A 57,671-nucleotide genomic window follows, 5' to 3' on the forward strand; every position below is an offset into this window, starting at 1 on the left:
GCCTGGAGCGCCCGCTCCGCGCCCCGGCCCGCGCTTGCAGCGGGCGCTCCAGGCCACGCGCGCCAGTGGCGCGCAGGCCGTGCCTTGGCGCCCTGCAGGAGAGGGGTTTGCCAGTGCCGTCGCTGCCGTGGCTGCACATTTCCGCCACCCACTCGACAACCACATCACCCATCGGCCGCAACGAACCCGCCGGTCTGCCGCGCCCACAGGCGTGCGTACAGCCCGCCCTGCGCGATCAGCTGCGCATGCGTACCGGTCTCGACGATGCGTCCGGCGTCCATCACCACCAGCCGGTCCATGCGCGCGATGGTGGACAGGCGGTGCGCGATCGCGATGACGGTCTTGTTGCCCATCAATGCGTCCAGGCTGTCCTGGATCGCCGCTTCCACTTCCGAATCCAGCGCCGAGGTGGCCTCGTCCAGGATCAGGATCGGCGCATCCTTCAGCAGCACCCGCGCGATGGCGATGCGCTGCCGTTGACCGCCCGACAGCTTGACCCCGCGCTCGCCCACGTACGCATCGTATCCGCGCCGGCCTTCGCCATCGACCAGCGTGTCGATGAAGCTTTCCGCGCGCGCCTTGCGCACCGCTTCCAGCATCTGCGCGTCGCTGGCCTGTGGCCGGCCATACAGCAGGTTGTCGCGGATCGAACGGTGCAAGAGCGAGGTGTCCTGGGTCACCAGGCCGATCTGCCCGCGCAGGCTTTCCTGGGTAACCTGGGCGATGTCCTGCCCATCGATGAGGATGCGTCCCTGCTCCAGGTCGTACAGACGCAGCAACACGTTGACCAGGGTCGACTTGCCCGCACCCGATGGGCCGACCAGGCCGATCTTCTCGCCGGCACGCACCTGCAGATCCAGCCCGGCGATCACCCCGCCGCGCTTGCCGTAATGGAAATGGATGTGCTCGAACTGCACCTGGCCCTGGGTCACCTGCAACGGCACTGCGTCGGGCGCGTCCTGCACCAGCACGGGCTGCGAGATGGTCTGCATGCCGTCCTGCACGCTGCCGATGTCTTCGAAGATGCCGTTGACCGTCCACATGATCCAGCCGGACATGTTGTGGATGCGGATCACCAGGCCGGTCGCCAGCGTGATCGCGCCCACGCTGATCTGGCCGCGGCTCCACAGCCACAACGCCAGCCCGCACGTACCGACGATCAGAAAGCCGTTGGCCACCGCAATGGCGGTATCCATGGTGGTGGTCACGCGGGTCTGCCCGCGATGTTTCACCGCCAGCTCGTCGATCGCATCGCGCACATAGGCCTGTTCGCGGCCGGCATGAGCAAACAGCTTCAACGTGGAGATATTGGTGTAGCCGTCGACGATGCGCCCGGTGGCCTTGGAGCGCGCATCCGATGCGATCCACGCGCGCGCCTTCATGCGTGGCACGAAGAACGCCATCAACGCGACGTACACCACCAGCCAGATCAGCAGCGGCAGCATCAGCCACGGGTCGGCCTGCGCAAACAACCACAGCGCGCTGCCGGTGTAGACCACGATGTACCAGAGCGCATCGACCATCTGCACCGCCGATTCGCGCAGCGAGGTCCCGGTCTGCATCACCCGGTTGGCGATCCGGCCGGCGAAATCGTTGTTGAAGAAGCCCAGGCTCTGCCGCACCACGTAGTTGTGCATCAGCCAGCGCGAGCGGTTGCTCAGCCCCGGCACGATCGCCTGGTTGACCAACAGGTTGTGCAGGCCGGTGAACAATGGCCGCGCCACCAGCGTGATCGCCGCCATCCAGGTCAACTCGCCGGCATGCCGGCGGAAGAAGTCCGCTCCCGGTCGCTCGGCCAGCATGTCGACGATGCGCCCGAGGAAGTCGAACATCGCCACCTCCACCAGGGCCAGCAGCAACCCGGCGATCAGCGTGGCCAGCAGGATCGGCCACAACGGCCGCAGGTAATGCAGGTAGAACCGCCACACGCTACGTGGCGGCATGTCCCGCTCGATGGGCGGGAAGACATCGATCAGGGATTCGAACCAGCGGAACATCGCAGACACTTTCGGGAAAAACCGGGGGCTCAGGCTAGCTGATCGCGCGTCAAGCTGCAGTGGCGCCGGTGCCGGCGCCTGCATCCACAGACGCAAGCCAGGCATGGGCTGCACGCGCCGAACAACCGGCTCCCTTGCATCGCTTGCGGCTGCCTGCGCCAGGCATGGCCCGGTGACCATCACAGGTCATGGGATGTCAGCCATTGGCCGCACCGTGCTGACCAGCGCGCGTCGGGATCACGCTGGCCAACGTCCTGCGCAGTGGCGCTCACTCACGAACACGCGCGAGCAGGCGGTTGACCTCGGCCGGATCGAAATGGCCCGGCTCCAGGCGCCCGCCCAAAGTGGCCAGTTCCTGCACATGCTGGGCATGATCCGGGTCGGCGATGATCTGCAGCAATGCCTGGTAGTGGTCGATCCCTTCGCTGTTTTCCGGCGGGCAGGCGTTGGCGCCGTCCACGCAACGGGCCACACGCAAGCCCGCGTCCGGCGGCAGGATCGCCTCGACCTGGACGCGGTGCTGCCAGCCGGCGCGGGCACCATAGAAATAGTCGAAGCGCTCCAGCTCGCCCACCGCGCTTTCGATGGTGACGCGCGCGGCGTGCTTGAGCCGCGAGCGGTCCGGCACGTCCAGCCCGGACTCGCCATAGCGGCCGCCGCCCAGGTCGAATTCGTACGGATGCGCGCCGTGCCAGCCCATCACCGGTTGCAGCACGCGATGCAGCGTGGCCAGGCGCAGCGCCCCCGCCACCAGCACGCGGCGCCAGATCAACGGCGCGCTCTCCACCAGCGAAACATGCAGCTGATACACCGGCGCAGGCGCGGGCACCGCCTGCTGTGCAGCTTTCTTCTTGGCCTTGCTCATCGTGTCTTGGCTACCTGTTTGCGCTGCAAGTATGCAGCGCCGCGCCACTGGCTGCATCGCTGCGCCGCCGGTGCCGCAAGCTGCACCCTGCCGCTATCGTCCTGCAGGCGCGCGCACGCACCTGCAACGGACCGGCCACACACGCCGGGATGATGACTCCGCCGCCGCACGGTGCCGGGATGCTGCACGGATGCCCGCAAGCCGCGCGACGCCAGCGCACACCAGCGCGCGGGGCGCCGTGTATCGCAGCAGGCATCGAGGCGCCTGGATGCGACCACCATCGCGGCGCAGGCGTCAGGCGACAGCAGCGCCTGCCCGCATCGGTGGAATCGATGGCAGCGCCTCAGCGCTGCTGCAGGCTCGGCACCGCATCGGTCACGTTGCGATGGCGTCGCATGATCCAGTTGAACAGCGGCGTGGCCATCAGGGTCGAGAGGATCGCCATCAGCACCAGCACCGAGAACAGGCCTTGTTCGATCACCCCGGCCTGCAGGCCGATGTTGATGATGATCAGCTCCATCAGGCCACGTGCATTCATCAGCGAGCCGATCGCCATCGCATCGCGGTTGTTCTCGCCGGTGGCACGCGCCGCGGCCCAGCAGGCCACGCCCTTGCCGATGAACGATGCGGCCAGGATCGCCACGCCTGCCAGCATGATCTGCGGCTGCAGCAGCACGCTGAGCTGGGTCTTGAGGCCGGAATAGGTGAAGAACAGCGGCAGCAGCAATACCACCACGAACGGCTGCAGCATCTCGCGCAGTTTTTCGGTCAACGCCCCCCTGGGCAGGCAGACGCCCAGCAGGAAGCCGCCAAACACGGCGTGGATGCCGATCGCATCCATTGCCCACGCGCTGAGGCAGAACAGCATCAATACCACCGCGAGCACACCGTTGCCGAGCGGCTGGTTCGGTACCACGTAGGCGTCCAGGCGGCGCAGCAGATGCCGGCCGACAAAGATCATGAACAATGCATAGGCCACCCCGCCGCCGATGGCCAGATAGGCACTGCCCCAACTGCCGCCGAAGCTGGCCAGGACCACGGCAAGAATGCACCACGCCGCCGCATCGTCGAACGCACCTGCAGTCAGTGCCAGCGTGCCCAACGGGCTATTGGTCAGACCGCGCTCGTGGATGATGCGCGCCAGCATCGGGAACGCGGTGATCGCGATGGCCGCCCCCAGAAACAGCGAGGCCTCCATCAACTTGGCCTTTTCCGAAAACAGGCCGCCGACGTTGATCAACCACGGGCACAGGGCAAAGGCCAACGCGAACGGCACCGCGATGCCCGCCATCGACACGCTCATCGCACTGCGATAGCGCGCGCGGAAATGGTCCCCGCGGAAGTCGGTACCGACCAGGAACATGTACAGGCCCACGCCGAACTGCGCGAACACGTACAGCACATCCATGGTCTGCCTGGGAAACAGGGCTGCCTGCGTCGCAGGTGCCAGCACGCCGAACAGCGACGGCCCCAACATCACCCCGGCGATCATCTCGCCCACCACCTGCGGCTGGCCGATCCGCCTGGCCAGCAGCCCCACCAGACGACAGACCAGCAGGATCGCGGCGGCCTGCAGGAAGAAGTACACCGACATCTGCGGAGTGGTCATGCGTTCGGCGACATCCCTGAGAAGTGCGCGGATCATAACGAGCCGTGTCGGTGGGCGATAGCCATCGTGCAGCTGGCGCGCAGGCCTTGGCGGAGCGAGGCTGGAGTCATCGTCACGGTTGGCCCGGACGACACGTGGCCGATGCGCCGAGCCCGGTTGCGCAAGTCCGCACTGATCGGCCCATGCGCGGTGTGCGGCTGCGGCGCCGATGGCGCCCCACCGCCAGGCCATCGGTGCGCACGGCGCCGACGCTGCAGCACAGGCAGCCGGCCACCGCACGCTCGGTGCAGTGGCGGTGGCCGCCGCAAGGATCAGCGAGGCATCACTTCTGCGTCGGCTGCGCTGCCGCCACCGGCGTCAACACCAGATCCTGGAAATCGAAGCTGAAATCGGTCAGCGGCGACACCGCCTCCATCCGCATCTCGCGCACCGCGCCATCCGGGGTCAGCGCGAAATTGACGAAGGCATCGGCATTCAGGGAGCGGTCGTCCCAGCGCACGATGAAGCTGTCGTGCTGCCAATGCTCCAGCGTGCCGATCAATTGCGCGGTCTTGGAAAACTGCAGACGCAGGCGCTTGCCGTCCTGACGGATCACCACATCGCCGTACCACGGGTCGCGATAGGTCGCCGCATAGCTGCGCAACGGCAGCGACGGCGTGGAGCGCGCTGCACGTGCGTCCAGATGCATCTTCCAGCTGGTGTCCGCATCGCCATCGGCCTTGGCCACGGCCTTGGCATAGGCGGCGGTCCAATCGGTGGCCGGCACCTGCAGGAACGCATCCAGCACCTGCAGGGTCACTGCATTGAAGGCCGCGCCGACTTCCTGGTTGGTCAACACCACCACGCCCAGTTGCTGGTCGGGCACCAGCGTCAGCCGCGACACCATGCCCGGCCAGCCGCCGGTATGCCAGACCAGCCGATGGCCGCGGTAATCGCTCAGGCTCCAGCCTTCGCCGTAGCCGGAAAAATTGGGCCGTGCTGCCGCCAGCTCCGGCACGGCCGGTTCGGCAATCGCGATCGGCGTGATCATCGACCACATGTCCTGCTGCCGCCTGGCACTGAACAGCCGGCTGCCATCCGGCAGCACGCCGCCGGCCAGTTGCACCTTCATCCACAGCGCCATGTCGTGCGCGCTGGCATAGATGCCGCCGGCACCGGAATTGTTGGACCAGGTCAGTGGCGCGACGGTGCGCAGCTCGGTGAAGTCGTACTTGGCATGGCCCACCGCCGCATTGTCGCCCGGCTGCAGATGGTCGGCATTGAAGCGCGTGCCGCGCATGCCGACCGGGGCGAAGATGCGTTGCTGCAGGAACGCCGCATAGCTCTGCCCGGAGACCTGCTCGATCACCTTCTGCGCCACCGCGTACAAGATGTTGTCGTAGGCGTAGCGATCGCGGAAACCGCCCTTCAACGGCACCTTGGACAGGCGCTGCACCACATCGTCGGTGCTGTAGCTGGTGGTCGGCCAGAACAGCAGGTCGCCCGCGCCCAGGCTCAAGCCGCTGCGGTGCGCGAGCAGATCGCGCAGGCGCATCTCGCCACTGACGTACGGGTCGGACATGCGGAACCACGGCAGGTGATCGACGACCTTGTCATCGAGCGAGAGCTTGCCCTCGTCGGCCAGGATCGACAGCGACGCGGCAGTGAAGGCCTTGGTGTTGGAAGCGATTGCGAAGAGCGTATCGGCCTGCACCGGCGCAGGCTTGCCGATCTCGCGCACGCCGTAGCCGCGCTCCAGCACCACCTGCCCATTCTTGACGATGGCCACCGCAATGCCGGGCACATCAAACTGCTCGCGCACGCGCTCCATCTGCGCGTCGAACTGCTGCATGCCGGCGGGAAGCTCGGCCGCCTGCGTCGTCGCCACCACGCTTGCCAGCATCAGCACGCCTCCACTCAGCCATCGGTTCACGGTCACTGTCCCAGATCCTCGCATGTCGCTTAAATCGATCCGCCCGCACTGTCCAGCGACAGTGGCAGCGGTGCCACCAACACGCCGTTGCCATCGGCATACAGCCAATGGCCGGGCACGAAGGCCACGCCGGCAAAATTCACCGGCACATCCACATCGCCCAGATCGCGCCGCTCGGTGCGGCGCGGGCAGGCGCCCAGCGCCAGCACGCCCAGCGGCAGCGTGGCCAGGACCTCCACATCGCGCACGCAGCCGTGGATCAACACGCCGGCCCAGCCATTGGCGACCGCCTGTGCGGCGATCTGGTCGCCGAGCAGGGCATGTTTCAACGAGCCCTGCCCGTCCACCACCAGCACCCGTCCGTCGCCGGGCGTGGCGGCCAGTTCGCGCACGCGCGAGTTGTCCTCGAAACAGCGCACGGTGACGATCGGCCCGGAGAATGCCCCACGTGCGCCGTAGGAGCGGAACACCGGTTCGGCGATGCTCACCTCGGGAAAGCGGTCACACAGATCGGGCGTGGTCCAGGTCATCGCTGCGGTCCGGAAGTGGCGAGCTGCGATGGTAGCGGCATGGCCGCGTCCGCGTAAGCCGCCGAGGAGGCCGCCGATCGCCGCGCCGCTTGGCTGGCTGCGCCTGGATCGCTGTCCATCCCTTGCCTGCAGATGGTCCCGGGCAACGGCCGCGCCTGCCTGGGCGTGCGCGCGGACGCTGCGGCAAACGCGGGGCGTCACGGCGAAGCCGGCGGGGCTATCATCGGGGCGGCCTGCCACAGGTGCGTGCACCGGACATGCCAGGCACGCGCTCACGCCAACGTGGAATCCCTCATGACCGATCTGTTCGCCGCCACCCCGCCCGCGCTCGATGGCATCCACGTCGGTATCGGCGGCTGGGTGTATGCGCCGTGGCGAGCGGGGATGTTCTATCCGGAAGGGCTGGTACAACGCCGCGAGCTGGAATACGCAAGCCGCCACCTCACCGCCATCGAGATCAACGGCACCTACTACGGGGCACAGAAACCGGCCACCTACGCGAAGTGGCGCGAGCAGGTGCCGCCCGGGTTCGTGTTCTCGGCCAAGGCACCGCGCCGCATCACCCAGTCGCGCAAACTGGCCGCCACCCAGGCGCAGGTGGACGACTTCATCGGCGGCATTGTCGAGCTCGGCGACACGCTGGGGCCGCTGGTGTGGCAGTTCGAACAGGGGCACCGGCTGCAGGCCGACGACCTGGACGCGTTCCTGTCGTTGCTGCCCAAGCGCGCCGGCAAGCGCGTGCTGCGCCATGTGCTGGAAATCCGCGACCACGACGCGGTGGATGCCTCGCTGCTGGCACTGGTGCGCCGGCATGGGGTGGCCACGGTGTTCACCGACTCGGACGCGCATCCGTCCTTTGCCGATCTGTCCACCGACTTCGTCTATGCGCGCCTGATGCGCAGCCAGGCACGCCTGCATGCCGGTTACCCTGCGCCGGCACTGGCGCGCTGGGCCGAGCGCATCCAGGCCTGGCGGCGCGGCGACGATCCGGAGGACCTGCCGCATGTCGCGGCGGCGACGCAGGTCGCCCCCACACCGCGCGAGGTGTTCGTGTTTTTCATCAGCGCCGCCAAGGAGCGCAATCCGGCGGCGGCAATGGCATTGCTGCAGGCGTTGGGGGCGCACTAGGCAGCGGCGTTGCGGCGCGTCTTGCGCGACAATGGCGCATGGCCATGACCGACCTGCGCAAGGCGCAACTGCAAATCCATTTCTGCGTCCTGCTCTGGGGCATCACCGCGATCCTGGGCAAGCTGATCACGCTGCCGGCGTTGCCGTTGGTGTGGTGGCGCATGTTGATCGTGGTGGTGGCACTGGCGCTGTTGCCGCGGGTATGGCGCGGGCTGCGCGGCCTGTCCGCGCGCGTGGTGCTGGGCTACTGCGGCATCGGCGCGTTGGTGGCCCTGCACTGGCTGACCTTCTACGGCGCGATCAAGCTGGCCAATGCCTCGGTGGCGGCGACCTGCATCGCGCTGGCGCCGGTGTTCACTGCAGTGATCGAGCCATGGGTGACGCAGCGCCCCTTCCGCCCGCGCGAATTGCTGTTCGGCCTGGCGGTACTGCCCGGGGTGGCACTGGTGGTCGGCGGGGTGCCCGATGGCATGCGTGCCGGGGTGGTGGTCGGCGCGATTTCTGCGGTGTTCGTGGGCCTGTTCGGCTCGCTCAACAAGCGCATGGTCGCGCATGCCGACCCGCTCACCGTCACCGCACTGGAACTCGGTGCCGGCACGCTGACCTTGACCGTGCTGGCACCGGCCATGCCGTTGGTGCTGCCGTCGCTGCATGGCGATCTGCTGATCGTTCCCGGCCTGCACGACGGCATCCTGCTGCTGGTGCTGTCGCTGGCCTGCACCCTGCTGCCGTTTGCGCTGGCGCTGGTGGCGCTGCGCCATCTCAGCGCCTACTCGGTGCAGCTGGTGACCAATCTCGAACCGGTCTACGCCATCGTGCTGGCGATCGCCCTGCTCGGCGAGCAACGCGAGTTGACCGTGCAGTTCTATCTCGGCGTGGCGATCATTCTCGGCGCGGTGTTCCTGCATCCGGTGCTGGAACGCCGACGCACGATCGTGCATCCGGAACTGCTCGGCACCGCCGAGGCGAAGAACATCGTCGACTGACGGCACCGCACAAACAACAACCGTCGTCGTAGGAGCGGCCCAGGCCGCGACAGGCCCTATCGATGACGCACTCGCGTGCGGACACCCCTACCCCAACGCCACCACCTGGTCGCGCCCGCCCCGCTTGGCCGCATACAGGGCCTGGTCGGCGCGCTTGATCACCGCGTCCGCGCTTTCCTGCGGATGCAGCGTGGCCACGCCGATACTCACCGTCACCGGCAGCGCGATCGTCATCACTGCCACGCTCTGGCGCAGGTATTCGCACTGCACGCGTGCCTGCAGCAGATCCACATCGGGCAGCAGCAGCACGAATTCCTCGCCGCCGTAACGCGCGATGGTGCCGGCACCGGCCACATGCGCGCGCAGCAACGCCGACAGCTCGCGCAGCACCACATCGCCCTGATCGTGCCCGTGCACGTCGTTGACGGTCTTGAAGTGGTCCACGTCCAGCAACGCCACCGATAACGGCTGGCCCGCCGCACGCGTCTGTTCCATGGCCACGCCCAGGGCCGCCGCAAACGCACGTCGATTGGGCAGGCCGGTCAGCGGATCGGTGCGGGTCTGCTCGACCAGATCGGCGTTCAAGGCATCCATTTGCGCGTAGTAACTTGCCAGCTGCTGTTCGTACCATTGGCGCTCATGCAGTTGCTGGCGCAGGCGCTTGCCGGCCAGGCGCAGTTCCAGCAGATGTGCAGCCTGCCGCGACAATGCCTGCAGCGCCTGCCGCTGCTCTTCGCGCAGATGCGCCGGGGTCTGGTCGAACACGCACAGCGAGCCCAGCGCCATGCCGCCGCTGGTCACCAACGGCGCGCCGGCATAGAAGCGCACCGCAGAGCTGCCGGTCACCATCGGATTGTCGTGGAAGCGCGGGTCGAGCAAGGTGTCATCGACCATCATCACTTCGTCCGGGCGCAGGATCGCATGCGCGCAGAACGAGATATCGCGCGACGCTTCGCTACGCGGCGCGCCATGTGCGGACTTGAACCATTGCCGCTGCTCGTCCACCAGCACCACCGCCGCCATCTGCGTCTGGCACAACGTGGACGCGATCATGGTGAGGTCGTCGAAGGCACGCTCGGGCGGCGAATCCAGCACCTCGTACTGACGCAGCGCGGCCAGTCGTTCGGCTTCGTTGTCCGGCAATGTCGGTTTGATCACGCTGCCTGCTCCCCCAGCTGGCTGTCAGCGGCGCAAGTATGACCGAGCCGGTCATGCGCGGCCATCGGGCTGCACATGCGCAGCCGGCGCACCGTGCCGCTATGTGCGGCCGATCGCGCCGGGCCCCATCACCAATCGGTGCGTTGCGGCAGCAATCCGCGCAATTCCGCATCACTGAGATTGCGCCACTGCCCGGGCTTGAGCGCGGCCAGCTTGATGTTGTCGATGCGCACACGGCGCAGCTGGGTCACGCGGTAGCCGAATTCGGCGGACATCAGGCGGATCTGCCGGTTCAAGCCCTGCTCCAGCACGATGCGGAAGCCGAACTTGGCGATGCGCGCGGTGCGGCACGGCAACGTGGTCTCGTTGTGGATGCGCACGCCGCGCGCCATGCCACGCAGGAATTCGTCGGTGACCGGCTTGTTGACCGCCACCAGATATTCCTTCTGGTGGCGATTTTCCGCGCGCAGGATCTCGTTGACGATGTTGCCGTTGCTGGTCATCAGGATCAGCCCCTCGGACTCCTTGTCGAGCCGGCCGACCGGAAAGATGCGCTGCTCGTGGCCGACGAATTCGACGATGTTGCCCTTGACCGAACTTTCGGTGGTGCAGGTGATGCCCACCGGCTTGTTGAGCGCGATGTAGACATGCTTGCGCCCACCGGGCTTGCTGGCGGCGCGCGTGCGCAGTGGCTGGCCGTCCACCAGCACGGTGTCGTCCTCGCCCACCACCGCACCGGTGCCGGCGGCCACGCCATTGACGGTGACCCGGCGTTCGCCGATCAGGCGATCGGCCTCGCGGCGGGAGCAGAAGCCGGTTTCGGCGATGTATTTGTTGAGTCGGGTCGTCATCGGCCGATTATCGGCGATTTGCAGCGCCACGCGTGCACCCATGTGCGATCAGGACAACGCCAGCAGCGGCTGCCCGGCGTGCAGCAACTCGTCGAGCGGGCATGGACGATGCAGGCTGAAACCCTGCACCTGGCCCACTCCGGCCTCGTGCAGGCCGGGAATGTCCGCCTCCGACTCCACGCCCTCGGCCACCACTTCGATGCCCAGCGCCAGGCCCACCTGCGCGATCGAATGCACCGCCGCACGGTCCACCGCGTCGTGTGCGTAGTTGCGTACGAAGCCGCAATCGATCTTGAGGACATCCACGGTGAACTGCTTGAGATAGCCGAACGAGGCCAGGCCGCTGCCGAAATCGTCCAGCGCCACATGGCAGCCGCGCGCACGCACGCTCTGCACGAAGCGCCGCGCGTGCTCCAGATCGCCAATGACGGCGGTCTCGGTGATCTCCATGCACAGCTTGGGCACCAGGCTCGGATAGCGCTCGAACAGGGCGCACACGAAATCGAGAAAATCCGCTTGCGCGATCGACTGCGCAGACAGGTTGACGTGGCACAGATCCAGATTAGCCAGGTGCAGCGGATTGGCCGCCAGCTGCGCGCACAGCGTTTCCAGCACATGCACATCGACCATGCGCCCCAGGCCGTAGCGTTCCACCGCAGGCAGGAATTCGCCCGGACTCAGCACCCGCCCGTCACCCGCGCGCATGCGCACCAGCACTTCGTACTGCAGGCGTCCCGGATCGCGCAACACCTGGATCTTCTGCGCATACAGCAGCAGGCGGTCCTCGGCGATGGCCTGCTGCACCGCGCTGATCCAGCCGCCGTCGTGGCGGCGCCGCGCCAGCGCCAGATCGTTTTCGCCGAAACAGCGAATCCGGTTGCGCCCCTCTTCCTTGGCTGCGTAACAGGCCAGGTCGGCGGCGGTCATCAAGGCATTGACGTCGCTGGCGCCCTGGCGGATTTCCACCACGCCGAAGCTGCAACCGGGCGTCAGCGGCCGCCCGCCCTGGTGGCTCCATGGCTGACCCAGCACCGCGTGCATGCGCTCGAGCACGGTTTGCGCCTGCGCCAGGTCGGTATTGGCCAGCAGGATCGCGAACTCGTCGCCACCCAGCCGCCCCAGCCAGTCGCCGGGGCGCAGCTGCATGGTGATCACATCGGCGAAGTGGCACAGGAACTTGTCGCCCACCGCATGCCCGAAGGTGTCGTTGACCAGCTTGAAGTGATCCAGGTCGACGAAGCACAGCGCATGGCGGAGCTGCGGCGATTGCAGCGGCTCGATCAGGCGCAGCAGCCGGCGTTCGATCTCGCGGCGGTTGATCAGGCCGGTCAGGGCATCGTGGCGCGCATGGAAGGCGACTTCGTCGGCCAGCTCGTGTGCGTGCGAGACATCCTCGATCACCGCCAGCACCAGGGTCGGCTCTTCCGGGCCGGGTTCCACCAGCGAGGCACTCCAGCGCCCCCACATCACCCCGCCATCGGCGCGCAGGAAGCGTCGCTCGCCGGACTGCAGCAGGGTCGGCCAGTCGACCATGCCGCGGCTGTCCAGCGCGATGTCGTCCGGATGCATCACCTCGGCCAGCGTGCAGGCCTGCAGCTCTTCGGGCCGGTAGCGCAGGATGTTGGCCATCGAGGCATTGGCATCGAGCACGCGGCCGCGCAGGTCGAACTTGACCATGCCCAGCGCCGCCTGTTGGAACGCGGTGCGAAAGCGGCCTTCGTGCGAGAGCAGGTAATCGCCGATGCGGCGCATCGCCAGCACGCAGGTGGTCAGCACCAGCAGCAAGGTCGCCAGGCTGCAGATCACCATCATGTCGTGCAGCAGCCGCGCGCAGCGGACCAGCAGCGCCTGGAACTGCGCCGTATCGCTGCGCATGCGGCCATCGAGCAGATGCAGCTCGTCGCGCAGGGCCTGCAGCGCGCGCGGATCCGGGCGGCTGGCGGCCTGCACCGAGGCGGCCCGGTCGGCCAGCGCGCTCAGCTGCAACAGGTCGGCATCGGTGTGTTTCCACATCGCGACGGCGTCGCCCAGATACGGAAAGACATGGCCGTAGCGATACAGCCGCACCATTTGCGGCATGTCCTCAGGGGCATTGCGGCCGGCCGCCAGCCCGGCATGGACCGCGCTCCAGTCGATCACCGGTTGCTCGACCGCCTCGCGGGCCGCGCGGTCGCCGAGCGGCACTTCCAGCGCGCGGCAGGCGGCCTGCAGGTCGGCCGGATCGCCGCTCCCCAGGTAGCGCTCCAGCCAGTACACCGACTCCTGCTGGGCATTGGACCAGTGGCTCTGGCCGACGATCCAGGCCGTCGCTCCGGACTGGATCTCGATCATCAGCGCAGAGAGCACCGCCATGCTGATGGCCATGCCGATCAACAAGGCCAAGGGAAGCGTCAGCCAGCCGCGCATCAGATGCATGGTCTGCCTACCGCCGGTACCGCCCGCCATCTGCGCCATTGTCACCCTCGAACCCTGCCGCCGCCCCATGCGATTCAGGCGCCCAGTGGGCGCCTGAAGGCAGTAGCGGCCGCAATGGCGCAGTCTGTATGGCAGCGCCTGCTTGACCACGGTCGACGCAGGCACTTCGCCTGGCCGGCAGGACGCTGCCGGCAATCCCCGAGGCGTCAGCGCGTGACGCCTGCAGTCCGATATGCATCAACCAACATAACGACCACGGCGCCCCGCAGCGTCGGCAGGACCGCCGCACGCTGCCGGGTCCTCAGCGGCGCTTACTCGCCGCGGGGCTTGGGCGGACCCTTGCGATGCGGCGCACCGGCACGGTCCATCGGACGGTTCGGACCGTTCGGGCGGCCGGACGGCTTGCCGCCGCGCGGGAAGCGCGGCCTGGACGGCGCTGCAGCCGCCTCGCCGTCTTCCAGCTTGCGCATGTTGAGCTGCTGGCCGGACACCCAGACCTTCTTCAGGTGCGTCAGCAGCTCGCGCGGCATGTCGGCCGGCAGGTCCAGGATCGAATAGTCGTCCTGGATGTCGATACGGCCGATGTAGCGGCTTTCCAGGCCGGCTTCGTTGGCGATCGCGCCGACGATATTGGCCGGCTTCACGCCGTGGGTGTGGCCCACTTCGATGCGGTAGCTCTCCATGCCGAATTCCGGCTCGCCACGCGGCGCAACCGGGTCGCGGCGCGGACGCTCGGCACCGGCGCCATCATCGGCGAAGGCCGGACGTTCCGCACGCGGCGGGCGTGCCGCGCGCTCACCATCGGCACGCGGGCCACGCTCGAACTTCGGCTCGAAGCGCGGACGCTCGCCGCGATCACCGCGATCGTTGCGCTCGCGCGGGGCGAACTCCTCGCGTGCGCCACGCACCGGCGGGGTCAGCAGGAACGGCGCATCGCCCTGCAGCAACTTGGCCATCGCCGCGGCGATATCGATCGCCGGCACGTTGTTCTCGCTCTCGTAGCGCTGCAGCAGATCGCGATACATCTCGATCTGGCCGCCGGCCAGGGTCTCGGTGATGCGGGTCATGAACCGTGCCACGCGGGTGTCGTTGACCGCATCCACGCTCGGCAGCTGCATCTCTTCGATCGGCTGGCGGGTGGCGCGCTCGATCGAACGCAGCATGCCCTTCTCGCGCGGGGTGACGAACAGGATCGCGTCGCCGTTGCGGCCGGCACGGCCGGTACGGCCGATGCGGTGCACGTAGCTTTCGGTGTCGTACGGGATGTCGTAGTTCAGCACATGGCTGACGCGCTCCACGTCCAGGCCGCGCGCGGCCACGTCGGTGGCGACCAGGATGTCGAGCTTGCCGTCCTTGAGCTGGGCGATGGTCTTCTCGCGGGCGGCCTGCTGCATGTCGCCGTTGATGGCCGCCGCGGCCATGCCGCGTGCCTGCAGCTTCTGCGCCAGCTCTTCTGTGGCGGCCTTGGTGCGGGCGAAGATGATCATGCCGTCGAACGGCTCGACCTCCAGGATGCGGGTCAGCGCGTCCAGCTTGTGCAGGCCGCTCACCCACCAGTAGCGCTGGCGGATATTGGCCGAGGTGGTGGTCTTGGCCGCGATGGTGACTTCGGCCGGGTCCTTCAGATAGGTCTGCGCGATGCGGCGGATCGCCGGCGGCATGGTTGCCGAGAACAGCGCCACCTGGCGTTTCTCCGGCAACTTCTTCAGCACCGCTTCGACGTCGTCGATGAAGCCCATGCGCAGCATTTCGTCGGCTTCGTCCAGCACCAGCGTCTTGAGCTGGGACAGGTCCAGCGTGCCGCGATCCAGGTGATCGATCACCCGGCCGGGAGTGCCGACCACCACATGCACGCCGCGCTTGAGCGCGCTCAGCTGCTGCGCATAGGGCTGGCCGCCGTAGACCGGCAGCACGCGGAAGCCGGGAATGGCTTCGGCATATTTCTGGAACGCCTCGGCGACCTGGATGGCCAGCTCGCGGGTCGGGGCCAGCACCAGCGCCTGCGGCTTGAGCTGGTTGAGGTCGGCGTTGGACAGCACCGGCAGCGCGAACGCGGCGGTCTTGCCGGTGCCGGTCTGCGCCTGGCCGAGCACGTCGCGGCCGGCCAGCAGCGCGGGAATGGTGGCGGCCTGGATCGGCGACGGCGACTCGTAGCCGACGGCGGCAACCGCCTTCATCACAGCGTCTGAGAGGCCGAGGTCTGCAAACAGCAGCGGCGCGGGAGATTCTTGGGTCATTGGGTAACTCCGGAGGCGCCGCACGGAGCCGGCAGGCGCAAAGCAGCATAGTGTGCGCCCTCAGGCCCCCCGCTGTCGAAATTTCCGTGACAGTCCGTTCAGCTTGTGAGGATTCGCCCGCTGCGGCGAATCATCTCCTCGACCCTTGTCATCCACCCACCCAGCCGGAGCCATGTCCCTGGAAACAGACCTGCACACTCGCTTCAGCGCCTTGCTGCAGCAGCACCGCGGCATCGTCCTGAAGGTCGCGGCCAGCTATTGCTGGAACCCGGACGACCGCGCCGAGCTGGCGCAAGACATCACCGTGCAGTTATGGCGCGCGTTCCCCGGCTACGATGCCGGCCGGCGCTTTTCCACCTGGATGTACCGCATCGCCTTGAACGTGGCGATCAGCGATCTGCGCGGCCGCAGCCGCGCACCGCAGGACCCGCTCCCGCTGGAGGCGGTGGCCGACAGCATCGCCGGTCCGCTGGCGCGCGACCCGGCACACGCGCAGCAGGTCGCCGCGCTCCACGGCTTCATCGCCCACCTGCCACCGCTGGAACGCGCCTTGATGCTGCTGTACCTGGACGCGCACAGCTACCGCGAGATCGGCGAGGTGCTCGGCATCAGCGAGACCAATGTCGCCACGAAACTCAGCCGCCTCAAGGCGCGCATCCGCGCCGAACTCTGACCACCCACTTCGCCCAAGGAACATTCGATGGAACTCGACGACATGCAACGCGCCTGGCACGCGATGGAACACCGCCTGGACCAGCACGGCACGCAGATCGGCCACATCCTCGGCCAGGTGCGTGGCCATGCGGCGCGCACCAGCCTGCGCCCGCTGTGGCTGAGCCAGTCCGCGCAATTGCTGTGCGCCGTGGCGCTGCACATCGTGATCGCGCGCAGCTGGCTTGCCCATACCGATCAGGTTGCGGCGATCATCGGCGGCGTGCTGCTGCAGCTGTGGAGCATTGCGCTGGCGATCTCCGCACTACGGCAGCTGCAGCTGCTGGCGCAACTGGACTTTGCCGGACCGCTGCTGCCGACGCAGCGCGCGCTCGCGCAGTTGCGGCGCTGGCGCACGCGGGTGGCCCCGTGGCTGGGCGTGGCGTTCTGGGTGCTGTGGGTGGCCGTGGCGGACGCCGGCTGGCGCGGGCTGACCGGCCTGCCCCTGCCGCACGACTGGCTGCTGCTCAATCTGCTGGTGGGCGTGCTCGGCGGCATCGGCACCTGGCTCGGCTATCGACGGCTGCAGCGCAAACGCCATCCGTGGCTGGAGCGCATCGACAACGCGCATGCCGGACCCGGCATCGTGCGCGCCGAAAGCATGCTGGATGAGATTGCACGCTTTCGATGCGAATAAGCTTGCCGACGCCGCACCGCGACGCTGGCACCGTGCACGCCGCTGGCGTGCCTGCGTCGCGCTGCCATCACGACTCCACCTGCCGGCGCTGCATTCGGCACGGTGGTGTTGTCGGCTGCGACAGGCGGATAATCGCCGTCTTCCTGTCACCGAGCGCACCATGCAATTTCTGGAATTCGACCTGGACGGCGAGTACATCGAACTCAACCAGTTGCTCAAGCTGGCGGGTATTGCCGACAGCGGTGGGCAGGGCAAGGCGATCGTCGCCAGTGGCGCGGTCAGCGTCGATGGCGTGCAGGAACTGCGCAAGACCGCCAAGATCCGCCCCGGCCAGTGCGTGCAACTGGACGATGTGGAGATCCGCGTGCTGGCGCTGGACCCCGATGCGGAGCCGGCAGAATGAGCGTGGTGCAGGTCGGCTGGCGCAACAATGCGCCCTCGGCGGACGATCCGGACCACGATGTCTATATTTTCTCGATCGACGTCGATTCACCCACGCCGTTCTGGTTCGAGCAGTCGATCCGTGGCGGTCACGCCGAGCGCGGCGGTTGCAGCATGCTGGCCTTGCACGAGCTGGAAGCCTGGCCCGGCGGCTGGCGCGCAGACGTGACCAAGGCCGGCTGCGCCTGGGTGATTCCACTGCTGGAACAGGCCTTGCGCAGCGGCGATGCGCGCACCGCGATCGATGCGATTCTTGCGCGGGTCGATGCGCTGGCCTGATGGCTGCGTCCTGATGGCCGCGTCCTGACTGCGGCGCGCCTGATGACAGCACTGATGACAGCCGAGCTGACCGAGCCCGCACGATTGCCGCACCAGCACCCGCGAACGGGCCGCTGACCGCATTGCCCGCCCGCGCGTCGAACACCGTTGCAGGCCGCTGCGCATGAGGACCACAGCGCAGCACTGCACGCACTGCGCCTCCCCGCTCCCACGTCGATACCTCAGACGCTGCGCTGGGTCAGATGCGCCGCAATCGCCTGCTTGAACGGCGCCACCGCATGCGCCGCACGCAAGGCACCACGTCGCAGCAGGCGGGCCGGCGCACGGTCGTCGGTGTACAGCGCGGCCAGCGCATTGGTCGCTTCATACAGCGGCCGCGTCGCCAGCCGGTGCGCCCGCTCGTAGCCCTGCAGCAGGGCCGCAACCCCGATGTCGCGCCCGGCTGCAGCAGCGGCACGCACACGCTCGGCCAGGCGCGCCTGGCTCTGCAGTCCGAAATTGAAGCCATGCGCGGTGACCGGGTGCATGCCCACCGCCGCATCGCCGATCAACGCGGCACGCTCGGCGATAAAGCGTTGTGCATAGGCGGCCACCAGCGGATAGGCATGCCGGCTGCCGTCCTGCTGCATCGGCCCGAGCCGATGCTCGAACGCTTCGGTCACCGCCGCACTGAAGTCCGCCGCCTCCATCGCCAGCAAGGCCTCCACCTGTCGCGGCGGCAGGGTCAGCACCGCGCCAGCGCGGTTGCCCTGCAGCGGCAGCAACGCCAGCGTCTTGCCGTAGCCAAACCACTCCCAGGCGGCATGCCGGTGCGGCAGCGCATGGCGCATCCGGCACACCAGCATGGTCTTGCCGAAATCACGCAGCTGCGCGCCGATGCCGAGCAGGCGCCGGGTACTGGAAAATCGGCTGTCGGCCGCCACCAGCAGGCGCGCCGACACCGTTTCCCCATCGGACAACTGCAGCACCACGCGGTCGCGCTCCTGCTGCACGGCCTGCAGCGTGCAGGCGCAGCGCATCTCCAACGCAGCTTGCGCCTGCACCGCCTGCCAGGCCGCGCGACGGATCAGATGATTGGGCACCAGCCAGCCCAGATCGCCGGCACCACGCGCCGAGGCAGCGAAAGTCAGCGCGAAGTGCGAATGCCCGTCCATGACGCGGGCGTCGCGCAGCGGCGAGATCGCATCGGCGGGAAATTGCTGCCAGATGCCCAGTTGCTCCAGCAGTGCACGCGAGGCATGGGTCAGCGCGATCTCGCGTCCGTCGAAGGCCGGCTCGGCCAGCTGGGCGCGTGGCTGCTGGTCGACCAGCATCACCGACAGGCCACTGCCGGCCAGGGAGCGCGCAAAACTCAGGCCAACCGGCCCGGCACCAATGACTGCGATATCCACCGATTGCATGCCGCGCTCCTTTACCACCGAAATCCAGAGAAGCTAACAAGACCTTGCGTGCCGTAGTCAGGTGGATGCGGTCGGTGCAGCGCAATCGGCATGTATGCGTGGCACATGCAGCATCGAGCACGCACGCCTGGCGGTGGGCGCAGCCGTCTTGGTAGCGGCTCTCAGTTTACGGCAGTAGTGCTGGCCGGACTTGATCAGGATCAAGCAGCAACCGAACAGTCGCGGGCGCGCGACTTATTGCTGCGTTTTCTCGGTCACTGTGCCACCGGCTGCGCGCACACCACCTGGCCTGCGTCACCAGCCCAGCAACGCCCGCACCAGTTTGACGATGCCCCAGAACGACACCACCCAGATTGCGCTGCGCAGGTAGGGAATCCCCGCCGCATACGCCGGCACATAGGCCACGCGCGCCCACAGGTATAGCTGCACGCCCAGTGCGGTGTCTGCACTGGTACGGCCGGCAACGCTCACCGCCAGGACGGCGGCCGCGAAGATCGGGAAGGTCTCCAGATAGTTGCGGAATGCACGATCCAGCCGCGCCGCAATGCCGGTCAACGGCTTGGCGTCGCCATCGCGTGCGCTGGCATTCCACTTGGTCCCGCGCTGGGCGGTCATGCTGGCCGAGGCGGCCAGCAGTTGCACCAGGCCTAGCACCATGGCCCAGCCCAGCATCTGTAGTTCGATAGTCAGTTCCACGCGGGTCTCCCGATGCGCTGCAAGATCACTTGATCGACGCGCGCAGGCTGTAACCGGCGAGCCGCCAGGTCTTGTCCTCGTCCAGACGGAACGACACCAGCTCGCGCACCGGCTGCTGGGCCTTGGCAAAGCGGGTCGGGAAGCTGACGTTGACGTACAGGCCTTCGGGCACCTGCGCGCCGGCGGCGTATTTGACCCGCGTCACCGAGCCCTGCCCGCGTCCGACCACCGCCCCCAGGCGCGCACGTTCGGCACCGATCTGGCTCACGAAGGCATCGCGCTTGACCGCGGTCTTGGCGACGCTGGAGGCGCCATCCCACAGCGAGGCCACCTGGTTGGCATCGACCATCTGCGCCACCCGCAATGCCGCCTGGGTCATCTCGGTGTTCTGTTTGACCAGCTGCGCCTGCTGCGCCGGGTTGACCGCGGGCGCCGCCGTCGACGCAGCGGCAGCCGGACGTGCAGCGGTCTGCGGCTGTTGGGCCAGGACCAGCGAGGGAGCCAACAGCAGTGCGGCAAGCAGACGAGGATGGAACATGGGGCAGATTGACCTTGTACGGAGCGAACGAATGGGAGCCAACACGGGTGCGTGGCGGGTGCGGCAGTTTAAGACCTGCGCTGCCTGCCGCGGTGAGTGCGCGACGATCGCAGGAGCCGGGTGCGGGCAATCCGCGCCAGCCCCGGCAACATCAGACTTCGCCGCCGGGCGGAACCGCCGCGACGCCGCGCGGCCGCCATAGCCGCCAGCTGATCCACAGCGCGCGGGCGATGGCCGCGATCAGCGCCACCAGGCTCAGCCACACTGCCAGCGTGGCCGGCCACTGCACCCGGCTGGCCGCAGCAATCACCTGCAGGAGCTCGGCCACGCCGAATCCGGCCAGCACCAGCAACGCCGATGGCAGATACGCCAGCGCAACACCTTTTGTCTTTCCGAGCATGGCGCCCCCGGCTCCGTGATATGCCGCGACCATAGGCAGCCGGCAGTGCGGTACGCGTGAAGCTCAGCCGTCGCCCTGGGCCGGGCCCGGCGCAGGCTCGGCGGCGGCCGCCGCGTCCGGTACCTCGGTTGGCGCGGCGGTCGATGCGGCCGGCGCTGTGTCGGCCGCCGCCGCGGCCTCCGGTGCGGCGGTTGCCGGCAGCGCGGCGGCATCGGTTTCGGCCAGCGGGCTTTCTTCCGGGCAGGCCGCATCGGGAAACCCGAAGCGCTGCTTCAAGGCCAGGCCACAGGCGTTGACCGCCTCCAGATCGGCGCCCTCGCCCTTGCACTTGTGATCGAAGGCAACCAGGAACGCGTCCTTGCGGCGCACGAAGGCGTCACCGCACTTGCGCATCTGGCGGATGCGCTCCAGATCGTCCTGCACCGCGTTGGTGCCATCCAGCCCGTACTCGCGCAGCTCGTCCATCGTCAGCAGGCGCAGGCTGCGATTGGGCACGGTCATCATCAGGTCGGCCACCGCCACCGCCACGCCGTTGCGCTCCAGATAATCCTTGACGTTGCCGTAGACCTCGCGCAATTCGCGGTTGAGTTCCGCGCGCGAGGTGGCCTTGGAACTGATCCGCATCATGCGGTGGATGCCGACCTTGCCGGCCACCAGCCGGTTGTCGCCGGCGGCCAGCACGAACACGCAGGCGCTGTGGCAGATCGAGCCTTCGCGCACCCAGATGGTCCAGTTGGATTCGCCGATCACGTCGCCGGCGCGGATCGCCGCTTCCACCTGCCCGCCGCTGGAATCCAGGTCCAGGATGCGATGCGGCAACTGCAATTGCCCGGCCACCGTGGCCAGCCGCCACACCAACGCTGCGAAGCCGGCGTTGATCTTGCCGGCATAGCGCACCCGCAGCAGGCCGGTGTCGCGACATGGCGCCAGCGCCGCCTCCACGCTGGCGCGGTCCAGCGCCGGCAGCAGCGTGCCGTCGCCGGCGTCGCTGCTGTAATCGGTGGCGCAACTGATCCAGGCCTTGCCCGCGTCCAGCTCCGCCTGCGGCCAGCCGGCCTCGCCCGCCTGCGCGCGTGGCCGCGGCGGCGGCGCTGCCGGCTCGGGCGTGTCCACCGACACCATGTGGTCGCCATCGCCCTGCCCCGCGCCGCCCTGTTGCGTGGCGGCGGCATCGGCCGAGGTACCGGTGCGGTCACAGGCCACCAGCGCCAGCAGGCAGGAAAGGGACAGGCAGAGCAGTTTCAGCATGATGTCAGGCAACAGACCGCGACGGAGATCACCCTCAGTCTATGGCTGAACGGGCCCACCGTTTGACCCTGCCATGAACACACAGGCGCGGTGCAACCCTGTCCGAAAACGGCCAGCCGCGGCTGGAGTGAGCGCATAGACTGGCGCCATGCAGACCGCCACGCCCGACCGACTCCAATGCGACCGCGCCCGCCTGGCGCGCGATGCGCGCTTCGACGGGCTGTTCTTCACCGCGGTGCGCAGCACCGGCATCTACTGCCGCCCGGTGTGCCCGGCACCGCCGCCCAAGCCGGGCAACATCAGCTATTACCCCAGCGCGGCGGCAGCCAGTGCCGCCGGCTACCGGCCGTGCCTGCGCTGCCGCCCCGAGCTGTCGCCGCAGGCGCAGCAGTACCTGGGCGAAGAGAGTGTGCAACGCGCATTGGCGATGATTGCCGACGGCGCCCTGCAGGAGCAGCCGGTGCAGACCCTGGCCGATGCGGTGGGCCTGAGCGCGCGCCAGCTGCAGCGGCAGTTCGTGCAGCAGCTCGGTGCCACCCCGATCCAGGTGCACGGCACGCGCCGGCTGCTGCTGGCCAAGCAGCTGCTGACCGAGACCGCATTGCCGGTGACCGAGGTCGCACTGGCGGCCGGGTTCAACAGCCTGCGTCGCTTCAATGCAGCCTTCCTGGAAGGCTGCGGGATGCCGCCATCGGCGCTGCGCAAGCAGCGTGCCGAGGTGCCGGGTGGCGCGTTGACCCTGCGCCTGGGCTATCGCCCGCCGCTGGATCTGCAGGCGATGCTGGCGTTTCTGCAGCGCCGCGCGATTCCCGGTATCGAGCAGGTCGACGCCAGCGGCTACCGGCGCGTGATCGGCACCCCGGGCAACGCGACGCTGATCGAGGTCAGCGCGGCGCCGCAGCGTGCGGAGTTGCTGCTGCGCATCGGCGCGACCGACCCACGCCAGATCCCGCAGATCGTGCGGCGGGTGCGCCGGCTGTTCGATCTGGATGCAGACCTGCAGGCGGTGCACGCCACGCTGGCGGCCGAGCCGCTGCTGGCCGAGGCGATCGCGCGCCGCCCCGGCCTGCGCGTACCGGGTGGCTGGGACGGCTTCGAAGTGGCCGTGCGCGCCGTGCTGGGCCAGCAGATCAGCGTGGCCGGCGCGGCGACGCTGGCGGCGCGGCTGGTCGATCGGCATGGCGGCCATCACGTGGAGATGCCGCCCGGCCTGGACCGCATCTTTCCGACTCCGGCACAGCTGGCCGAGGCGCCGCTGGAACAGCTCGGCCTGCCGCGTGCTCGCGCCGCCACGTTGCGGGCGCTGGCCTCGGCGTGTGCGCAAGGGCGGCTGCATTTCGGCGCCGGCCAGCGCCTGCCCGAGTTCGTCGCCGCCTGCACGGCCTTGCCCGGCATCGGGCCGTGGACTGCGCACTACATCGCCATGCGTGCGCTCTCGCATCCGGATGCGTTTCCGGCCGGCGACCTGATCCTGCAGCAGGTGCTCGGCACCCCCGAGCGCCTGAGCGAGCGTGCCACCGAAGCGCGCTCGCAGGCCTGGCGACCCTGGCGCGCCTACGCCGTGTTGCACCTTTGGCATCTCGCTGTCGATCGCAAGGACACCTGTTCATGAGCACACTGCAGTACGACACCTTTCCCTCGCCGATCGGCGCACTCAGCGTGGCCGCCGATGCTGCCGGCGTGCACCACATCCTGTTCGCGCAGAACCGCTACGACGCGATCGGCCGCGCGCGCTGGCAGCATGCCCCGGATGCGCCGCTGGTGCGCGAGGCGCGCGAGCAATTGCTCGATTACCTGCATGGCGGGCGGCGCAGCTTCGACCTGCCGTTGGCACCGACCGGCACGCCGTTCCAGCTGCAGGTCTGGCACACGCTGGCGCAGATTCCGTTCGGGCAGACCTGGAGCTATGCGCAACTCGCGCACGCGGTGGGACGCCCGGCCGCCAGCCGCGCGGTCGGTGCCGCCAATGGACGCAATCCACTCCCGATCGTGCTGCCCTGCCATCGCGTGATCGGCGCCAATGGTGCGCTGACCGGCTTCGGCGGCGGCCTGCCGACCAAGCAGGCACTGTTGCAGCTGGAGGGCTGGTCACCGCGCCGGAGCGCGGCGGCCGACGACCTGTTCGCCGCATCCGCCACCGGCACGCGCTGACTTCGCGACGTCATTGCCAGGCCGTAAACTGGGGCGATGATCGATCGACGTCTTGTGTTTGCCGCGCTTGCGCTGCTCGCGGCCTGTACCTCCCCTTCGCGTCACGCGCCAGCGCCCGTCGCCGCGGCGCACGCACCGCGCAACGATGCGCCGCACAGCGTGCTGCTGATCTCCATCGACGGCCTGCGCGCGGACATGCTCGATCGCGGCATCACACCGCATCTGTCGCAGCTGGCGCACGACGGCGTGCGTGCGCGCTGGATGACGCCGTCGTACCCGTCGCTGACCTTTCCCAATCACTACACGCTGGTCACCGGCCTGCGCCCGGACCACCACGGCATCGTGCACAACAGCATGCGCGATGCGACGCTGGGCGGCTTCTGGCTGAGCAAGCAGGACGCGGTCGGCGATGCGCGCTGGTGGGGCGGCGAGCCGCTGTGGGTCGGCGCCGAAACGCACGGCCTGCATGCCGCGACCTGGTCGTGGCCCGGCAGCGAGGCGGCGATCGGCGGTGTGCGCCCCTCGCGGTGGCGCCACTACGAAGAAGGCACCAGCCTGGACGCGCGCGTGGACGAGGTGCTGGGGTGGCTGGCCGCGTCCGGCGCGGACCGCAATCGCCTGGTCACGCTGTATTTCGAACACGTGGACGAAGCCGGCCACGACCACGGCCCGGAATCGCGCCAATACGCCGACAGCGTGCGTGCGGTGGATGGCGCGATCGGCCGGCTGCTGGCCGGCATGCAGCGCGACGGCACGCGCGAGCGCACCAACATCGTCGTGGTGTCCGACCACGGCATGGCCGAGGTGCCGCCCGGGCATGCGATCAGCGTGGAAGACATGGCGCGCCCGGACATCGCCACTGCCGTGACCGACGGGCAGGTGATCGGCTTTGCGCCATTGCCGGGACAGCAGGCCCGCGCCGAAGCCGGCCTGCTCGGTGCGCATGCGCAGTACGACTGCTGGCGCAAGACGGAGCTGCCGGCACGCTGGCACTACGGCACGCATCCGCGCATTCCGCCGATCGTGTGCCAGATGCACGAAGGCTGGGATGCACTGTTCCCGGACAAGCTGGCCAAGCGCCCGCGCGATCAGATGCGCGGCTCGCACGGTTTCGATCCGGCGCTGCCGTCGATGCGCGCGGTGTTCCTGGCGCAGGGCCCGGATCTGGCGCAGGGCAAGAGCTTGCCGGGCTTCGACAACGTCGATGTGTATGCGCTGATGACCCGGCTGCTGGGCATTCCCGCCGCGCCCAATGATGGAAATCCCGGCACGCTGCTGCCGGCCCTGCGCGTGCCGCCGGCCGCCGGCCGCTGAGTGACGCGTCGCGGCCGCGCGGCGCGGATGCGACAATGGCGCCATGTCTGCTCCTGATCCCTCGCCGCGCCGGCTTCGGCTGCGGCCGTTGTTGTCCAGCGAAGGCTGGCGTCGCCGCGCCGCACTGTGGGGTGGCGCCATTGCAGTAGCACTGGTGGCGATCGTGTTCGCCAAGGCCAGCGACGCCGCCTTCCAGGTGTTCCAGCGCATCACCGCGCATTCGATCTGGTGGGCGCTGCTGCTGACGCCGGGCATCTTCGCCCTGCTGGCCTGGCTCACCTCCGGCGCGATGCGGCCCACGCGTGGCAGCGGCATTCCGCAGGTCATCGCGGCGCTGGAACATGACGACGCGGCATTCCGCCAGAGCAATCTGTCGCTGCGGGTGTCGATCGGCAAGCTTGCCCTGACCACCTTGTCGCTGCTCGGTGGCGCCTCGGTCGGACGCGAAGGCCCCACCGTGCATGTCGGCGCCAGCCTGATGCATGTGTTCGGGCGCTGGTTCGGGTTTCGCGATCCGCGCGAGCTCTCGCATTTCCTGCTGGCCGGCGGCGCTGCCGGTATCGCCGCGGCGTTCAACACGCCGCTGGCCGGGGTGGTGTTTGCGATCGAGGAATTGAGCGGGCGCTTCGAACACCGCTTCTCAGGCACCCTGCTGACCGCGGTGATCGTCGGCGGCGTGGTGTCGCTGGGCCTGTTGGGCAACTACACCTACTTCGGCAAGGTGGCGGTGGCCTTGCCGCTGGGCCAGGCCTGGCTGGCGATCGCGCTCTGCGGCTGCGTGGCCGGCCTGCTCGGCGGCATCTTCGCGCGCCTGGTGCTGGCCAGCGTCGGCGGCAAGCCACGCTGGCTGGCAACGCTGCGCCAGCGCCATCCGGTGCTGCTGGCCGCGCTGTGCGGCGTGGCCCTGGTCGGGCTGGCGCTGGTGTTCGGGCAGGGCGCGTTCGGCACCGGCTATGAGCAGGCGCGCAGCCTGGTGCAGGGCCACGCGGTGGTCGGCCACGAATTCGGGCTGATGAAGCTGCTGGCCAACCTGGTCTCGTACCTGGCCGGCATTCCGGGCGGCCTGTTCTCGCCGGCGCTGGCGGTGGGTGCCGGCATCGGCCACAACCTGTCGGTGCTGATGCCGGGCGTGGACCCGCGCACCTTCGTGCTGCTGGGCATGTGCGCGTATCTGACCGGCGTGACCCAGGCGCCGTTGACCTCGGCGGTGATCTCGCTGGAACTGACCGACACCAGCCAGATGCTGCTGCCGATCCTGGCCACCGTGCTGATTGCGCGTGCCATGTCCGCGCTGGTGTGCAGAACGCCGATCTATCGCGGCCTGGCCGAACAGCTGCTGGCACCGACGCCGACACGCCCACCGCAGGCTGCGGCAGCGCCGCACTAAACCAGCGGCGTCGATGCGGGACATAAAAAAACGCGGCGCAAGCGCCGCGTTCTGGTGTCGCGAAGCGGGCTAGGGATCAGCCGGCCTTGGCAACGGTCTTCTTGGCAACAGCCTTCTTGGCCGGAGCCTTGACCACGCCCTTCTTGGCAACCGGGGCAGCTGCACCCACGACGACCTTGCTCACCGCGTGCGAACGCGAATTGCCGTAGCTGGAATTGTAGCGCTTGCCCTTGGCGGTCTTGCGGTCACCCTTACCCATGTTCGTCGACTCCTGAATGTGAATACTGAATACAAATCCCCGCGCTGAACACGGGTCTGGCGAGGTTTACGCCGGCGGCGCCCTCGCGCAAGGCCGGCAAGCCTACCACGTAGGCCCCTGCCCGCGCAGCCCGGGCTAGTGGACGCAGCTGGCGTCGTGGACGTGGGCGTGCCCGTGATTCAGACGCAGATTAACCAGGTGGGCGATGCCGACCAGCGCGCCGCCGAGCGTCATCACCACGGCATGCGGCAGCACCGCGTGATGCAGCGGGTCGTACAGCAGGCCGGCCCACAGCAACAACAGGCCAGGCAGCAGCAGCGCCAGCGCATGCAGCGCCTTGTGCCGGCGATAGCCCAGCACCAGGCTGAACAGGCCCAGCAGCGTCACGAACACCACGATGGCCCGTTCGACCCCGTCGCCCAGCCAGAACGACAGGCCCAGGGACGGGGCCAGGGCCAGCACCAGCGGCAGCACCGCGCAATGCACGGCGCACAGCAGCGAACCGGTCGCACCAAAGCGGTCGAGCACATGGCGAAGAGACGGTAGAGGCATGACTTCCAGCAGGGGCTCGCGGCGATGTGGAATAATATAACATCTTCCTTGTTCCAGGCCCGCACCACTGCATCGCGCAGCTGAGCGGGTCCCCGCCGTCGGCGCAGTGGCCAAGCTGCGCCTTATCGTTGATATAAAGTAACAACCACAGAGTCCGGCCCGCCATGCACCCTCGCCCCGTTTTCTCGCTTCGTCGCTCCACCCTCTCGCTGGCCCTGACCAGCCTGCTGACGCCCGCCCTGGCCATGGCCGCGGACGCACCGGCGGTTGCCGACCCGCAGACCCCGCCCAGCTCGGACACGCGCCACGACGCCACCACTTCCAGTGGCCGCCACATCAAGGACCTGGACAAGGTCGTCGTCACCGCCAGCCCGCTGCGCGATGCGGCCGGCGAGCTGAGCCGCCCGGTCGAAGTGCTGGCCGGCGAACGCCTGGACGAAGTGCGCAGTTCCAGCCTGGGCGAAACCGTGGCCAGCCTGCCCGGCGTGCAGAGTTCCAACTTCGGCCCCGGCGTCGGCCGGCCGATCATCCGTGGCCTGGATGGCCCGCGCGTGGCGGTGCTGCGCGACGGCCTGTCCACCCAGGACGTGTCCACGGTCAGCCAGGATCACTCGCCGGCGATCGAGCCGTTCCTGGCCAACCAGATCGAAGTGCTCAAGGGTCCGTCCACGCTGCTGTACGGCTCCGGCGCGATCGGCGGCGTGGTCAACGTGGTCGACGGACGCATTGCCGAAACCCCGGTGGACGGCTTCAGCGGCCGCGCCGAAGTGCGCTTCGACGGCGGCGACAAGGACGGCAACACCGACATGTTCCGCGTCGATGCCGGCAACGGCAGCGGGCTGTCGATCCATGCCGACGGCGTGTACCGCAACCAGAACGATTACGACACCCCGCAAGGACGCCAGGCCAATTCCTGGATCGACTCCAAGGTCGGATCGGTCGGCGCCTCGCTGTCCGGCGACTGGGGCTTCGTCGGCCTGTCGGCCTCGCGCTTCCGCGACAACTACGGCAACCCCGGCGAGCCGGGCGATCTGTCGATCGGCGAGCGCGGGGTGTCGTTGAAGCTGCAGCAGGACCGCTACGACCTCAAGGGCGGGCTGACCGACCCGTGGGGCGAAGGCAGCGCGCTGCGCTACAGCTTCGGTCATACCGATTACGCGCATACCGAATTCGAAGGCGAAGAAGTCGGCACCGTGTTCACCAAGCGCGCCAACGAAGGCCGCGTGGAGGCCTCCTTCACCTTCGGCGGCGGCTGGCAGACCGCATTCGGCCTGCAGGGCAGCGACACCACCTTCCAGGCAGTGGGCGAAGAATCCTTCGTCCCCAAGACCGACACCCGCTCGCTGGGCGTGTTCGGCGTTGCGCGCAACAGCTGGGACCGCGTCACCGCCGAAATCGGCGCGCGCGTGGACAAGGTCAAGTACACCACCGACATCGGCGTGGACCGCGACTTCACCCCGACCAGCTTCTCGGCCAGCGGCGGTTTCCGCTTCAACGAACAGTGGCGCCTGACCGCCAACCTCGACCATGCCGAGCGCGCGCCGGCCGAGGAGGAGCTGTTCGCCAACGGCCCGCATATCGCCACCCTCGCCTACGAGATCGGCGATGCGGACCTGAAGACCGAGAAGGCCAACCAGGCCGAGCTGGGGCTGAACTTCCAGAACACCTGGGTGGATGCCAAGATCGCTGCGTACTACAACCGCTACAACGACTTCGTCTACATCGTCGATACCGGCGGCCAGTGGTTCAACGAAGAGGACAACGACTTCCTGCCGATCCGCCAGTGGACGCAGAACGATGCGGTTTTTCACGGTTTCGAAGGCGAGGCCACCTTCCATCTGGCCGACAACGACACCGGCGCGTGGGACCTGCGCGTGTTCGGCGACACCGTGCGTGCGCGCCTGAAGGATGGCGGCAACCTGCCGCGCATCGCCCCGGGCCGTGTCGGCGCGCAGATGCGCTGGAATGCCGATGCATGGCGCGCCTCGCTCGGTGCCACCCGCACCATGAAGCAGGACAAGGTGGCAGTGAACGAAACCCCGACCGACGGCTACACGTTCGTCGATGCGCATCTGGCTTACCACGTGGACCGCGGCAGCAATGCGTGGGAAGTGTTCCTGGACGGCAACAACCTGACCAACCAGGACGCACGCGTGCACACCTCCTTCCTCAAGGACGATGTGATGCTTCCCGGCCGCAGCGCCTCGTTCGGCGTGCGCATGTTCTTCTGACGGTACCTCTCTCCCGCCGTCATAAGCGAGGCCGCCTTCGGGCGGCCTCGTCATGTGTCAGCTTGCGCAGCCGGCTGGTGGTCGCACGGCAGAAAACAGCTGCATGTGCAGACGGTACGTGATGCGCTTGGCACCGGTTGCGATCGGGCAGGACGCCTTCGTTCCTGGTCCGTGCACCGCTGCGGAGGGCCGGCACCTGCGTTGCCTGGCTGCCGACCAGCCCGCCATCGCGGTCTGCCGCTGATGCGGCGCACAACAGCTTTTGCCACGGCTTCCATTAGAACGGCAACACGCACTGCATGCGCGCGTTGCCGTTCCGGCGCGCTCCTGTGCGGCACATCACCTTTCCGGCGCCCGCCCGTGTTTTGCGGGGCTTGCGTCGATCGCTGCGATTGAAGGAGAGCACGCATGACCTCGTCCCTGTCCCGCCACGCCCTGTCATTGACCATCATCGCCCTGCTCAGCCCTGTCGCCTACGCGCAAACCGCCCCTGCGGCACCGCCACAACAGGACGCCACCACGCTGGATTCGGTGATCGTCAGCGGCACCGCGCGCTTCAAGGGCCTGGCCAAGCGCGATGCCAGCTTTTCGATCACCACCGCCAGCCCGGAGCAGATCCAGCAGGCCGTCCCGCAGAGCACCGCGGACCTGTTGAAGATCGTGCCGGGCGTATGGGCCGAGCCCAGCGGTGGCGGCACCGGTGCCAACATCTTCGTGCGCGGCATGCCGTCCGAAGGCGATGCGCCATTCGTGACCATGCAACTGGATGGCTCGCCGCTGTTTCCGCCGCCAAGCCTGTCGTTTCTGGAAAATTCCACGCTGTTCCGAGTCGACGACACGGTCGAGCGCATGGAGGTTTTGCGTGGCGGTTCCAGCCCGATCTTCTCCAACGGGCAGCCGGGGCTGACGGTCAATTTCATCCAGAAAAAGGGCCAGGACGAACCGGAAGGCAGCGTGCGCCTGACCGGCGGCAACAACGCCCTGCGCCGCATCGATGTGTTCAACAGCGGGCCGATGGGCAATGGCTGGTACTACAGCGTGGGAGGGTTCTTCCGCGAAACCGATGGCGTGCGCGACCCGCGGTTCGCCGCCGACAAGGGCGCCCAGTTCAGCGCCACGCTGAGCAAGCGCTGGGACAGCGGCGAGGTGTCGTTCTACGCGCGGCATACCGACGACAACAACGCCTTCTACACTGCCATTCCGCTGCTGTCGCGCAACAACGGCAACGACCTGTCCAGTTTCCCCGGCTTGAATGCGCAGACCGGCACCCTGCTCGGCCGCGATTTCCGCAATGTCGATCTGCTGGTCGGGCCGAACGGGCAGACCATCCAGCGCGATCTGGCCGATGGGCGCGGCGTCAACATCGATGTGTTCGGCGGCGAATTGAACTGGGAGCGCGGCGACTGGACCATCGCCGACCGCTTCAACGTGATGAGCGGCAGCGCGCCGACCTATGCCCTGTTCACCGGGGATGCGCCGCAGCGGCTGGGCGACTTCATCGCCGGCTATGGCAGCGCTGGCAGCGGCCGCTTCACCAACGGCGGCGACGCGGTGGATCCGAACCAGCAGGTGCTCGAAGCCGGCTGGTGGTCGGTGGACAAGCGCCTGAACTCGGTCACCAACGACCTGCGCCTGAGCCGCGAACTGTTTGCCGGCAATACGCTCACCGTAGGCACGTACTACGCCAGGTATTCCTCTGCGGATACCTGGTACCTGGGCAACACCATGCTGCTCACCGCGCAGAACAACGCGCGCCGCATCGACGTGGATCTGGCTGACGGGCGCCAGGCCACGCGGCAGGGCTTCACCAGCACCGCGTTCTTCAACCTGCGCGCGAACTACGACGGCGAGAACATCGCCGCCTTCGTCGCCGACGAATGGGAAATCAACGACCAGCTGCGTCTGGACCTGGGCGCACGCTACGAGCGCCAGAGCGTCACCGGTGACGTGCACGACACCACCACGGTGGACCTGGACGGCAACCCGGCCACGCTGTACGACAACGCCACCTCGCTGGCGCTGGCCAGCACGCGCCGCATCGACCAGGACGACGAGGCGTTCTCGTGGACGGCGGGCCTGAACTTCAAGCTCAACGACAGCAACAGCCTGTTCGCCCGCGTCAACTCGGGGGTGAAGTTCCCCGGCTTCGACAATCTGCGCGATGGCCAGAATCGCGTGCAGGACGTGGATCAGTACGAACTCGGGCTCAAGTCCGGCGCCAGCAGCTACGACCTGTATCTCACTGCGTTCTACAACACCTTCAAGAACTCGCCATTCCAGGCGTTTCTGGCCAATGGCGAGAACTTCACCACCGTTGGGGATTCGCGCGCGCGCGGTCTGGAGGTGGAAGGCGCCATCCGCCCGTTCGGCGGCTTCGAGCTGGCCGGCACCGGGGTGTGGCTGGATGCGAAATACCGCAACTACCGCGAGTTCACCGGCAACCAGGTGATGCGCCAGCCCAAGCGGCAGTTCCGCGTGACGCCCAGCTACTACTGGATGCTGCCGTTCGGCGACCTCAAGCTGTTCGCCACCTATTCCTACATCGGCGATCGCTTCGCCGACCTGGCCAACAGCCAGCGCCTGCCGTCCTACGACATGGTGGATATCGGCGCCAACCTGCATGTGGGCGAGCATTGGGAAGTGACCGCCAGCGGCAGCAACGTCACCGATACGCTGGGGCTGACCGAAGGCAATGTGCGCGTGCCCGGTGCGGCCACCGGCGGCGTGTTCATGGGCCGGCCGATTGCCGGGCGGCAGTACCAGATGTCGGTGGCGTATCGCTGGTGATCCGCGCAGAAGGCGTGCACCTGTCGCTGCCCACGCCGCAGCGTGTGCCCACCAGCCCGCGCGTGGTGCTGGCGTTTGCCGGTGGCACGCGGGCGGCCACCATGTCTACACCGGCAGCGGGCTGCGCTCTGCAAAATGCCCGCGCCAGTACGGGTAGTACGGATACGGCGGCTCCACCGCGCTAACCGCCTCCAGGCGCGTGCGCTGCTCGGCCGTCAGCGACCAGCCCACCGCACCCAGGTTCTGGCGCAGCTGGGTTTCGTCGCGCGCGCCGATCAGCACCGTGCTGACGGTGGGCCGCTGCAGCAGCCAGTTGATGGCGATCTGCGGCACGCTGCGCCCGGTCTCCTCGGCAATGGCGTCCAGCACATCGACAATGTCGAACAGGCGCTCATCGCTGATCGCCGGGCCCGCGGCGGCCGTCGCGTGCAGGCGGCTGGTGTCCGGCAGCGGTTGGCCGCGGCGCAGCTTGCCGGTCAGGCGGCCCCACCCCAGCGGACTCCACACCACTGCGCCCACGCCCTGGTCGATGCCCAGCGGCATCAGCTCCCATTCGTAGTCGCGCCCGGCCAGCGAGTAGTAGGTCTGGTTGGCCACGAAGCGGCTCCAGCCATGCGCGTCCGCCACAGATAACGACTTCATCAACTGCCAGCCGGCGTAGTTCGACGCGCCCAGATAACGCACCTTTCCTGCACGCACCAGCTCATCCAGCGTGGACAGGGTTTCCTCCATCGGGGTCATCGCATCGAAGGCATGCAGCTGCAGCAGATCGATATGGTCGGTGCGCAGGCGCCGCAACGAGGCATCCACCGCACGCAACAGGCGGAAGCGCGAGGCACCAGCATCGTTGGGCCCATCGCCCAGGCGCAGGCCGGTCTTGGTCGACAGGATCACCTGATCGCGGCGCCCCTGCAGCGCCTGGCCGAGAATCTCTTCGGAGGCACCGTCCGAATACACATCGGCGGTGTCGAACAGGTTCAGGCCCGCCTCCAGGCACAGATCGATCATGCGCTGCGCCTGCGCCACATCGGTCGCGCCCCAGGCAGAAAACAGCGGCCCCTTGCCGCCGAAGGTGCCGGCACCCAGACCGAGCACCGGCACCTTGAAACCGGACCGGCCGAGAAAACGTGTGTCCATCGCACTACTCCCTGAAATCGAAAGAAAATCCACGCGCAGTGCCGGAAGATCGGCCACTGCGCGACGCCAGCCGCGACGATCCGCTCGCCGGCGACCTGCGCCGATGGCGCCGATCGCGCAGGTCTGCCGGTTGCGCAAGTACTGCGCGCTGCGCCCGCAGGACCGAATCAACCCGCCTGCACGCAGACGCCCGGCGCAGCGGCACGCCGGCGTTGCAGCTGCACGCTCCACAACGCGATCCCCAGGCCCATCGCGCTCAACAACGCGGCAACCCACGGCGTGGCAACCAGGCCGGCATGGGTGGCGATCACCACACCGCCCAGCCAGGCGCCCACGGCATTGCCCAGATTGAACGCGGCGATATTGAGACTGGAGGCCAGGTTCTGGCCGGCACCACGCGCATGCTCGAGCACGCGCAGTTGCAGCGGCGCCACGGTGGCGAAGGCGGCCACGCCCAGCAGCCCGACGAACACCACCATCGCGGTCTTGTTGTGCAGGACCAGGCCCATCGCAGCGAGCACCACCACCAATGCCGCCAGGCTGCCCAGCAAGGCGGCGGTGGGACGCCGGTCGGCCAGACGCCCGCCGAGCAGATTGCCCACGATCATGCCGACGCCGAAGACCAGCAACACCGGCGACACCGCGGTCTGCGCAAAACCGGTCACCTCCACCAGCAACGGCTGGATATAGGTGAACACCGCGAACACGCCGGCATAGCCCACCACCGTCATCGCCAGCGCCAGCACCACCTGCCCGCGCCCCAGCACTGCCACTTCCTGCCGCCATGACACCGCTGCGGCCGCGCCTGCGTTCGCCGGTACCCACAGCGCCACCGCGGCCGTGGCCAGCACGCCGACGATCGCAACCGCCCAGAACGTCGCCCGCCAGCCCAGCTGCAGGCCCAGCCAGGCGCCGGCCGGCACCCCCAGCAGGGTGGCCACGGTCAGCCCGGCAAACATCAGCGAGATTGCCGAAGCGCGGCGCTCGGCCGGGACCAGCGAGGTCGCCACCACCGCGCCCACGCCGAAGAAGGTGCCGTGCGCCAGCGAGGTCAGCACGCGCGCAACCATCAGGCTGGCGTAGTCCGGCGCCAGCGCGCAGGCCACGTTGCCGAAAGTGAAGATCGCCATCAACCCGACCAGCACCGCCTTGCGCGGCAAGCGCGCACTGGCCAGCGTCAGCACCGGCGCCCCGACGAACACGCCCAGCGCATAGCCGCTGATCAGCAGGCCGGCGGCGCTGAGCGACACGCCCAGGTCGGTGGCCACCTGCTGCAGCAGGCCCATGATCACGAACTCGGTGGTGCCGATGCCGAAGGCACCGATGGTCAGCGCCAGCAGCGCTGGCGGAAAGCGGGAAGAACGCACGGAAGCGGACATGGGCAGGGACCAGGGAAGACGACCCACAGCCTGCGCTCCGGCGTCCTAAGCAAAAACCCCTGCTATCCTGATTCACTATCAACCAATCATTGAGAATCGCATGGACCGCCTCGGCGACATCGCGCTGTTCCTGCGCGTGCTCGATTCCGGCTCGATCACCGCCGGTGCGCGCAGCCTGGACCTGTCGCTGGCGGTCGCCAGCCAGCGCCTGAAGCGGCTGGAACGCGAGCTGGGCGTGCGCCTGCTGCACCGGACCACGCGCCGGCTGCACCCCACACCCGAGGGCCAGCGTCTGGCCGAGCGCGGCCGCGTGCTGGTGCAGGATCTGGACGCGCTGGCCGACGACCTGCGCGAGAGCGCACACGCGGTCGGCGGCATCCTGCGCATGACCCTGTCGGCCTCGTTCGGGCGGCAATACGTGTCGCCGCTGCTGCCGGAATTCCAGGCCCGGCATCCGCGCGTGCACATCAGCGCGCATCTGAGCGACGACCTGGTGGACCTGGTCAAGCAAGGCTTCGATCTGGCGATCCGCATCGGCCCGCTGAACGACTCCGGGCTGGTGGCGCGGCGCATCGCCGACAACCGCCGCACCCTCGCCGCCTCGCCCGAGTATCTGCGGCGCCACGGCACCCCGCGCACGCCGGACGACCTGGCCGGGCATGCCGGCGTGCTGCTGATGGGCCGCGACGGCCGTCAGGACGTGTGGCGGTTGCAAACGCCGGAGGGCGGCCTGGTACGCGTGCGCATGCAAAGCCGCTTCGAAAGCAATTTCGGTGAGTTGATCCGCGACGCGGCCGTCGCCGGCCAAGGCATCGCGTTGCATTCGTACTGGCACATTGCCGAGGAACTGCGCGACGGCCGGTTGGTCGAGGTCCTCCCCGACTACCCGCCACCGACCACGCAGATCAACGCGGTGATGCCGGCCCGCCAGCTGCAGCCACCGCGCGTGCGCGCATTCGTGGAGTTTCTGCTGGAACGCCTGGGCGAGGTGCCGCCGTGGGAGCGTGTCGGTTGAACGCAAGTTTGGTGCTTGCGTCGGCCAGTGCTGGCTGGACGCGGAGCGATGCGTGGCTGCGACGTGACGTCTTGGAGAGGAGCCAATCTACGGCTTTGCGGATGGATCAGCTGTAGAGCGGGTGATCTGTGGCTTTACTGCATGCCCCTCGCCCACCCACCATCGCAGGACACGCCGCAAGTACGCCCGTGTAGGTTCTGGCGCGGCATCCATGCCGCTCACGGTCCCGCGACGGTGGCGGGCAAGGACCTGTCGGGATGGTCGGTGTGCAGGTGCAAGCAGTGCACGACGCGCGTTGTTCGAAAATCAGGTTGTCCGATACTGATGCGCCGGCTCAACGTCGCAACATTTGATGCACATCCGACGACAAGCGGCCTTTGATGCGATAACCGACCAACTTTCTAGTGCGGTGCCTCGCCGCTTGCGGGACCCTGGGCGGCATGGATGCCGCCCAGGAGCCTCCAGGGACGGATTCACGGCGTGTCCCGCAAGTGGCGAGGGCACCGCGCACTCGACTCACCGATCAACAAGGCACGCGTGACCAACACGTTGCCGCTGCCGATATAGAGTTTTGTCGCCGCTCTTAGCCCCCTGCACGCACCAAGCGCTTGTGCAAGCCGCGCCGCTGCGCCTCGCTGAGCAGATGCCCATGCGTGTTCAACAATCCCAGGATCTGCTGATGCGCTTGCGCTGTGCGACGCGCAAGTTCGGCCGTGGCGGCGGCCTCGAGCGCCTTCCAGTCGGCGGGGCGCGTCGGCGTGGGGATGGTCGAACGTTTTGCGGGCATGGGCGAGGCGATCACGGAAACAGACGCCCATGATACGGCGCGCGCGTGAGCGCCCTATCAGATCATGGCAGGCCTGTCGTGTTGAGGCGCTGGGCGTGCAAGCGCCTGAACGCGCGTGTCGGCGCCAACCGGCGCTGCCGTGGCCTGCCGCTGCTGCGGACCTGCCGGCTCTATGACATCCGGTCTTGTACGATCGACGGCATCGCGGCCAGGCCGCCTGGTGCCACTGCCGAGTCCTGCATGTCCGCCTTGACCGAGATGACCGAGATCCTGCTGCGCCACGCCCCTGGCGATGGCATGCACGCCACCCGGATTGCCGGGCTGCAGATCATGCGCAGCGCCTCGCCGACGGTGTCGGTGCCCACGGTCTATACGCCGATGCTGTGCCTGGTGGCGCAAGGCCGCAAGCAGGCGATGCTGGGCGCGGCGGCGTATCTCTATCACCCGCAGATGTATCTGGTGGCCTCGGTGGATCTGCCGATCGTCGGTTCGGTGATCGAGGCCAGCGCCGCGCAGCCGTATCTGTGTTTCTGCCTGGATCTGGACACCGCCGTGCTGAGCGACCTGGCCGTCAGTCACCCGGAGCTGGTCGAGCCGCAACGCGATGCGGCGCAGGCCGGGTTGTTGCTCAACCACAGCACGCCGCCATTGCAGGACGCTGCAGTGCGGCTGGCGCGTCTGCTCGATCAACCCCAGGAGATTGCCGCGCTGGCACCGCTGGTGCTGCGCGAAGTGCTCTATCGCCTGATGGCCGATCCGGCCAATGCGGTGGTGCGCCAGATGGCCATTGCCGACAGCCGACTCAACCAGATTTCCAAAGCCATTGTCTGGCTGCGCGAGCATTACGCACAGCGCTTCCGTATCGAGCAGATTGCCGATCTGTCGGCAATGAGCCGCTCCACCTTTCATGCGCATTTCAAGGCGGTCACCTCGATGACGCCGCTGGAATATCGCTCGCATCTGCGCGTGCACGAAGCGCGCCGGCTGATGCTGGCCGAAGCGCTGAATGCCGCTGATGCCGGCTTCCGCGTCGGCTACGAGAGCGCCTCGCAATTCAGTCGCGACTACGCGCGCATTCTCGGCGCGCCGCCCGCACGTGACGCACAACGGTTGCGTGCCGGGGCACAGGCTGCGACACAAGCGGCGTAAGCCTGTCCGCGCGCAGTGGAGCGCAGTCACGCGCCCGCACCAAGCGACATGTATCACCGACGATGACGCGGCAGACCGCACCAGGTCATCGTTGAGCACCGTTCACTCGTCCGCGTACTGCGCCTCGCTGACCTGCTCCAGCCAGGTCACCGGCGAGCCATCCTGCGCTTCGGCGATGGCGATGTGCGACATCGCCACGGTCGCGTTGGCGCCGTGCCAGTGCTTGACGCCCGGCGGAATCCACACGATGTCGCCCGGGCGGATCTGCTGCGCCGGCTTGCCCCATTCCTGCACACGCCCGGCGCCGGCGGTGACGATCAGCGTCTGCCCCAACGGATGGGTGTGCCAGGCGGTGCGCGCGCCCGGCTCGAAGGTGACGGTGGCACCGCCCACCCGCGCCGGCGCATCGGCCTGGAAAGGCGCGTCGATGCGCACGGTGCCGGTGAAATAGTCGGCCGGGCCGGCTGCAGATGCGGCGCCGCCGGCCTTGCTCACCCTGATCGCGTGTCGCTCTTCACCTGCGGGCGTGACGGCAGCCATCATCGACAGCGACATCGCAGTTGCAAACAGATTCATGGCCGTGCTCCTCGATTCAAGTGACTGCACTGTAGCGTGCAGGCGCATCGGCATTACCCAGGCAGCAGCGCATGCACCTAGAAACACAGCGCATCAATGCGGCCACGACCCGCCGGGTGTGGAGCCATCACGCACCATCGCGCATGATGCAGCCGCATGAATGGCATGCGGTGGAGTCGGCATTCGCAACCAATGGCGCGGGAAAACCTCAACGATCTGCAGGCCTTCGTCGCCGTGGCGCGCGAAGGCAGCTTCACCCGCGCCGCCGCGCAGCTTGGCGTCTCGCAATCGGCGCTGAGCCATACCGTGCGCGCACTGGAAGCACGTCTGGGCATCCGCCTGTTGACCCGCACCACGCGCAGCGTGTCGATGACCGAAGCCGGCGCACGCCTGTTCGACACCGTGGCTCCGCGGCTGCAGGAGATCGACCACGAACTGTCCGCGCTCACCGAATTCCGCGACACGCCGGCCGGCACCATCCGTATCACCACTACCGGCCACGCCGCCGACGCCTACATCTGGCCAGCGTTGTCGCAGGTGCTGCCCGACTATCCTGACCTCAGGATCGAGATCACCGTCGATTACGGGCTGGCCGATATCGTTGCCCAGCGCTACGACATCGGCATCCGGCTGGGCGATCAGGTCGCCAAGGACATGGTCGCGGTGCCGATCAGCCCGATGCAGCGCATGGCGGTGGTGGCGGTGCCGGGCTACTTCGTGCACCACACCATCCCTGCTGCCCCGGCCGACCTGGCCAGGCACAACTGCATCGGCCTGCGCCTGCCCACCCACGGCGGCTTGCTGGTCTGGGACTTCGAAAAGGACGGGCACGAGGTCAAGGTCCGCGTGGACGGGCAATGGACCTTCAACGGCAGCAGCGCGGTGCTGCGTGCCGCACTGGCCGGCGGCGGACTCGCGTTCTTGCCGGAAACCATGGTGCTGGAGCACCTCGCCGCCGGCCGGCTACGCCGCGTGCTGGAGGACTGGTGCGCCCCATTCGACGGCTATTACGCCTATTACCCCAGCCGCCGCCAAACCTCGAGCGCACTCAAGGTCGTGATCGACGCATTGCGGCACGATCCGGCGCGCTGACGCGTCCGTGTAGGAGCGTGCCTGCGCGCGACAGGGCTTTATCGGTAAGGCACCGTCGCGCGCGGGCACGCTCCTACAACCGCGTCGGTTGGCGGCAGGTTTGAGGCTGGTGACCGACGTACTGCGGCAAGCTCTGGTGCGCTGACATGCGTGTGTAGGAGCGTGCCTGCGCGCGACGGGGCTTTCTCGGTAAAGCTCCATCGCGCGCGGGCACGCTCCTACAACAGCGTCGGTTGGCGGCAGGTTTGAGGCTGGTGACCGACGTACTGCGGCACGCTCTGGTGCGTTGGAATGCTCGTGTAGGAGCGTGCCTGCGCGCGACGGGGCCTTATCGGTAAAGCCCCATCGCGCGCGGGCACGCTCCTACAACAGCGTCGGTTGGCGGCAGGTTTGAGGCTGGTGACCGACGCGTTGCGGCACGCTCTGGTGCGTTGGAATGCTCGTGTAGGAGCGTGCCTGCGCGCGACGGGGCTTTATCGGTAAAGCTCCATCGCGCGCGGGCACGCTCCTACAACTACGTCGGTTGGCGGTCAGGATCGCCGGGGTTATTTACCGACCAGCTTCTGCCGCTCCGGGCGGTAACGCTCGCCGACAATCGCCACCGCATCTAGTGCCTGCTGGATCCGCGCAAGATCCTCGCTGTTCAAGGTCAATGCGGCGCCGCCCAGATTTTCTTCCAGGCGATGCCGCTTGGTGGTGCCGGGAAAGTGCAGAGCGAACACCTTGCGCGCGGTCGCCGGCCCTAACCATAGCTCAGGCCCATGCAGCCCAGGCCCAGCGCGGACACCACCGCCCTCCCATCCATCACGCTGCCTGCCGCCGCTAGAACCCGCTCGGCACCCCGCGCTTGCCTGCCGTGGTCACCGCTGGCGATTGCGGCCGATACGCGCGCAGGAACAGCGCCACCGCACTGGCGACATACGCGTGCGGCGTGGCGGCCGGTGCCTGCAATGGGTCGCCACGCAGCGCCGCATTGGCCGGCATCCCGGTCATCAATCCGAAGAAATGCACCGAGGCATCCGGCAGATTGTCGATGACCAGGCTGCCCTGCTCCACTTCGCGCGCCAGCACCGCACGCATCGTGGTGTCGTAGCGTTCGAAGCCCAGCGTCCACATCTCCTCGCGCATCTGGCCGGGCAGTGCCGGCGGCCGCACCAGTCCATATGCGGCATCGCCCAGTGCATTGCTGGCCGCCATGCGCACGACCGCATCGGCGATGGCGAGCAGACGCACGGGCAACGGCCCGCGCATGTTCAACAGCGCCTCCCAGGGATTGGGCGATTGGTGCGCCAGCGCCTCCAGGGTGGTGCGGAACAGCACCTCTTTGGAGGCGAAATGCGCATACACCGTGGCCTTGGACACCATCGCGCGCTCGGCGATGCTGTCCATGCTGGTCCTGTCGAAGCCCTGGCGTGGAAACAGCTCGCCTGCCGCGCGCAGAATCGCACCACGTTTGTCGTGCGGTGCATGCCTGGGTGCTGGCGGTTCGGCAGCGGCGTCATCCACGTGGCTGCCCCGTCGCAGTCGTTGCCACCGCCGGCTCGGCCGATTGCAGCCAACCACCACCCATCGCCTTGTAGAACGTCGCCAGATTGGTGAAGCGCGACAGCTGCGTGGTGATCAAGCTCTGCTGCGCGCTGTACAGCGAGCGCTGCGCATCCAGCGCCTGCAGGTAGCTGTCCACGCCGCGTTCGAAGCGCGCCTGCGACAGCCGGTAGCTGTCGGCGGTGGCATCGACCAGGGCCTGTTGCGCCTGCAATTGCCGGCCCAGGGTCTCGCGTTGCGCGAGCGCATCGGAAACCTCGCGGAACGCGCTCTGAATCGCCTTTTCGTATTGCGCCACCTCGATATCGCGGTTGGCCTTGGCCATGGCAAGGTTGGCCCGGTTACGCCCGGCGTTGAAGATCGGCAGCGTCAGCGTGGGCACGAAGCTCCAGGCGCGGGTGCCGGAATCGAACAGGTTGGACAGGCTACTGCTGGACGAGCCGGTCGATGCGGTCAGGCTGATACTGGGGAAGAACGCCGCGCGCGCCGCACCGATGTTGGCATTGGCCGCACGCAGGTTGCGCTCGGCCTCGAGGATATCCGGGCGACGCTGCAGCAACTGCGACGGCAAGCCGGCCGGCACGCTGGCCAGCACGTTGCCGTCCACGCTGGCGCCATCGGGCAAGGCCCGCGGCAACAGCTCCGCCGGCAGCTGCGTGCCGACCAGCAGCACCAGGGCGTTGCGGTCCTGCGCCACCTGCGCGGTGTAGCGCTCCACGTCCACGCGTGCGGTTTCCACCGTGGTCTGCGCCTGGCGCAAGGTGAGCTGCGAAGCCACACCCAGCTCGAAACTGCGTTGCTGCAGGCGATAACTGTCGCCCTGGCTGCTCAAGGTGGACTGCGCCAGCTGCAGCAACTGCTGATCGGCCGCCAGCGTCAGATAGGCGGTGGCCACTTCGGCCACCAGGCTGATATGGGCGCTGCGGCGTGCCTCGGCGGTGGACAGGAACTGTTGCAGCGCCTGTTCCTTGAGGCTGCGCACGCGCCCGAACAGATCCAGCTCGTACGCACTGACGCCGATGTTGGCGCTGTAGGTCCGGAACACCTGCGGCTGGCCTGGAATGGCCAGCTCCGACGGCGTGCGCGCGTTATTGGCGGTGCCGGTGCCCTGCACGGCGGGCAGCAGCGCAGCGCGCTCCACCCGGTACTGCGCACGTGCCACCTCGATGTTGAGCGCGGCCACGCGCAGGTCGCGATTGTTCTCCAATGCCAGCGCGATCACCTGCTGTAGCGCCGGGTCGGTGAACACCTGCCGCCAGCCGATGCTGGCGATATCGACCGCCGGCTCGGGGCTGGCGGTAGCGGTGGTATTGGATGCCGTCGAGAGCTCGGTGCCGGCAAAACGCTCGGGCACCGGTGCGTCGGGCCGTGCATAGCGCGGCATCAGCGTGCATCCGGACAGCACGCCGGCCACCGCCATCGCGGTCAATGTCATGCGGATCGGTGTCATCTCAGTGTCCTGCCGGTTGCGGTGCGGGCGAAGTGGGCTGTGCGCGGCGCTTGAACAAGCCGCTGATCAGCACGAAGAACAGCGGCACGAAGAAGATCGCCAGGATCGTGCCGGACAACATGCCGCCGATCACCGCGGTGCCCAAGGCATGCTGTGCACCGGCACCGGCACCACTGCCGAGCACCAGCGGCACCACGCCCAGGATGAAGGCCAGCGATGTCATCAGGATCGGCCGCAGGCGCATGCGCGCCGCTTCCAGTGCCGCTGCGACCAGGCTCTTGCCGCTTTCGTGCAGTTCCTTGGCAAATTCCACGATCAGGATCGCGTTTTTCGATGCCAGGCCAATCGTGGTGAGCAGGCCTACCTGGAAGTACACATCGTTCATTTTCCAGGTCAGCATTGCGCCCAGCAGCGTGCCGAATACGCCCAGCGGCACCACCAGGATCACCGAGAACGGAATCGCCCAGCTTTCGTACAACGCGGCCAGACACAGGAACACGATCAGGATCGACAGCCCGTACAACAGCCCGGTCTGGCCGGTCGAGGATTTTTCCTGCCGCGACAACCCGGTCCACTCGTAGCCGATGCCCGGCGGCAACTTGGCCGCCGCCGCTTCCACGATCTGCATCGCCTCGCCGCTGGAGGCCGCACCGGGCATCGCCATGCCCAGGATCTCCACCGACGGCACGCTGTTGTAACGCTCCAACCGCGGCGAGCCCGATTGCCAGCTGGCAGTGGCGAAGGCGTTGAACGGCACCATCGTGCCGGCGCTGTTGCGCACGAACCAGCGGTCGATGTCCTGCGGATTCATGCGGTACACCGCATCGGCCTGCAGCATCACCTTCTTGACGCGGCCCTTGTCGATGAAGTCGTTGACGTAGGTGCTGCCCCAGGCGCTGGAGAAGGTGTTGTTGATATCGGCGATCGACACGCCCATGGCCTGCGCCTTGTGCGAATCGATCTCCAGCTTGAACTCGGGCGTGTCTTCCTGCCCATTCGGGCGCACCGCCACCAGCCGCTTGTCCTGCGACAGCTCGGCCAGCAGTTGATCGCGTGCCTGCATCAGGGCCGCGTGGCCAAGGTTGGCGCGGTCCTGCAGCATCAGGTCGAAGCCGGTCGCATTGCCCAGCTCGGACACCGCCGGCGGTGCGAACGCAAACACCTTGGCATCGCGAATGGTGCTGAAGAACGCACCTGCCTTGCCCGCCACGTCGGTGACGCTCTGGCCCTTGCCGGTGCGCTCGTCCCACGGCCGCAACTTGACGAAGGCAAAGCCCACGTTCTGGCCGGTACCGGCAAAGCTGAAACCGGAGACCGCAAAGATGCCGGCGACCGAGTCCTTCTGATCGACCAGGAAGTGATGCTCCACCTGCTTGAGCACCTCGCCGGTGCGCGCATCGGTGGCACCGGGCGGCAACTGCACCAGCACGAACAGCGTGCCCTGGTCCTCGTCCGGCAGGAAGCCCACCGGCAGCTTCATGAAGCCGAACACCACCAGCGCCAGCAACACCGCATAGGCCAGCATGTAGCGCCAGCCCTTGCCCAGCATGTGCCGCACCACGCCCTGGTAGCCGGTGTTGCCGCGATCGAACAGGCGGTTGAACCAGCCGAAGAAGCCGGTGGTCGCCAGACCATGGCCCTTCTCCACCGGCTTGAGCAAGGTGGCGCACAAGGCCGGGGTCAGGATCATCGCCACCAGTACCGACAAGGTCATGGCAGAAACAATCGTGATCGAGAACTGCCGGTAGATCACACCGGTGGAACCGCCGAAGAACGCCATCGGCACGAACACCGCGGCCAGTACCAGGGCCACGCCGACCAGCGCGCCGGAGATCTGGTCCATCGACTTGCGCGTGGCGTCCCTGGGCGACAACTGCTCCTCGCCCATCACGCGTTCGACGTTTTCCACCACTACGATGGCATCGTCCACCAGCAGGCCGATCGCCAGCACCATCGCGAACATGGTCAGCGTGTTGATGGTGAAACCGAACGCCGCCAGCACGCCGAAGGTGCCGAGCAACACCACCGGCACCGCGATGGTCGGTATCAGGGTCGCGCGAAAATTCTGCAGGAACAGGTACATCACCAGAAACACCAGCACCACCGCTTCGATCAGCGTATGCACCACCTGCTCGATGGAGATGCGCACGAACGGCGTGGTGTCGTACGGCTTTTGCACCTTCATGCCGGGCGGGAAGAATTTCTCCTGCTCCTCCAGGCTCTTGTCGATCGCGCGCACCGTATCCAGCGCATTGGCGCCGGTGGCCAGCTTGATCGCCAGACCGGCGGCCGGCTTGCCGTTGTAGCGGCCCACCGTGTTGTAGCTCTCGCTGCCCAGCTCGATGCGCGCCACATCGCGCAGGCGCACCTGCGAGCCATCGGACTGCGTGCGCAGCAGGATGTTCTCGAACTCCTCGGCGGTCTTCAGCCGGGTCTGCGCGGTGATGGTGGCATTGAGCTGCTGGTTGGGCACCGCCGGCAACGCGCCCAGCTGGCCGGCCGACACCTGCGCGTTCTGCGCCTGGATCGCGGTGCGCACATCCACCGGGGTCAAGCTGAAGTTGTTCAACTTGTTCGGGTCCATCCATACCCGCATCGCGTACTGCGAGCCGAACAAGGTGGTGTCGCCCACGCCTTCGACGCGGCTGATGGTTTCCTGCACGTTGGCAGCCACGTAATCGGACAGGTCCGAATCGCTCATGCTGCCGTCTTCGGAAGTGAAGGCCAGCACGTTGAGGAAGTTGGTGGCCGACTTGGTCACCGTCACGCCCTGCTGCTGCACTTCCTGCGGCAACAACGGCGTGGCCAGCGACAACTTGTTCTGCACCTGCACCTGCGCGGTGTCCGGGTCGGTGCCGTTGTCGAAGGTCAGCGTGATGGTCACCGCACCGCTGGATTCGCTGGTGGATGCCATGTAGCTGAGGTGATCCAGCCCCTTCATCTTCTGCTCGATGACCTGGGTGACGGTGTCTTCCAGGGTCTGCGCCGAGGCGCCCGGATAGTTGGCGGTGATGGCGACGGCGGGCGGCGCGATGCTGGGGTATTGCGCAATCGGCAAGGTGGCGATGGACAGGATGCCGGCCAGCATCACGATGATGGCCAGCACCCAGGCGAAGATCGGACGATCGATGAAGAAGCGTGCCATGACGTGTGATCCCGCCTCAGTTGGCCGCACGCGGTGCGGTCGGGGCGGAAGGCGTGCCGGCAGCATTGCCAGCACCGGCGGCGGGCTTGCCCTTGGGCTGCCACGGCACGGTCTTGACCTCGATGCCGTCGCGGGCGCGCGAGACGCCCTCGACCACCAGTTGCTCGCCGGCCTTCAGGCCGCTGCGCACCAGCCACTGGTCGCCGACTTCGCGGTCGGTTTCCAGTACGCGCAGTTGCAGCTTGTGATCGGCACCGACCACGAACGCGGTCGGCTTGCCGGCGCCATTGCGCGAGACCGCCTGCTGCGGCACCAGCACGCCCTGCTCCTTGATGCCCTCCTGCAGCACCGCGCGCACATACATGCCCGGCAACAACTCCGCCTTCGGGTTCGGGAACACCGCGCGCAGGGTGATCGAGCCGGTGTTCTGGTCGACGGTGACATCGGAAAACGCCAGGTGGCCCTGCAGCGGATAGGTGCTGCCGTCTTCCAGCAGCAGCGACACCTTGGCCGCATCGTCGCCGGCCTTCTCCAACTCGCCGCGCGCCATCGCCTGCTTCAGGCGTAGCAAGGCCGCGCTGGGCTGGGTGACGTCGATGTAGATCGGGTCCAGTTGCTGGATGGTGGTCAACGCGGTGGCCTGGTTGGCGGTCACCAAGGCACCCGGGGTGACGCTGGAGCGGCCGATGCGGCCGGAGATCGGCGCGTCCAGGCGCGCGAAGGCCAGGTTGATGCGCGCGGTTTCCACGCTGGCCTTGCCGGCCGCCACGTCGGCCTCGGCCTGGCCCAGCGCGGCGGCGGTGTCGTCGCCGTCCTGCTGGCTGATCGCCTTGATCTGCACCAGTTCGGTGTAGCGCTCGGCCTTGAGCCTGGCGGTGCGCAGGTTGGCCTGCGCCTTGGCCAGGGTGGCCTGGGCGCTGGCATAGCTGGCGCGGTAGGTCGCCGGATCGATCTGGTACAGCGTCTGCCCGGCCTTGACGTCGCCGCCCTCGGTGAACTGGCGCGACTGCACGATGCCGCCCACCTGTGGGCGAACTTCGGCGATCAGGTAGGGAACCGTGCGCCCGGGGAGCTCGGTGGTCAGGGTCACCGGCTGCGGCCTGACGGTCAGCACGCCCATTTCGGGCATGCCCTCCTCCGGCGGCGGTCCACCCGGAGGGCTGCCGCAGGCACTGAGCAGGAGGGTGGCTGCAACGGCAGCAGCAAGCAGGGGCAGGCGAAACGAAGCATGAGGACGCACGGGAGGTCTCCGACGGAACGCAGGATGGTTAAATCTAAACGGTACGGTTCGGTATCCTAATGAGCGCATCCGTAGACGTCAAGCATTCCTGCCCAGTCGGTATACTTAACTGCCCAAGGGAGTCAGTTGATGCGGGTCAGAACCGAAGGAAAACGCGACGCCATCGTGCAGGCGGCCAGCGAGGTGTTCCTCGAACTGGGCTTCGAAGGCGCCTCGATGTCGCAGATCGCCGCCCGCGTCGGTGGCTCCAAGCGCACGCTCTACGGCTATTTCCCGTCCAAGGATGAGCTGTTTGTGGCGTTTGCCAAGGACATGTCCGACCGCTACATCGACCCGCTGCTGGACGCGCTTTCGCAGAGCAACGGCCCGGTCGCCGAGACCCTGCAGCGCTTCGGCGAGGACATCCTCAGCTTCCTGTGCGCGCCCAGCTCGATCACCATCTGGCAGACCATCATCGGCGTGTCGGGGCGGTCGGACGTGGGCGCGTTGTTCTTCAATTCCGGCCCGGAAGAAGGTGTGCAGCGCATGGCCGACTATCTGCAGACGCAGATGGATCGCGGCGTGATCCGCTGCGCCGACGTCCTGATCGCGGCCAGGCAGTTCGGTGGGCTACTGGAGGCGGAAACCCTGATGCCCTGCCTGTTCGGCGCACTCAAGAACCCCTCGCCCGCGTATCTGCGCGGGGCGACGCAGCGCGCGGTCGCCCTGTTTCTGGCGGGCTATGGCAGCAAGACCGACGCCGCGGCGTGATGCGCGGTGGTGTCTGATACCTGAGTTAAGCGATGCGTCGCTAGCGACCTCACTGATACGCGTGCATGGCACTCGCACGTCGGGTTTTGTCCGCCGCCCTAAGTGAACCGCCCTGCGTTTTGGCTGGCGATCCTTACTCGGCCACCGCGCACTTGGCGCACAGGCCGTGCACTTCCAGGGTCTGCGCCTGCGGCTGGAAGCCCAGCGCCTTGGCGCGCGCTTCCAGTTGCGCCACCACTTCGCGGTCTTCCAGCTCCACCGCGCTGTGGCAGCGGTCGCAGATCAGGAACGGCACCGAGTGCTGGGCGCTGTTGGGGTGGTGGCAGGCGACGAAGGCATTGACCGATTCGAGCTTGTGCACGAAGCCGTTGGCCATCAGGAAATCCAGCGCGCGGTACACCGTGGGCGGGGCGTCGGCACCGACGCCCTTGCCTTCGCGCACCCAGTCCAGCAACTCGTAGGCCTTGACCGGCTTGCCGGCGTCGGCAATCAGCCGCAGCACATTGGCGCGGATCGGCGTCAGCCGCAGGCCGCGCTCGCTGCAGGCACGCTCCACCGCGCGCACGAAGCCATTAGCATCGTCGACATGGTGATGCGGGGCTGTGCAGGCATGTTCCTGATCGTGCGTCTGGGTGTGCGTATGCTTGGTCATACAGGCTCCGGCGGTCAGCCCGCCCCTATCTTGATGAGTGCGGCATCGATGCGTTTCAAGGCGCCCTCGCGTCCGGCCAGGTACACGGTCTGCGAAATGTCCGGGCTGACCTGGGTGCCGGTGATGGCCACGCGCAGCGGCTGGGCCACCTTGCCCATGCCCAGCTCCAGCGCGGCGGCCGCGTCGTGCAGCGCGGCCGAGACGGTCTCCACGCTCCATTCGCTCTGTGCCGCCAGCAGTTCGCGCGCCTTGCCCAGCGGCACTTCCGCGCCCAGCTTGAGGTGCTTCATCACCGCCGCCTCGTCGTAGGTTTCCAGCGGCTGGTACCAGACCACGGCTTTTTCGGCCATGTCCTTCAAGGTCTGCACGCGCTCGCGCAGTGCCACCACCACGTCGGCGGCGGCCGGGCCGGCGGCCACATCGATGCCGAGCCGGGCGAGCTGGTATTCCAGCTGCGGGGCGATGCTGGCCGGGTCGTCGGTCTTGAGGTAATGCTGGTTGACCCAGCCCAGCTTGGCCATGTCCAGGCGCGCGGCCTTGGAATTGACGTCCTTGACGTCGAACAGGTCGAGCAATTCCTGCCGGCTGAACAACTCCTGGTCGCCGTGCGACCAACCCAGACGTGCCAGGTAGTTGATCAGCGCATGCGGCAGGTAGCCGGCGTCCTTGTACTGCATCACGTCGGCCGCGCCGGTGCGCTTGGACAGCTTGGCGCCCTGCTCGTCCAGGATCATCGGCATGTGCGCGAACTTCGGCACCGGTGCACCCAGCGCCTCATAGATGTTGATCTGGCGCGGGGTATTGTTGATGTGGTCATCGCCGCGGATCACCTCGGTGATGCCCATGTCCCAATCGTCCACCACCACCGCGAAGTTGTAGGTGGGGAAGCCGTCCGGGCGGAAGATCACCATGTCGTCGAGCTCGCTGTTGGCAATCTCGATGACGCCCTTGATCAGGTCGTCGAACACCACCGTGCCGCCGACCGGGTTCTTGAAGCGGATGACCCGGTTGGGGTCGTCGCGGTACGGCAGGTTCTGCTCGCGGGCGGCGCCGTTGTAGCGCGGCTTTTCCTGCCGGGCCATGGCGGCCTCGCGCATGGCGTCGAGTTCTTCGCGGGTTTCGTAGGCGTAATAGGCCTTGCCCTGCGCCAGCAGTTGCTCGGCCACCTCCTGGTAGCGGGCCACGCGCTGGGTCTGGTAGATCGGGCCTTCGTCATAGTCCAGGCCCAGCCAGTCCATCGCCTCCAGGATGGCGTCGATCGCGGCCTGGGTGCTGCGCTCACGGTCGGTGTCTTCGATGCGCAGCACGAACTGCCCGCCGCGACGGCGCGCCTCCAGCCAGCAATACAGCGCGGTGCGGGCGCCGCCGATGTGCAGGTAACCGGTGGGGCTGGGGGCAAAGCGGGTGCGGCAGGTCATGGAGCGCTCGGCGAAACGGGGATCGGCCGATTTTACCTTGACCAGCACGGACCTGCCCGCGCGCGGCTCAGCGGTTGCGCAACAGGTCGCCGTAGACCACGTCATCGCCGCCGCTGCGCGCCGGGCCGGGCGCGTCGTACAGCACCAGCCAGCTGGGGGTGTCGCCGGCCAGGTGCCCGGGAAGATTGCAGATCGCCTCGGCGCGGTCGCTGTCGGTGCCGTGCGGCAACACCGCCGATTCCAGCAACTCGTGCTGAAAGCGCACCGGTGCCTGGTTGGCGGCCAGCACGGTACGTGCGTCCGGCCATTTGAACAGGCGGATTTCGCCATTCAACACCATGGTCGGGCCGGCCAGCAGGTACAGGTCGTCGCCGGAATAGTGCAGGTCGCGGATGCCCAGCCCGCCCAATTGCAGGAAGTGCTTGCGCAGCAGTGTGCCGTCCTCGTCCAGCGGCGCCAGCCGCAGGTGGTCGCCATGCGCCTGCACCCGGATCTCCAGCAGCGCCGACCAGCCGCGCAGCACCGGCCCGCGCAGGCCCAGCAGCAGGCGCTCGCCGTCCACCACGATGCCTTCGATGTCGAAGCCGTTGTCCTTGCCGGGAATCTTCATGAACGGGCCAAAATGCGGGTCGTCGGCCAGCAGCTCGGTGAGCTGGTTGTGCCTGGCATCGCCCTTGAGCCGCAGCGCGCGACGGCCATCGGCGGCTTGGCGCACCAGGCGCGGGGTGCCGTCGGCATCGCGCTCGATCGGCAGGCAGGCCAGCAGGCGGCGGTTGGCGTCGAGCTTGAGCTTGGTCAGGCGTTTGGCGTTGTCGGCATCGTCGCGACTGCGCTTGGCGTTGTTGCGCTTGAGCCCATGCGAGCCGACCACCCACAGGTAGCCGTCCGACAGCGCCATGCCTTCCAGGTCCGCCTCCTCGGCCGCCTCGCCCGGCAGGTCCAGCAGCTCGGCCAGCGCAAAACTCTGCCCCTGGCCGAAGCGCAGCGTCTCGCGCTGCACCGGCTCGAGCCTGCGCAGGCGATCCACCGCGCAGGCTTCGTCGCCGGCCACCCACAGCCAGTCGTCGGTAAACGCCGCGCCGGACAGATTGCTGTGCACCAGCGCGCCGGGCGCGAACTCGAGACGGACGCTGTGTGGAATCAGGGTTTTCTTGGCCATGGGAACCTGGTGGGCGGTGCGGGTGACGAATCAGGGAACAGCAGAACGCTCGAAGCGTACGCGAGCCGGTCACGGGCAACGGCGGCGCTCGCGCGGCGATGCACGCCGCAGTGGCTGGATGGCCGCGCGTGTCAGTCGAAGGAGGCCAGCGTGGCACGCGCGAGGTGAGCGCCCGATTGACCGACCCAATCGCGGTCGTTGGCGACCTGGGCCTGCGCGCGGCTGGCCTCGAAGGCGGCGAAATCCAGCTCCGCATACGCCCACACGGTACTGCCCTGGGTCTGCGCCAGCACGCCATCGGCCGGGAAGCCGACATCCATCGGGGCGAACACCGCCGCTTCGCCGGTATTGACGTCCAGCGCCGGGCTCCACGGCGCTTGCCCGGCCGTGACCGATTGCGCGACGAATACGCGGTTTTCCAGCGCGCGCGCCAGGCAGCCGACGCGCACCCGCATCGCGCCGGCGGCGGTGTCGGTGCAGCTGGGCACGATCAGCAGCCGCGCGCCGGCTTCATACTGCGCGCGTACCGGCAGCGGGAACTCGCTGTCGTAGCAGATCGCGATCGCTGCACGCACGCCATCCAGCTCGAACACCTTCACCGCTTCGCCCGGCTCGATCAGCCCGGTGGCCTTTTCGAAGCCGGTCAGCTGCAGCTTGTCCTGCCAGCCGTGCCGGCCGTCGGGCGTGAACCAGTCGCTGCGATTGCGGTAACGGCCCTGCCCCAGATCCAGCAGGAAGCTGCCGGCGACCAGATGCAGCTGATGCCGGCGCGCCAGGCCGGCAAACAGCTCCAGCCACGGCGCACGCAGCGCCTGGATCGCCGCCAGCGACTCGGGCAAGCCGGCAGAAATCTGCGTACCGAAGGTCGCGCCCAGCTCCAGCGACAGGTATTCCGGCAGCACCAGCAGGCGCGCGCCGGCGGCGGCCGCCTCGCCCACCAGCGCGGACTGGCGTGCGGCAAAGGCGGCGAAGTCGGCGGGTTTGCCGATCGGGTATTTGGCGACGGCAATTTTCATCTGGCGGCCTGGTTGCGATGGATCGATGACGTAGGAAGCGAATCGGTCACGGCGGCAATGCCCGCGTCCACACCCGCAGACTGTGGTCGATCTCGCCGTGTTGCAACTCCGCCCACGCCAGCTGCACGCGCATGTCCGCTTGCGGTGCATAGCCGCGCTTGCGCCAGAACCCATCGTTGGGTCGGTAGTCGGCAGGTTTGCGCGGATCGTCTTGCGCACGTTCCACCGAGCAGAACGCAGTGAGCGCGAAGCGCCCCAGTGCACGCGCATGCGCCTCGCGCCGGTCGAAGAAGGCGTGGCCGATCCCCTGGCCGCGATACGCCGGCAGCAGCACCGATTCGCCGAAATAGAACACGCTGGCCGGATCGATGCCGGCCGCGCGGAACGGCGCATGGAAGGCGTCGCTGTCGTCGAGCAGCGGCAGCCCGGTGGAGGCGCCGATCACCGCATCGCCATCGCGTGCCAGCACGAACACGCTGTCCGGCGAGGCCGCATACGCGGCCAGGTAGCCGCGCTCGTAATCGGCATCGCCGTCATACAGGTACGGCCAGGCGCGGAACACCGCGATGCGCAGTTGCGCCACCGCAGCCAAATGCGGCAGCACCTGCGTGCCGCGCACCGTTTCGACGATCAGGGAGGAGCCGCTCATGCCGGCCATGGTAAGCCAGCCTGGCGCCGCGGCGCTGCCGTGGGTCAGCGCAGCCAGCGGCCGTTGACCGCGGCCGGAGCCACCGACTGCTGCCACAACAACCACACCGCCGCCTCCTCGCTGGCCAGCAGCACGCCGCGCAGTGCATCGGTGCTGCGCGCCCAGTAGCTGCCGTTGTTCAACCGCTGCCATGGCCCGTAGCAACGCTGAAGCGCGCTGTCTGCCGGCACGTCCTGCCGCTGTGCCGCCTGCAGGAATCGGCTGCCATCCAGGCGCAGTGCCTGCGCGGTGCCTGGATGCAGGCGCAGGCCGATCACCCCGCGACGTCCGTCGCGGTGCAAGGGCAAGGCCGACAACGGCGAAGCTTCCCAGGCCTGCGGCAGCGCTGCGGGAAGCAGCGCCACCGTGTCGATCCCGGCGGGCAGCAAGCGCTGCGCCCGCCGGTGCAGCCGTGCATGAGCGAACATGCCGGCCTCAGCGCAGGCTGTTGCCAAGCTCGTACCAATCGAGCTTGCGCGTCACCCACATGATGCTGGCCAGGATGCCGAACAGCAGCAGCGATCCCATCAGCAGCGCGTTGTCTTCGGAGATCAACAGGCTGTAGAGCACCCCGTACAACGCAGTGAGCATCACCGAGAACCCGGCTGCGCGCGCCCAGCTGCGCAACACCCCGGACAGGTAGAAGAACTGCAGGCCGATACATGCCGCGGCCGACACCAGGTACGCCTGCCAGAACGCGATGTGCTCGGAAAGGCTCAGCAGCAGCAGGAAGAAGATCGCCAGCGCCAGCCCCACCAGCAGATACTGCAGGGGATGGATCGGCAGACGCTTGATCAGCTCGAACAGCACGAACGCCACGAAGGTCAGCACCACGAACAGGATGCCGTACTTGCTGGCCCGGTCGGCCTGGGTGTACACGTCCACCGGGTCGACCAGCTGCACTTGCAGCGTATCCAGCGACGACTGGCTGGACTGCAGCTGGGTCTGCGCACCGGTGGCCAGCGAGGACAACGACCAGCTCGCATCGAAACCACGCGCGCCGATGGTCGGCGCATTGGGCAGGAAGCGCCCGCCGAACAGCGGATGCGGCCAGGCCGAGCGCAGCGCGATGTCGTTGTTGTCGGCAATCGGCGCGATCGCCAGGCTGCGGGTGCCGTCCAGCACGAAGGACATCTCCACCAGATTGCCCTCGCCCAGTGTGCCGGCCAGCGCATCGCCCAGCGGCTGCAGATCGGCGTGGATACCGGCCGAGCGCGCCGCCAGGCCGCCTGCCCCGCTCTCCAGCGGCAGTGTGCGCCCGTCCACGCGCAGGCTCGGCGTGCCGACCAGGCCACGCACATCGGAAATACCCACCGCCAGATGCGGCTGGCCATAGCGACGGCCGTCCACGGCCGGATAGGCGAACGGGTCAAACTCGGCCTTGAGCCTGGCCTTCCACGCATACACCTGCACGCGGAACAGGCCGATCTTGCGCTCGGACGGGGTCAACTCGCCGCTCAGGCTGAGCGTGCGCGGGGTCTGCAGCAACTGGCCGTCGCGCTTGCGCCAGACCTTGCGCGGATTGCCCTGCTCGTCGGGCTCGGTGACCTGCACATCCTCGGTAAACGGCAGCACCCGCACCGGCGCGATGAACTGCTGCTCGCCGGCCTTGCTCTGCGCCACCCGCTCCACCGCCTCGTCGCGGTAACGCGCACGGTCCTGCACGGTGCCGCGGATCAACAGCAACGGAATCAGCAGCAACAGGATCAATCCGCCAATGGTGGCGAAGCGCAACAACAGTTTCAGGGATTTCATCGACCATCCTCATTCGGGGAGGTGGCCAGGGTGCGATGCGCCGGTGTCGGGGGTTTGAGGCGAATTTGAAGCGAATGTGAAGTGGGCGATCGGCAGGATCGGCGACGGGCACTGTGACCCAGTTAGGAAATGCAGTGTTCGCCCTGCAAAACTGCAACCAAGGCCCAGGACGTGCTTCCGTTGCATCGCCAAGGTTTCGCATCACCGGCGCGCGCCTGGCCGCCAGGCGCAACGATGCGCGTGCAGTTGCGCATCACGGGGCCATCGCTTTTTTTCGAGTCTGTATTGATCACGGCGTTCCAGTGCCGTCGTTTCGCCGCGTCCTCCTTCAACTTGCGCGCCGCATCGGCGGTGTCGCACGCGTATGCCCGCCGGCCGGCCGTGGTTGCAGAAGTGCGCACCACTGCATTCCTCTTTCGCCTGGAGTTTGCCTTCCATGAACAAGCAACGTTCACTCAGCCTCTGCCTGCTCGCTGCCCTGAGCCTGTCCTCCGCCGCCGCACAGGCGGCAATGCACGGGATGGGTCTGAAACCCTCGTCATTGATGCAGCCGGTCACGCCCTTGTTCGGCATTGCCAGCGCCGCCAGGCCCCTGCCCGCCACGGTGGACCTGACTGCCTGGGCCATCGCGCCAGGCGACCAGGGCCAGGTGGGATCATGTGCGTCATGGGCAACCGCCCACACCCTGACCGGTTGGTACGCCAACGCCAGCAAGCAGGCGCAAACCCGCTTCGCCCCGATGTATCTCTACAGCCAGGTCAACAACGGCGTCGATGAGGGTTCCACGCTGGAAGCGCCGCTGGACGTCGCGCTGGCCCAGGGCATCGATACCGAGCAGCATTACTCGTGGGGCAACTACAACTGGAAGAATCCGCCCACCGCAGCCGACCGCGCCAACGCTGCCAAGAACCCCACGCCGTACCGCAAGTACACCGTGCTGTACTCGGGCGACGGCAATGGCGGGCGGGCCCTGATCGAACAGATCAAACTCGCGCTGGCCTCGTCCACGCCGGTGGTCATCGGCTTCTATGTCCGCCAGGGGTTTGAAGACCTCACGCCGAAGAACCAGGTCGACTACGACATCAAGACGCCGATCCTGGGCGGGCACGCGGTGGTCGCGCTGGGGTACGACAGCGACGGGCTGATCGTCGAAAACAGCTGGGGCACCGAATGGGGCAACAAGGGCTTTGGCAAGCTGTCCTGGTCGGTGGTCGCCAAGGACGTCATGGTGGCCGACGTGGTGCACTAGCACACAGCGGCTGCGCACCGTGATGCGCGGCCGACACGGAGGCGGCATGTGCCCTGGCGCATGCCGCTTCAGTGCACCGCGATGCGGGCGCCCTTGGCTCCGGCCTGTGCACATCTGGCATGCAATGCGGTCCAGAGCTGCCTACTGCGTAGCCGCCAGGCGGGCGCGGACGGCGCGCGGAATCTTCGCGTACCACTGGTCCACTCCGGTTGCTCCGCGCCGTCCGCACCCACCTGACGACTGCTCGCTACGGATTGTCAGCCGCGCCTAGCCGATGGGCAGGCGCAGCGTCGCGATCGCACCGCCACCGTCCCGATTGTCCAGTGTCGCCTCGCCGCCGTGCAGGCGCGCGACTTCGCGTACGAACGGCAGGCCGAGGCCGGAACTGCGTTGTCCGGTCTGCGGGCGGGCCAGCGAATAGAACCGCTCGAACACCCGTTCCAGTGCGTAGTCCGGCACGCCGCTGCCGCGGTCCTGCACCACCAGCTGCACCTGCCCCTTCAGCACCTGCGCACGCAACTGGATGGTGCTGCCCTGCGGTGAAAACGCGATGGCGTTTTCCAGCAGGTTGATCAGCGCCTGGCGCAGCAGGAACCCATCACCGAGCACATACTGCCCGCGCGCCGTGTCGGAGCCGGCATCGCTGTCCAGCCGCACGCCGGCCGCTGCCGCGCGCGGCAACACGGCGTCCATTGCCGCCTGCAGCAGGCCAGCCACCGCGACGCGCTCGCGCGTCTGCAACCAGCCGTGCTGCTCCACCTCGGCCAGCGCCAGCAGCTTGTCGATGGTTTCGGTCAGGCGCAGCTCCTGGGCGCGGATGCTGGCGACGAAGTGCTGGCGATCGGCTTCCGGCAGTGGCTCGCTCAACAGTTCGGACGCACCGCGGATCGCCGCCAGCGGGCTCTTCATCTCGTGTGTCAGCGACTGCACGTACTGCTCCACGTAGGCCTTGCCTTCGAGCTTGCGCCGCATGCGTTCCAGCGCCTGGCCCAGGTCGCCGATTTCATCGCCGCGCGGTTTTGGCGGCGGCACCGGAAGGCCCGCGCTCACCGCCTGTGCGTAGCGATTGAGCCGGCCGATCCCGCGCATCAGCCACCAGGTCATCCCGATGCCGATCAGCGCGGAAATGCCGATCAGCCAGGCCCCGCGCTGCAGGATGTTGCGCTGGCTGGCCTCGATGAAGGGGTCGATGCTGCGATTGGGCTGCGCCAGCGTCAGCACGCCGATCAACTTGGCCGGGTCATCTGGCGCATAGATCGGTGCGGCCACATGCATCACCGTGGCGGTCGGGTCGCCATCGACCTCGGGGCTGGAACGCGCGCCGTACTCGCCGCGCAAGGTGCGATAGACATCGTTCCAGCGCGAATTGTCGCGGCCCACGTCACGGCCCAGCGAGTCGAATACCACCACCCCGCGCGCGTCGGTCACGGTGACGCGGTAGGCCACATCGTTCTTGCGGAACCGCCACACCCAGGCCTTCGGGTCGCGCCGCTGCGCCTGCGCCACGTTGCGCGCAAAGCTGCCGCTGGCGATGCTGCCGGCAGCCAGCTCGCCGCTGGCCATTTCCGCCAGTACGTTGGCCGCGTCCACCAGCGTGGATTCCATCGCCTGGCGCACGCCCGGCTTGACCTCGTTGACGAACACCCGCATCACGAAGAACGCGGCCAGCCCGACGATCAGAAAGAAGCCCAGGAACAGCTTGAGACCCAGCCGCATCTCAGGCCCCGGCCTGCATAACAGCACGCCTGCA

Annotated in this window: 49 protein-coding genes, 2 other RNA genes and 2 pseudogenes; 18 read left to right on the plus strand and 35 right to left on the minus strand. The window is 67.7% G+C overall.

Translation table 11 applies throughout. From position 1 onward, the window contains the following. Positions 1-164: 164 nt before the first annotated feature. The 5 genes from EO139_RS04285 to rraA form a co-directional block, all read right to left on the minus strand. Complete coding sequence (locus tag EO139_RS04285; protein ID WP_104648064.1) at positions 165-1,997, minus strand: ABC transporter ATP-binding protein; 1,833 nt, start codon at positions 1,995-1,997, stop codon at positions 165-167. Between the two features lie 268 nt (positions 1,998-2,265). Further along, a complete protein-coding gene (locus tag EO139_RS04290; protein WP_126969456.1) occupies positions 2,266-2,862 on the minus strand; it encodes a plasmid pRiA4b ORF-3 family protein in 597 nt (198 codons plus the stop codon). Between the two features lie 343 nt (positions 2,863-3,205). Continuing rightward, positions 3,206-4,471 carry a cation:proton antiporter gene (locus EO139_RS04295; protein ID WP_104582201.1) on the minus strand — a complete coding sequence of 422 codons (1,266 nt, stop codon included), beginning with the start codon at positions 4,469-4,471 and terminating at the stop codon, positions 3,206-3,208. 322 nt (positions 4,472-4,793) lie between these two features. Then, complete coding sequence (locus tag EO139_RS04300) at positions 4,794-6,389, minus strand: serine hydrolase (protein WP_126969458.1); 1,596 nt, start codon at positions 6,387-6,389, stop codon at positions 4,794-4,796. Between the two features lie 23 nt (positions 6,390-6,412). After that, positions 6,413-6,913 carry a ribonuclease E activity regulator RraA gene (gene rraA / locus EO139_RS04305; protein ID WP_126969461.1) on the minus strand — a complete coding sequence of 167 codons (501 nt, stop codon included), beginning with the start codon at positions 6,911-6,913 and terminating at the stop codon, positions 6,413-6,415. A 294-nt stretch (positions 6,914-7,207) separates the two neighbouring features. Between rraA and EO139_RS04310 the strand changes: the two genes are divergently transcribed. Then, entirely contained in the window at positions 7,208-8,041 is an 834-nt protein-coding gene (locus EO139_RS04310; RefSeq protein WP_126969463.1) for a DUF72 domain-containing protein, read from the plus strand. A gap of 38 nt (positions 8,042-8,079) precedes the next feature. Then, entirely contained in the window at positions 8,080-9,027 is a 948-nt protein-coding gene (locus EO139_RS04315; RefSeq protein WP_104581890.1) for a DMT family transporter, read from the plus strand. 87 nt (positions 9,028-9,114) lie between these two features. Here the strand turns inward: EO139_RS04315 and EO139_RS04320 are convergent, their stop codons facing one another. The 4 genes from EO139_RS04320 to EO139_RS04335 all read right to left on the minus strand — a co-directional run bounded on the left by EO139_RS04320 (position 9,115) and on the right by EO139_RS04335 (position 15,688). Continuing rightward, entirely contained in the window at positions 9,115-10,185 is a 1,071-nt protein-coding gene (locus tag EO139_RS04320; RefSeq protein ID WP_115677589.1) for a sensor domain-containing diguanylate cyclase, read from the minus strand. 128 nt (positions 10,186-10,313) lie between these two features. Then, a complete protein-coding gene (locus EO139_RS04325; RefSeq protein WP_016903964.1) occupies positions 10,314-11,036 on the minus strand; it encodes a pseudouridine synthase in 723 nt (240 codons plus the stop codon). 48 nt (positions 11,037-11,084) lie between these two features. Further along, positions 11,085-13,490 carry an EAL domain-containing protein gene (locus tag EO139_RS04330; protein WP_164739724.1) on the minus strand — a complete coding sequence of 802 codons (2,406 nt, stop codon included), beginning with the start codon at positions 13,488-13,490 and terminating at the stop codon, positions 11,085-11,087. A gap of 272 nt (positions 13,491-13,762) precedes the next feature. Continuing rightward, positions 13,763-15,688 (minus strand): DEAD/DEAH box helicase, encoded by a 1,926-nt coding sequence (locus EO139_RS04335; RefSeq protein ID WP_115677590.1) that lies wholly within the window; start codon positions 15,686-15,688, stop codon positions 13,763-13,765. A gap of 172 nt (positions 15,689-15,860) precedes the next feature. On the opposite strand from EO139_RS04335, the gene EO139_RS04340 reads away from it, so the two are divergent. The 4 genes from EO139_RS04340 to EO139_RS04355 all read left to right on the plus strand — a co-directional run bounded on the left by EO139_RS04340 (position 15,861) and on the right by EO139_RS04355 (position 17,756). Further along, positions 15,861-16,361 carry an RNA polymerase sigma factor gene (locus tag EO139_RS04340; protein ID WP_126969465.1) on the plus strand — a complete coding sequence of 167 codons (501 nt, stop codon included), beginning with the start codon at positions 15,861-15,863 and terminating at the stop codon, positions 16,359-16,361. A 27-nt stretch (positions 16,362-16,388) separates the two neighbouring features. Beyond that, positions 16,389-17,036 (plus strand): hypothetical protein, encoded by a 648-nt coding sequence (locus tag EO139_RS04345; protein WP_126969467.1) that lies wholly within the window; start codon positions 16,389-16,391, stop codon positions 17,034-17,036. Between the two features lie 160 nt (positions 17,037-17,196). After that, entirely contained in the window at positions 17,197-17,439 is a 243-nt protein-coding gene (locus EO139_RS04350; protein ID WP_024939760.1) for an RNA-binding S4 domain-containing protein, read from the plus strand. Continuing rightward, a complete protein-coding gene (locus EO139_RS04355; RefSeq protein WP_164739725.1) occupies positions 17,436-17,756 on the plus strand; it encodes a hypothetical protein in 321 nt (106 codons plus the stop codon). Before EO139_RS04350 ends, EO139_RS04355 begins: the two co-directional genes overlap by 4 nt. A gap of 221 nt (positions 17,757-17,977) precedes the next feature. Here the strand turns inward: EO139_RS04355 and ubiM are convergent, their stop codons facing one another. The 6 genes from ubiM to EO139_RS04385 form a co-directional block, all read right to left on the minus strand. Beyond that, positions 17,978-19,156 carry a 5-demethoxyubiquinol-8 5-hydroxylase UbiM gene (ubiM, locus tag EO139_RS04360; RefSeq protein ID WP_126969469.1) on the minus strand — a complete coding sequence of 393 codons (1,179 nt, stop codon included), beginning with the start codon at positions 19,154-19,156 and terminating at the stop codon, positions 17,978-17,980. Between the two features lie 31 nt (positions 19,157-19,187). Continuing rightward, positions 19,188-19,263, minus strand: a non-coding RNA gene (locus EO139_RS04365) — sX9 sRNA. Between the two features lie 187 nt (positions 19,264-19,450). After that, complete coding sequence (locus EO139_RS04370; RefSeq protein ID WP_104581882.1) at positions 19,451-19,852, minus strand: MAPEG family protein; 402 nt, start codon at positions 19,850-19,852, stop codon at positions 19,451-19,453. Between the two features lie 25 nt (positions 19,853-19,877). Then, positions 19,878-20,390 carry a DUF4019 domain-containing protein gene (locus EO139_RS04375; protein WP_104581881.1) on the minus strand — a complete coding sequence of 171 codons (513 nt, stop codon included), beginning with the start codon at positions 20,388-20,390 and terminating at the stop codon, positions 19,878-19,880. 151 nt (positions 20,391-20,541) lie between these two features. Continuing rightward, positions 20,542-20,790, minus strand: coding sequence for a hypothetical protein (locus EO139_RS04380; protein ID WP_104581880.1), 249 nt, complete (start codon positions 20,788-20,790; stop codon positions 20,542-20,544). Between the two features lie 63 nt (positions 20,791-20,853). Further along, positions 20,854-22,038: a hypothetical protein gene (locus tag EO139_RS04385; RefSeq protein ID WP_126969471.1), complete on the minus strand. Its 1,185-nt coding sequence runs from the start codon at positions 22,036-22,038 to the stop codon at positions 20,854-20,856. 148 nt (positions 22,039-22,186) lie between these two features. On the opposite strand from EO139_RS04385, the gene EO139_RS04390 reads away from it, so the two are divergent. The 4 genes and pseudogenes from EO139_RS04390 to EO139_RS04405 all read left to right on the plus strand — a co-directional run. After that, positions 22,187-23,650: an AlkA N-terminal domain-containing protein gene (locus EO139_RS04390; RefSeq protein ID WP_126969473.1), complete on the plus strand. Its 1,464-nt coding sequence runs from the start codon at positions 22,187-22,189 to the stop codon at positions 23,648-23,650. After that, entirely contained in the window at positions 23,647-24,189 is a 543-nt protein-coding gene (locus EO139_RS04395) for a methylated-DNA--[protein]-cysteine S-methyltransferase (protein WP_126943585.1), read from the plus strand. The genes EO139_RS04390 and EO139_RS04395 overlap by 4 nt, the downstream gene beginning before the upstream one ends. 36 nt (positions 24,190-24,225) lie before the next feature. Continuing rightward, a complete protein-coding gene (locus tag EO139_RS04400) occupies positions 24,226-25,503 on the plus strand; it encodes an ectonucleotide pyrophosphatase/phosphodiesterase (protein WP_126969475.1) in 1,278 nt (425 codons plus the stop codon). Positions 25,504-25,546: 43 nt separating this feature from the next. Then, positions 25,547-26,842, plus strand: a pseudogene (locus EO139_RS04405) (chloride channel protein); the annotation flags it as partial. A 124-nt stretch (positions 26,843-26,966) separates the two neighbouring features. Here EO139_RS04405 and EO139_RS04410 read toward each other — a convergent pair. Both EO139_RS04410 and EO139_RS04415 read right to left on the minus strand, forming a co-directional pair. After that, the gene (locus EO139_RS04410) at positions 26,967-27,149 is read right to left on the minus strand and encodes a 30S ribosomal protein THX (RefSeq protein WP_016904806.1); all 183 of its coding nucleotides are present in this window, start codon (positions 27,147-27,149) and stop codon (positions 26,967-26,969) included. Between the two features lie 135 nt (positions 27,150-27,284). Next, positions 27,285-27,701: a MerC domain-containing protein gene (locus EO139_RS04415; protein WP_104581874.1), complete on the minus strand. Its 417-nt coding sequence runs from the start codon at positions 27,699-27,701 to the stop codon at positions 27,285-27,287. A gap of 164 nt (positions 27,702-27,865) precedes the next feature. Here EO139_RS04415 and EO139_RS04420 point away from each other — a divergent pair, with 164 nt between their 5' ends. Further along, positions 27,866-29,932, plus strand: coding sequence for a TonB-dependent receptor (locus EO139_RS04420; protein WP_126969479.1), 2,067 nt, complete (start codon positions 27,866-27,868; stop codon positions 29,930-29,932). 408 nt (positions 29,933-30,340) lie between these two features. After that, positions 30,341-32,719, plus strand: a complete 2,379-nt coding sequence (locus EO139_RS04425) for a TonB-dependent receptor (RefSeq protein WP_126969481.1) — start codon at positions 30,341-30,343, stop codon at positions 32,717-32,719. A gap of 105 nt (positions 32,720-32,824) precedes the next feature. Here EO139_RS04425 and EO139_RS04430 read toward each other — a convergent pair whose 3' ends face one another. Both EO139_RS04430 and EO139_RS04435 read right to left on the minus strand, forming a co-directional pair. Further along, the gene (locus EO139_RS04430; protein WP_126969483.1) at positions 32,825-33,856 is read right to left on the minus strand and encodes an aldo/keto reductase; all 1,032 of its coding nucleotides are present in this window, start codon (positions 33,854-33,856) and stop codon (positions 32,825-32,827) included. Positions 33,857-34,023: 167 nt separating this feature from the next. Beyond that, positions 34,024-35,235: an MFS transporter gene (locus tag EO139_RS04435; protein WP_126969485.1), complete on the minus strand. Its 1,212-nt coding sequence runs from the start codon at positions 35,233-35,235 to the stop codon at positions 34,024-34,026. Positions 35,236-35,335: 100 nt separating this feature from the next. On the opposite strand from EO139_RS04435, the gene EO139_RS04440 reads away from it, so the two are divergent. Continuing rightward, positions 35,336-36,250: a LysR family transcriptional regulator gene (locus tag EO139_RS04440; RefSeq protein ID WP_126969487.1), complete on the plus strand. Its 915-nt coding sequence runs from the start codon at positions 35,336-35,338 to the stop codon at positions 36,248-36,250. Between the two features lie 583 nt (positions 36,251-36,833). Here the strand turns inward: EO139_RS04440 and EO139_RS04450 are convergent. After that, the gene (locus EO139_RS04450) at positions 36,834-37,037 is read right to left on the minus strand and encodes a hypothetical protein (protein WP_104581868.1); all 204 of its coding nucleotides are present in this window, start codon (positions 37,035-37,037) and stop codon (positions 36,834-36,836) included. 240 nt (positions 37,038-37,277) lie between these two features. On the opposite strand from EO139_RS04450, the gene EO139_RS04455 reads away from it, so the two are divergent. Further along, positions 37,278-38,186, plus strand: coding sequence for an AraC family transcriptional regulator (locus tag EO139_RS04455; protein ID WP_016902327.1), 909 nt, complete (start codon positions 37,278-37,280; stop codon positions 38,184-38,186). A 102-nt stretch (positions 38,187-38,288) separates the two neighbouring features. Here EO139_RS04455 and EO139_RS04460 read toward each other — a convergent pair whose 3' ends face one another. Next, positions 38,289-38,762 carry a cupin domain-containing protein gene (locus tag EO139_RS04460; RefSeq protein ID WP_164739726.1) on the minus strand — a complete coding sequence of 158 codons (474 nt, stop codon included), beginning with the start codon at positions 38,760-38,762 and terminating at the stop codon, positions 38,289-38,291. Between the two features lie 192 nt (positions 38,763-38,954). On the opposite strand from EO139_RS04460, the gene EO139_RS04465 reads away from it, so the two are divergent. Continuing rightward, complete coding sequence (locus EO139_RS04465) at positions 38,955-39,854, plus strand: LysR family transcriptional regulator (RefSeq protein WP_126969489.1); 900 nt, start codon at positions 38,955-38,957, stop codon at positions 39,852-39,854. 545 nt (positions 39,855-40,399) lie between these two features. On the opposite strand, the pseudogene EO139_RS04470 reads toward EO139_RS04465, so the two are convergent. The 5 genes and pseudogenes from EO139_RS04470 to EO139_RS04490 all read right to left on the minus strand — a co-directional run. Next, positions 40,400-40,558, minus strand: a pseudogene (locus EO139_RS04470) (aldo/keto reductase); the annotation flags it as partial. Positions 40,559-40,676: 118 nt separating this feature from the next. After that, a complete protein-coding gene (locus EO139_RS04475; RefSeq protein WP_126969491.1) occupies positions 40,677-41,360 on the minus strand; it encodes a TetR/AcrR family transcriptional regulator in 684 nt (227 codons plus the stop codon). Further along, positions 41,353-42,849, minus strand: a complete 1,497-nt coding sequence (locus EO139_RS04480; RefSeq protein WP_126969493.1) for an efflux transporter outer membrane subunit — start codon at positions 42,847-42,849, stop codon at positions 41,353-41,355. The genes EO139_RS04475 and EO139_RS04480 overlap by 8 nt, the downstream gene beginning before the upstream one ends. A 1-nt stretch (position 42,850) precedes the next feature. After that, entirely contained in the window at positions 42,851-45,994 is a 3,144-nt protein-coding gene (locus EO139_RS04485) for an efflux RND transporter permease subunit (RefSeq protein WP_126969495.1), read from the minus strand. 16 nt (positions 45,995-46,010) lie between these two features. Further along, entirely contained in the window at positions 46,011-47,234 is a 1,224-nt protein-coding gene (locus tag EO139_RS04490) for an efflux RND transporter periplasmic adaptor subunit (RefSeq protein ID WP_126969497.1), read from the minus strand. 129 nt (positions 47,235-47,363) lie between these two features. On the opposite strand from EO139_RS04490, the gene EO139_RS04495 reads away from it, so the two are divergent. Next, positions 47,364-47,984, plus strand: coding sequence for a TetR/AcrR family transcriptional regulator (locus EO139_RS04495; RefSeq protein ID WP_126969500.1), 621 nt, complete (start codon positions 47,364-47,366; stop codon positions 47,982-47,984). Positions 47,985-48,117: 133 nt separating this feature from the next. On the opposite strand, the gene EO139_RS04500 is transcribed toward EO139_RS04495, so the two are convergent. From EO139_RS04500 to EO139_RS04535, 8 genes are all read right to left on the minus strand, one after another. Continuing rightward, positions 48,118-48,636, minus strand: a complete 519-nt coding sequence (locus tag EO139_RS04500; RefSeq protein WP_016902320.1) for a transcriptional repressor — start codon at positions 48,634-48,636, stop codon at positions 48,118-48,120. Between the two features lie 14 nt (positions 48,637-48,650). Continuing rightward, complete coding sequence (gltX, locus tag EO139_RS04505) at positions 48,651-50,054, minus strand: glutamate--tRNA ligase (protein ID WP_026064278.1); 1,404 nt, start codon at positions 50,052-50,054, stop codon at positions 48,651-48,653. Between the two features lie 67 nt (positions 50,055-50,121). After that, positions 50,122-51,213, minus strand: a complete 1,092-nt coding sequence (locus EO139_RS04510) for a DUF3616 domain-containing protein (RefSeq protein ID WP_126969502.1) — start codon at positions 51,211-51,213, stop codon at positions 50,122-50,124. Between the two features lie 131 nt (positions 51,214-51,344). Further along, positions 51,345-52,229, minus strand: a complete 885-nt coding sequence (locus EO139_RS04515) for a carbon-nitrogen hydrolase family protein (RefSeq protein ID WP_104648090.1) — start codon at positions 52,227-52,229, stop codon at positions 51,345-51,347. Positions 52,230-52,275: 46 nt separating this feature from the next. Then, complete coding sequence (locus EO139_RS04520; RefSeq protein ID WP_206515123.1) at positions 52,276-52,926, minus strand: GNAT family N-acetyltransferase; 651 nt, start codon at positions 52,924-52,926, stop codon at positions 52,276-52,278. Then, positions 52,923-53,345, minus strand: coding sequence for a hypothetical protein (locus tag EO139_RS04525; RefSeq protein ID WP_126969506.1), 423 nt, complete (start codon positions 53,343-53,345; stop codon positions 52,923-52,925). Before EO139_RS04525 ends, EO139_RS04520 begins: the two co-directional genes overlap by 4 nt. A 7-nt stretch (positions 53,346-53,352) precedes the next feature. After that, positions 53,353-54,672, minus strand: coding sequence for a cell envelope integrity protein CreD (gene creD / locus EO139_RS04530; RefSeq protein ID WP_126969508.1), 1,320 nt, complete (start codon positions 54,670-54,672; stop codon positions 53,353-53,355). A 122-nt stretch (positions 54,673-54,794) separates the two neighbouring features. Continuing rightward, entirely contained in the window at positions 54,795-55,073 is a 279-nt protein-coding gene (locus EO139_RS04535) for a hypothetical protein (protein WP_126969510.1), read from the minus strand. 35 nt (positions 55,074-55,108) lie between these two features. Between EO139_RS04535 and EO139_RS04540 the strand changes: the two genes are divergently transcribed. Beyond that, complete coding sequence (locus tag EO139_RS04540) at positions 55,109-55,921, plus strand: C1 family peptidase (RefSeq protein WP_104648092.1); 813 nt, start codon at positions 55,109-55,111, stop codon at positions 55,919-55,921. Positions 55,922-56,108: 187 nt separating this feature from the next. Next, positions 56,109-56,184, plus strand: a non-coding RNA gene (locus EO139_RS04545) — sX9 sRNA. Between the two features lie 4 nt (positions 56,185-56,188). Here the strand turns inward: EO139_RS04545 and creC are convergent. Next, positions 56,189-57,637 (minus strand): two-component system sensor histidine kinase CreC, encoded by a 1,449-nt coding sequence (gene creC / locus EO139_RS04550; RefSeq protein ID WP_126969512.1) that lies wholly within the window; start codon positions 57,635-57,637, stop codon positions 56,189-56,191. Between the last annotated feature and the right edge of the window lie 34 nt (positions 57,638-57,671).

This window comes from Xanthomonas sp. BRIP62411, from assembly GCF_003993525.1.
Classification (GTDB): domain Bacteria; phylum Pseudomonadota; class Gammaproteobacteria; order Xanthomonadales; family Xanthomonadaceae; genus Xanthomonas; species Xanthomonas euroxanthea.

Excerpts from the sequence above, each read along its gene's own strand:
- EO139_RS04455 (WP_016902327.1), top strand. The coding sequence starts at position 37,278 with ATGTCCGCCTTGACCGAGATGACCGAGATCCTGCTGCGCCACGCCCCT.
- EO139_RS04385 (WP_126969471.1), bottom strand. The coding sequence starts at position 22,038 with ATGCTGAAACTGCTCTGCCTGTCCCTTTCCTGCCTGCTGGCGCTGGTG.
- EO139_RS04500 (WP_016902320.1), bottom strand. The coding sequence starts at position 48,636 with ATGACCAAGCATACGCACACCCAGACGCACGATCAGGAACATGCCTGC.
- EO139_RS04450 (WP_104581868.1), bottom strand. The coding sequence starts at position 37,037 with ATGCCCGCAAAACGTTCGACCATCCCCACGCCGACGCGCCCCGCCGAC.
- EO139_RS04335 (WP_115677590.1), bottom strand. The coding sequence starts at position 15,688 with ATGACCCAAGAATCTCCCGCGCCGCTGCTGTTTGCAGACCTCGGCCTC.
- EO139_RS04350 (WP_024939760.1), top strand. The coding sequence starts at position 17,197 with ATGCAATTTCTGGAATTCGACCTGGACGGCGAGTACATCGAACTCAAC.
- EO139_RS04390 (WP_126969473.1), top strand. The coding sequence starts at position 22,187 with ATGCAGACCGCCACGCCCGACCGACTCCAATGCGACCGCGCCCGCCTG.
- EO139_RS04345 (WP_126969467.1), top strand. The coding sequence starts at position 16,389 with ATGGAACTCGACGACATGCAACGCGCCTGGCACGCGATGGAACACCGC.
- EO139_RS04285 (WP_104648064.1), bottom strand. The coding sequence starts at position 1,997 with ATGTTCCGCTGGTTCGAATCCCTGATCGATGTCTTCCCGCCCATCGAG.
- EO139_RS04415 (WP_104581874.1), bottom strand. The coding sequence starts at position 27,701 with ATGCCTCTACCGTCTCTTCGCCATGTGCTCGACCGCTTTGGTGCGACC.
- EO139_RS04440 (WP_126969487.1), top strand. The coding sequence starts at position 35,336 with ATGGACCGCCTCGGCGACATCGCGCTGTTCCTGCGCGTGCTCGATTCC.
- EO139_RS04395 (WP_126943585.1), top strand. The coding sequence starts at position 23,647 with ATGAGCACACTGCAGTACGACACCTTTCCCTCGCCGATCGGCGCACTC.
- creD (WP_126969508.1), bottom strand. The coding sequence starts at position 54,672 with ATGAAATCCCTGAAACTGTTGTTGCGCTTCGCCACCATTGGCGGATTG.
- EO139_RS04380 (WP_104581880.1), bottom strand. The coding sequence starts at position 20,790 with ATGCTCGGAAAGACAAAAGGTGTTGCGCTGGCGTATCTGCCATCGGCG.
- gltX (WP_026064278.1), bottom strand. The coding sequence starts at position 50,054 with ATGACCTGCCGCACCCGCTTTGCCCCCAGCCCCACCGGTTACCTGCAC.
- EO139_RS04510 (WP_126969502.1), bottom strand. The coding sequence starts at position 51,213 with ATGGCCAAGAAAACCCTGATTCCACACAGCGTCCGTCTCGAGTTCGCG.
- EO139_RS04375 (WP_104581881.1), bottom strand. The coding sequence starts at position 20,390 with ATGTTCCATCCTCGTCTGCTTGCCGCACTGCTGTTGGCTCCCTCGCTG.
- rraA (WP_126969461.1), bottom strand. The coding sequence starts at position 6,913 with ATGACCTGGACCACGCCCGATCTGTGTGACCGCTTTCCCGAGGTGAGC.
- EO139_RS04410 (WP_016904806.1), bottom strand. The coding sequence starts at position 27,149 with ATGGGTAAGGGTGACCGCAAGACCGCCAAGGGCAAGCGCTACAATTCC.
- EO139_RS04330 (WP_164739724.1), bottom strand. The coding sequence starts at position 13,490 with ATGGCGCAGATGGCGGGCGGTACCGGCGGTAGGCAGACCATGCATCTG.
- EO139_RS04355 (WP_164739725.1), top strand. The coding sequence starts at position 17,436 with ATGAGCGTGGTGCAGGTCGGCTGGCGCAACAATGCGCCCTCGGCGGAC.
- EO139_RS04525 (WP_126969506.1), bottom strand. The coding sequence starts at position 53,345 with ATGTTCGCTCATGCACGGCTGCACCGGCGGGCGCAGCGCTTGCTGCCC.
- EO139_RS04340 (WP_126969465.1), top strand. The coding sequence starts at position 15,861 with ATGTCCCTGGAAACAGACCTGCACACTCGCTTCAGCGCCTTGCTGCAG.
- EO139_RS04400 (WP_126969475.1), top strand. The coding sequence starts at position 24,226 with ATGATCGATCGACGTCTTGTGTTTGCCGCGCTTGCGCTGCTCGCGGCC.
- EO139_RS04465 (WP_126969489.1), top strand. The coding sequence starts at position 38,955 with ATGGCGCGGGAAAACCTCAACGATCTGCAGGCCTTCGTCGCCGTGGCG.
- EO139_RS04310 (WP_126969463.1), top strand. The coding sequence starts at position 7,208 with ATGACCGATCTGTTCGCCGCCACCCCGCCCGCGCTCGATGGCATCCAC.
- EO139_RS04460 (WP_164739726.1), bottom strand. The coding sequence starts at position 38,762 with ATGAATCTGTTTGCAACTGCGATGTCGCTGTCGATGATGGCTGCCGTC.
- EO139_RS04325 (WP_016903964.1), bottom strand. The coding sequence starts at position 11,036 with ATGACGACCCGACTCAACAAATACATCGCCGAAACCGGCTTCTGCTCC.
- ubiM (WP_126969469.1), bottom strand. The coding sequence starts at position 19,156 with ATGCAATCGGTGGATATCGCAGTCATTGGTGCCGGGCCGGTTGGCCTG.
- EO139_RS04290 (WP_126969456.1), bottom strand. The coding sequence starts at position 2,862 with ATGAGCAAGGCCAAGAAGAAAGCTGCACAGCAGGCGGTGCCCGCGCCT.
- EO139_RS04425 (WP_126969481.1), top strand. The coding sequence starts at position 30,341 with ATGACCTCGTCCCTGTCCCGCCACGCCCTGTCATTGACCATCATCGCC.
- EO139_RS04420 (WP_126969479.1), top strand. The coding sequence starts at position 27,866 with ATGCACCCTCGCCCCGTTTTCTCGCTTCGTCGCTCCACCCTCTCGCTG.
- EO139_RS04480 (WP_126969493.1), bottom strand. The coding sequence starts at position 42,849 with ATGACACCGATCCGCATGACATTGACCGCGATGGCGGTGGCCGGCGTG.
- EO139_RS04295 (WP_104582201.1), bottom strand. The coding sequence starts at position 4,471 with ATGACCACTCCGCAGATGTCGGTGTACTTCTTCCTGCAGGCCGCCGCG.
- EO139_RS04435 (WP_126969485.1), bottom strand. The coding sequence starts at position 35,235 with ATGTCCGCTTCCGTGCGTTCTTCCCGCTTTCCGCCAGCGCTGCTGGCG.
- EO139_RS04495 (WP_126969500.1), top strand. The coding sequence starts at position 47,364 with ATGCGGGTCAGAACCGAAGGAAAACGCGACGCCATCGTGCAGGCGGCC.
- EO139_RS04485 (WP_126969495.1), bottom strand. The coding sequence starts at position 45,994 with ATGGCACGCTTCTTCATCGATCGTCCGATCTTCGCCTGGGTGCTGGCC.
- EO139_RS04315 (WP_104581890.1), top strand. The coding sequence starts at position 8,080 with ATGGCCATGACCGACCTGCGCAAGGCGCAACTGCAAATCCATTTCTGC.
- EO139_RS04515 (WP_104648090.1), bottom strand. The coding sequence starts at position 52,229 with ATGAAAATTGCCGTCGCCAAATACCCGATCGGCAAACCCGCCGACTTC.
- EO139_RS04540 (WP_104648092.1), top strand. The coding sequence starts at position 55,109 with ATGAACAAGCAACGTTCACTCAGCCTCTGCCTGCTCGCTGCCCTGAGC.
- creC (WP_126969512.1), bottom strand. The coding sequence starts at position 57,637 with ATGCGGCTGGGTCTCAAGCTGTTCCTGGGCTTCTTTCTGATCGTCGGG.
- EO139_RS04430 (WP_126969483.1), bottom strand. The coding sequence starts at position 33,856 with ATGGACACACGTTTTCTCGGCCGGTCCGGTTTCAAGGTGCCGGTGCTC.